Raw genomic sequence first — 56,281 nt, 5'->3', positions numbered from 1 at the left:
ACCTCCCCCGTCATCGCCAACGCGCCGGCGGATACCTTCAAGAAGTAACGGCCTTCGGGCTTAACCGCCGACGGCGGCACCTGGGTTCTGGAATTCCGGAACCCGGGTGCCGCCGTCGGGCGCTTAATGCGGTGGTCCTCCTACTGTGACGGTTTGACCACCATGGCCGAGCCGCCGCCGCGCCTGACCGGCTCCGCGGCGGCGAGGGTCCGGCCGTCCTTCAGGAATTCGATGGCGGTGGCCGCCCCGATCTCCGAGGCGGAGGTGAAGGAGTCGCCGGACGGGGTCAGCGTGTGGCCGAATCGCGAGGTCAGGGCTGCCCCGTACTTGTCGATGAAGGCAGGCTCGGCCGTGACGCTGGCCGTGTTCCGTTGCGACGCACGCGGCGCGGCGATGGCGTCCGGGGTGCTCATACCCAAGTCGATCTTGTTCACCAGGGTCTGTAGCACCGTGGTGATGATGGTGGAGCCACCCGGGGAGCCCAGGGCCAGGAACGGCTTGCCGTCCTCCAGCAGGATGGTGGGCGACATCGAGGACCGCGGCCGTTTGCCCGGCTCAATCCGGTTGGGATCGGTGGCGCTGTACACCGTGGAGAAGTCCGTGAGCTCGTTGTTCAGCAGGAAGCCGCGGCCGGGGACCACCATGCCGGACCCGCCGGTCTGTTCGATGGTCAGCGTGTACTCCACCACGTTCCCCCACTTATCGGAGACAGTCATGTTGGTGGTGGAGATGTTTTCGGTGTCCTTCTCCTCGGCGGCAGCAGCCGGGCCGGCCGGGCAGGCGCCGTCGTAGGAGGTCACGTCGCCGGGCAGGACCGGCTTGGTTGCGGCATGGGTTGGGTCCAGCTCGCAGGCGCGTTCCTTGCCGAAGACGGGATCAGTCAGGGCCTTCGTGGGGACTTTCACGAAGGCAGGATCGCCGACGTACTTCCCGCGGTCGGCAAACGCGAGGGCACTGGCTTCGAGGTAGTGGTGCAGGACGGCAGGCTGGTCTGCCTTCAAGGCCGGCAGGTCGAAGACGTCCAGGATGTTCAGGGACTCCCCGACGGTGGTGCCGCCGCTGCTGGAAGGTGCCATGCCATAGACGTCATAGCCGCGGTAGTTCACGTGGGTGGGGTCCTGGTCCACGGCCCGGTAGTTTTCCAGGTCCTCCGCCGTCATGGAGCCAACGGGAACGGGGAGCTTGGTGTCCGGGGACTTGGGCGGATTCTGGACGGTGTTGGCGATCTCTTCGGCGAGCGGACCGTTGTAGAACGCGTCCATTCCGTTGCGTGCCAGCAGCCGGTAGGTGTCCGCGAGGTCGTGGTTCTTGAAGACCGATCCCACCTCCGGCAGCTTGCCGCCCTGGAGGTACAGGTCCTTGGTGGAGGTGAACGCCGCGAACCGCGTCTGGTTGTCCTGGGTCTGGTTGCGGAAGGTCTCATCCACCACGAAACCTCGGTCCGCCACCTTGATGGCCGGTTTCAGTGCCTCCCCCAGGCTGATGCTGCCCCAGCGGTCCAGCGCACGTTCCCATGTGGCCGGGGTGCCGGGCACGCCCACGGAGACGCCGCTGGTGACCAGTTCCGGGGTGAACGGGTAGGGCTTGCCGGTAGCGGGATTGATGAAGGCATCCGGCTTGATTCCGGCCGGCGCAGTCTCGCGGCCGTCAATGGTGCTGACCTTTCCGGACTTGGCGTCGTAGTAGACAAAATAGCCGCCCCCGCCGATGCCGGCGCTGTAGGGTTCGGTGACGCCCAGCGTGGCTGCGGCGGCAACCGCGGCGTCCACGGCGTTCCCGCCCTTCCGGAGGACTTCGATGGCCGCTGCCGACGCTTCCGGGTCCACCGTGCTGACCGCGCCGCCGTACCCGGTGGCCGTGGGACTCTTGTCGGTCTGCCGGGGGTCCGCTGCAGCGGGACTGATGGCCCCGGTGGTCACGCCGATGGCCAGCGCCGCCGTCACAGCAGCGAGCCGGCGTCCGAAATGTGGCATGGTGGCTCCTTAGTGGGGGTTCGTGTGATGGTGGCCACGCTACTCTTCGGGTAGGACACACTCAACGATTCCGAAAGGAAGGGCACCATGCCTGGTGGATCCAAACTCGCCGTAGTGGGGGCCGGGAGCGTAGGCACGTCGCTGGCCTACGCCGCGCTGATCCGTGGCTCGGCAAGCAGTATCGCCCTGTTCGACGTCAATGCGCCCAAGGCCGAAGCGGAGGCCCTGGACCTTGCCCATGGCAGCCAGTTCGCCGCGGCGTCCGCGACGGTGGCCGGCGGCGGGGACATCGCCGTCACGGAGGGTGCCGACGTCGTGGTGATTACCGCGGGTGCCAAGCAGAACCCGGGGCAGAGCCGCCTGGACCTGGCCGGCACCAACGTTCGGATCCTTGAACAGCTGATGCCGCAGCTCCTGGAGCGGGCGCCGGACGCCGTCTACGTCCTGGTCACCAACCCGTGCGACGTCCTGACGGTCGCGGCCCAGCGCATCTCCGGGCTGCCACCGGAGCGGATCTTCTCTTCCGGCACCGTCCTGGACACCTCCCGGCTGCGCTGGCTGCTGGCCCGGAGTGCAGGTGTCTCCGTCACCAGCGTGCATGCCAGCATGGTGGGCGAACACGGCGACACCGAATTTCCGCTGTGGTCCGGGGCCACGATCGGGCCTGTCCCGATCCGCGACTGGACGGACGGCGGCGGGCGGGTCTTCACCTCCGAGAACCTGGCCGCCACGGCCCGGGACGTGGTGCAGGCCGCGTACAAGGTCATCGCCGGCAAGGGGGCCACCAACTATGCCATCGGCCTCTCCGGCGCCCGCATCGTGGAGGCGCTGCTGCGCGATGACAATGCCGTCCTCCCCGTCTCCACGGTGTTGTCCGGGCAGTACGGAATCTCGGGAGTGGCGCTGTCACTTCCCAGCGTGGTGGGCCGCGGCGGGGTGCACCGGGTCCTGGACACACCCATGGACGGCGGCGAACTGGCGGCCCTGCAGGTTTCCGCTGACACCTTGCGGAACACGATGGACAGGCTGGGGATCTGAGCGGGGCCACGGGGACGGGCGGCCGGCGTCATGCAACGCCGGCCGCAACCCCGTCCGCTGCGCGGTTCGCATATGCTCACCTGAGATGTCCACACTGGCTCAACGACGAACCAACAGGAGCAACCCATGACCAACTGGCGGATCAGGGATTTCCACTCAGCGGACCTCGACGGGATCCTACACCTTTGGGAGACCCTGAAGGCGAACAACGTCGAACCTGTGTATGCGCTCTCCGAGGTCCTCGCGTCCTGCGAGAAGGACCACGCGGTGGTGGCGGTTCAGGGCGACCAGGTGGTGGGCGCCGCGGTCGGACGCGCCGCGCACGACCAAGGGTGGATCGTGTTCCTGGCCACCCTCCCCGAATACCGGGGCCGCGGCATCGGCACCTCGCTGCTGGCCGCCGTCGAGAGCCGGATGGCCCCGCACGGGCTGAACAAGCTCTCAGCGCTGATGCCGGAGTCCGAAACGCGGGTGGAGGCCTTCCTGGGCAGGGGCTTTGCGCTGAAGAAGAACCTGCGGTACTTCGAGCGCACCATTCCGGTGCAGCGCCAGGAACTGGGGGCCCTGGGCCAGCTGGGCGGCCGCGTCCTGGCCCGCGACCTGTGGGAAAACGTTGCGGGCATGCGCAAGGAGAAGGAACTGCTGGAGCGGCGCCTGGTGCTGCCGCTCGCCGAGGCGGACTTGGCCGATGAGTTCGGCGTGGTGCCGCCGCGCGCCGTCGTCCTGTTTGGTCCGCCGGGTACCGGCAAGACCACTTTCGCCAAGGCCATCGCGTCCCGGTTGGAGTGGCCGTTCGTGGAGGTGTTCCCGTCCCGCCTGGCCGGGGACCCGCAAGGCCTGGCCGGTGCCCTGCGGGAGACTTTCCTGGAGATCGCGGAGCTGGAGCACGCCGTGGTGTTCATCGACGAGGTGGAGGAGATCGCCTCCCAGCGCGCAGGGGACCCGCCGTCGCCGCTGCAGGGCGTCACCAATGAACTGCTGAAGATCATCCCCGCGTTCCGCGAGCAGCCCGGCCGGCTCCTGGTCTGCGCCACCAATTTCATCCGGGCGCTGGACTCCGCCTTCCTGCGCCACGGCAGGTTCGACTACGTGATTCCCATCGGATTGCCGGACCGGCAGGCACGCGGGGCGATGTGGCAGCGGTTCATCCCCGCGGCCGTGGTGGACGCCGTGGACGTGGAACTGCTGGTAGAACGCACCGAAGGGTTTTCGCCGGCGGACATCGAGTACGCTGCCCGCAGCGCTTCCCAGCGGGCTTTGGAAAAGGCAGTGTACGACGACGGCGGGCTGGCATCGGGCGGTGACGCTTCTGTGCGCGAGGCGGTGCGGAAGGGCCCGTCCACCCAGGATTACCTGGATGCGATCGGTGAAACGCGCACCACCGTCAGCGCCGAAGTGCAGGCGGATTTCCTTGAGGACATCGACGCGCTGGGGCGGGTCTAGTCCCCGGGGGCGTCGTCGTACCGGAGGTTTTCGTAGTCGGTGTCATCGGCCTCGTCCAACTGTGCGTCGAATTCCTCCAGCAGCCACGGGTTGACGCGGGCCAGGATCTTGCGGATCTCCTCCACGTCAACGGCCGCGTAAAGCACCGGCCGGGCGTCCCGGTATTTGGTGACGGGCGGCTTGTCGGGCCATTTTTCGGCCAGTGCCTGGACGCGTTCGGGCAGTGAGTTGTGCGCGTTGTCGGCGATCTTGACCAGGGCGGCGTCATGGTCCTCGGCTATCTCATGGATACCGGCCAGGTAGTCATCGGGGTTGCTGTGCAGCCGGTTGGTGACCCGTTCAATGATGTCGACGGCGCGCTCGGAAACCCCCATGTCCAGCAGAGCCTGCCGGGTCATCGGGGTGTCTTCGGCAATGTCATGCAGGTAGCCGGCAATCCGGACGTCGTCGTCGAAGTCCGCAAGGGCGTCGCCGACGGCCAGGACATGCTCGCGGTACGGCCGCTTGAGTTTGTCCTTTTGGCGGTTGTGGGCAACTTCGGCGAGGACCTTGGCAGTCTCCACCGTGAATCGCGGCCCGTGGAGGCTCGCGTCCGCGGTTCCTGTTTCTGGCATGGTTCCAGCCTACGCGCCCGCCCCGGGCACGCCCGGCCACGTCCATGGCTCCATGGGGAGCGAGCTGGGGTCAAAGGACTCCAGGGCATGGTCCAACGAACCGGGCGGAAGGCCCACGGACTCAAGGATGGCGTCGCGGACCCGGGTTGGGTCCGCTCCGGCCGTTGCCAGGTCCGCCAGGGTCACGGCGCCGTCGCGCTTCGCCAGCCGGGCGCCGTCGACGTTTACCACGAGGGGCACATGCGCATATTCCGGTACGGGAATATTCAGCAGGGACGCGAGATACGCCTGGCGTGGCGTGGACGGCAGGAGGTCCCCACCCCGGACCACCTGGTCTATGCCCTGCGCGGCATCGTCCACCACCACCGCGAGGTTGTACGCGGTGACACCGTCATTGCGGCGCAGCACCAGGTCGTCCACCATCCCGGTGAACTTGCCGTGCAGGGTGTCATGGACCGTGAATTCGGTGACGTCCGCCCGCAGCCGGAGGGCCGCGGGCCGGGTGGAGCGCTTGAACTCCAGCTCCGCCCGGCCCAGGTTCCGGCAGGTCCCCGGGTAGGCGCCTTGGGGAGCGTGCGGCGCGGAGGCTGCTTCCTGGATTTCCCGGCGCGTGCAGAAGCACTCGTAGGTGAGCCCCGCCTGTTCCAGGCCGGCAATGGCCCGGGCGTAGAGGGGCCCGCGTGTCGTCTGCCGCACCACGTCGCCGTCCCAGGTCACGCCGACGGCCTGGAGGTCCCGCAGCTGTCCCGCCTCTGATCCGGCGCGGGCGCGGTCCAGGTCCTCCACCCGCAGGAGGAACGCCCGTCCCGTGGATCGGGCAAAGAGCCAGGCGAGGATGGCGGTCCGCAGGTTTCCGACGTGCAGGTCACCGGAGGGACTGGGGGCGAAACGTCCGGCGGAGGTCATAAATCCACCTTAAACGGAACAGCACAAGAGCCCCTCAGCTACCGATGACTTCGGGGAATGCCGACGTCGGTAGCTCAGGGGCTCTTGCCGTGTGATGCGGAATGACATTGGTGTGAACAAGAGTCAATCTGCGGCAGCGTCCTTGCGGGAAGCTTGGTCTAGGGACCGGGTGGTGTGCCGGGGATCCTGTAGCCTGCGGGACTGCGGCGGTAGCCTGCATCCCTTATTGCCATGATTTCAGCAGATGCCCTACAGTAGGCGCAACCGAGGTCACTCGGACTGGTCAGAATGACTAATTGATGATGCACAGCAAAGCAGGAAGTGGTCAGATTGCAGGAACTCGATTCGACCGACCGGCGCATCCTGGCCGCGCTTGATAACGATCCACGGGTGCCCATCATGGTGCTTGCCCAGAAACTGGGCCTTGCCCGCGGCACCGTCCAGTCGCGCCTGGAGCGGATGGCTGCTTCGGGCGCCCTCCGCCCCAACAGCAGCCGGGTCCTGCCCTCCGCGCTCGGCCGTGGCGTGGCCGCAGCTGTCAGCGCAGAACTGGACCAAAGCCACCTTAACGAGGCGATCGCTGCGCTGCGCAAGATCCCCGAAGTCCTGGAATGCCATGCCCCCGCGGGGGACACTGACCTGCTGATCCGCGTGGTGGCCAAAAGCCCCGACGATCTCTACCGGGTCTCCGAGGAGATCCGCCTCTGCCCGGGCATTGTCCGCACCTCAACGAGCATGTTCCTGCGCGAGGTCATCCCGTACCGGACCACCGGGCTCCTGCAGGAAGGGCAGGGGTAGCCTGGCGCCCACAGGGAAGCTCTCCCCATCGCCGCCGGTCGGCGGCTGCGGCTAGGCTGGCACGGGATCCAACAGGGGGAAAATATGGCGGGAAATTTTTACGGCGGTGATGTGGCACAGCTCCGGCAGCTTGCCAAGGACCTGTCCAGGAGTGCGAGCCGGCTTGAGTCCCTGGGCCAGCAGCTCTCCAGCAGCATCGCTTCAGGGCTGTGGAAGGGGCACGACGGCGACAGGTTCCGCAGCGAGTGGACCTCCTCCCACGCCAGGTTGCTGAGGTCTGCCACCGCAGGGCTGGAATCGGCGTCCAAAGCATTGCTGGCCAACGCGGACGAGCAGGAGAAAGCCAGTGCCGGCGGTTCCGGCGGGACGGGAACAGGAGGCTCGGGCGCGTCCGGTGGCGGTACTGCGCAGGAACTGACGGATCTGCTGACCGGCATGTCCCCCTCGGAGCGGCTGCAGTACCTGCAGGGCGCGGAGTTCCGCCAGTGGGCCCTGGCCAACCCGGAGGCAGCCAAGGCAGCAATGGACGCCGCCGCAGATTCCGGGCTGATCGAGAAGAAGTCCCCGGAATATGCGGACTTCCTCAGCTCGTACTGGAACAACCAGGCGATGCTGCAGATGGGGATCGATCCCTCCACCTGGGACACCTCCAAGGGGACCGAATACAACTGGAATACCATCCGCAGCGTCTACGACTACTACGGACAGGCCTACCTCGCGAACCCCGACCTCCAGTGGGCTGGAATGGCCAACATGATCGGGCCATCGTTCGCCGGCGGTTTCCGGGACATGGCCATGCTGCGGGACTTGGCCCGCCAGATCGCGGACAACCCGGCCTCCGATGTTCCCCTGCCGGTCCTGGACCAACTGGAGCAACTGGCGGGCATGACCGATAGTGAGATCCGCTTCTATGAGACCAGCATGCTGGACATGAACAAGGAAATCTTCCTGGACCAGGGCCGCCAGCACCAGGCCTACCTCAACGGCGGCATCGAAGAAATCAACCGGCTCCGCGACTCAGGCGCCATCGATCCCGAGACGGCGCGTGCATGGGCCCAGGTGGACTCCGGCATTCCGGATGAAGTTCGGAAGGGCAATACGGCCCTGCTTTACCGCGAGCAGAACGACATCATCGCGGACGACTACGACGCCATGCGCAGCCACCCCGGCGGTGAAGCCGTGACATACATGGTGACCCTCGCCGGCGAACCCTCCATCCCGGGCGCCAGGAGCTATCCGGAGGTATTTCCTTACAGCTTCAGCGTGGAAAGTCCCGGCCCGCAGAACATCCCGTTCACCAACTGGGACAACCCGGCCCAGTTCCGTACCGATTTCACCACCGGCTTCCCGGACGGCAACATCGCCAACGCGGACCAGCGCTGGAACCTCATCAAGCAGGACACGCTGCCTGCCTATCAGCATCTGTTGGCAACAGATCCGGCCCGCGCGGCCGGGATCATCGGATCCGACTTCGATGCCCGGGTGGACCAGTACCGGCCCACCAACAACATCCCTGCCATCATGGGCCGCTTCCTTGATGGTTTCGGAGCCGAGGTGCACCAGTGATGACGCCCTTTCTTTCTGCCGGCCGCGCACTGCGGCCGCGTGCCGGCGTCGTCCTGGTCCTCCTGGCCGCTGCTGCACTGGCGGGCTGCGCGCCCGCCGCCCCGACCTCCACTCCGCCGTCCGCCTCATCACCTTCCGCAGGGAGCACCGTGCACACTTCCGAATTTTCCACCCTTGACGCCGCCGGCGTGGATGCCATCCGCGAGACGAGGACGGCCCGCCTGGACATGCGCTCGGGCAGGCTGCAAAAAGCGTCGGTGAGGCTGACCGACGACAGCTTTGGCCCGGAGATCAACACCCGCGACCTCGGCAAGATTTCCCTGACCATTGCCGGTCCCACCGGAGACGTGCAGGCCGAAACAGACCGCATCCGCTTCAGCACCACGGAACAGGAGCCCGATTTCCGCGAGGTGACCTATTTCCTGACTGCAGGGTCGCTGGAGGAGTACACCGGCCTGATCCGGGACGGGGTTGAGAAGTATGGGGTGGACTCTGCCGCCGCGGAGAGGTGGATCAGCAGCATGGAAAGCAATCCGGGCACCAAGAGCAATTTCTCCATCACGTCCGGCACCAGCACGGGACTTGAAGTGAACTACGACCTCCGCTACGACGGCTCAAAGGACGTCCAGGTCATCATCGTCCACGTCAACCCGCTGACCTAGCCTTCCTACACGGGCGGACCGGCGTTGGACTTGAGGTTCTTCATCACGAGGGTGGACGTCAACCGCTCCACCCCGGGAAGCGATGTCAGTTCGGTGTCGTAAAAACGCTGGTAGGCGGGCAGGTCTGCGGCGATGATCTTCAGCAGGTAGTCGGGCGAGCCGAACAACCGCTGCGCCTCCACGATGTTGGGATTGTCCGCCACCCGGTTCTCGAAGATTTCCATGGTGGGACGGTCCACCTGGCGCAGGGTGACGAACACGATCGCCTCGAAACCCAGGCCGACCGCCGCCGGATCAATGTCCGCCTTGTAGCCGCGGATCACGCCGGACTGCTCCAGGTCACGCAGCCGGCGGTGGCAGGGCGCCACCGTCAGCCCCACCTTTGCGGCGAGCGCCGTGGCAGTCATCCGGCCATCCTCCTGGAGGTAGCGCAAAATATTCCTGTCAATGCCGTCTATCACGCAATAAACATACTGCCTGTACCGCGAGGCGGGCGAAAACCGGACAGCACTTATGGCGTGATTCTCCCTATGGTTGCTCCTGAGAGACCGTCGACAGGAGAACCCCGTGAATCCCCAGCTGTTCCTGGCCTTCATCGTGGTGGCCGCCGCTTTGGCCTGCACGCCGGGAGTGGATTGGGCCTACACCATTGCCGCCGGCCTCCGGCAGCGCAGTTTCGTGCCGGCGGTGGCGGGGCTTTGCGGCGGCTACGTCCTCCACACGGTCCTGCTGGTGGCGGGCCTAGCGGCGCTGTTGGCCGGCATGCCCGGCCTCCTGGGCTGGATCACCCTGGCCGGTGCGGCCTACCTTCTCTGGCTCGGCATTGGGACCCTCCGGTCCTGGCGGGGTGCAAGCTTTGGTGCCGCGGCGGCAGGCGGCTCCCGAACGCAGCTCCGTACCTTCCTGCAGGGCATGGGAACCAGCGGGATCAACCCCAAGGGGCTGCTGTTCTATGTGGCGCTGATTCCGCAGTTCGTCAGCGCGGACGCCTCCCTGCCGGTGCCGGTGCAGTCGGGGCTGCTGGGTATGACGTTCGTGGCCCTGGCGGGACTGGTCTACACGGCGGTGGCACTGCTCTCGAGGACGCTCTTGCAGAGCCGGCCCGGGGCTGCGCGCGTGGTGACCCTTGCCAGCGGCATCATCATGGTTGCTTTGGGGACCGTCCTGCTCGGCGAGCAGGTGGTGCCGTTCCTTGCCGGCCGCGCCTAGTCACCGCTGAGTTCCTTCCAGTCCTGCTCCCACATCCGCCGCATTTCCTCGTCCTTGCGTATGGGCACCGGCGCCCCGATTTCCCGTTGCGGCTCCGGGTCCGCGCGCCGGCGTCCCCAGTCGCGCGGGTTCAGGGACCGCCGGCTTGACTCCAAGACCAGCAGCGCACGGTCTGTCAGGGCGTCGTTGCGGAGTGCCAGGTGGGTCTTGCGGCGGCGCAGGACCTCGGCGATGGCCTGCTGCGCCGCGTCCAGCCGACCTTCCCGGCGCAGCGCCCGGGCTCGGACCAGGAGCAGGGCAGCAGAGAGGTCGTCGGCGTTCAGCAAGCCCTCCGTCCAGTCGATGACAGTGCGGCTCCGGCCAAGGTCCAGGGCCAGCGAGCAGCGGGCCAAGGCCATGGGGAGTGACGGCGGCAACCCCGAGAGGGCGTCCAGGGCAGCTTCCGTGCGGCCTGTCTCGCGCAACGAATGGGCCAGGGCCAGGAACACCGACTCCTCGCTGAACAGCACCGGGATTTCCACCCGTTCAGCCAGTTCGATCCGGGTGATGATCCTGGTGAGGTAGGTGGAGGAGTACCGGTTGGCCTCCTCATCGTTCCGGGTGGTGAGCCCGCGCTGCAGGAGTTCGGAGGCACGGAGGTAGCCGCCGTGTTTGTACTCGAGGAGGCCTGCCATGAGGTAGCACAGCCCGGCCCAGCCGGGGTAGGTCCGCGCCAGGTAGATCAGCCGCTCGGGTTCGCGGCTGGAGAAGACCGCCTCGTGGACGGCCCTGGCGGGCTTTGACGGCAACCGCTTAAGCCGAGGAACCTCGCCGTCGATGGACAGCAGGGCCGGGTTCCGTCCGCCCAGCACGCCGGTAAGCAGGCCGCCCACGCCGCCGGCAAGGTCGTGGACCGGCGTCCGCAGCTGGGCGTGCCCGAACGGCGTGAGGTCACGGCTGTCCCAATAGATCGGTGCGGTGTCCCCGGCGCTCATCGTTCCATGCTAACCGGGAAGGGGCGGGGCCCCGCCGGGCGGTCAGCGGCCGGCGGCCGCAATCCATACTCCGACCACCCAGGTGCTGGCGGCCAGGCAGGCCAGCCCGAACTCGGCGAGCATCCCCAGGCCGGTGGCCTTCAGGGCAGCCCAACTGGACCTGGCCGCCGTCGGAAAATCCCTGGTGCGGAGGAACTCGCTGACCAGCAGGCCGGCGGCAAAACCAACGAAGAGTCCCAGCACCGGGATGATGAACATCCCCACAACGGCCGCCACGAGCGCCACCACGACGCTCCGGCTGGGGATGGCGTGCTGCTTGAGCTTCCTGCCGGTGAGCACGGCGCCGGCGGTCATGCCCGCGGCAACAAAGATCATGGCCACCGCGAAAACCACCCACCCCACGGTGCCGGCGCCGCCCCAGATGGCCCAGGCCAGCAGGCTGATGCCTACCAGGACGCTGCCGGGAAGGACGGGGATGATGGTGCCGGCCACGCCCACCAGGATTCCCAGGCCGCACAGGATGGTCACCACGGTTTCGGAGGTCATGGTCCCCAGTCTAGGGGCGCTCCTCAAGCGCCCGACGGCGGTGCCTCCTTCCGCGAAGGAGGCACCGCCGTCGTTGCCTGTCCCCAGGCGGGGGCTTACTCCGCTTCCACCGCCGCGGCGACGGCTGCGGTGACCGCGGGGGCGACGCGGGGGTCCAGCGGGCTGGGCACGATGTAGTCGGCCGACAGGTCCTCGGCGGCCAGCTCCGCGATGGCGCGGGCGGCAGCCAGCTTCATGGCCGGCGTGATGCGGCGTGCGCCGGCGTCCAGCGCGCCGCGGAAGATACCCGGGAAGGCCAGGACGTTGTTGATCTGGTTCGGGAAGTCGCTGCGGCCGGTAGCCACCACCGCGGCGTACTTCACGGCTACCTCGGGCAGGACTTCGGGGTCCGGGTTGGACAGGGCAAACACAATGGCGTCCTGGTTCATCAGGGCCAGGTGTTCCTCGGCCAGCTTGGAGGAGGAGACGCCGATGAACACGTCCGCGCCGGCCAGCGCTTCGGCGGGGCCGCCGGTGATGCCGCGGGGGTTGCTGCGGGCTGCAATGTCCGCCTTCTTGCTGGCGGTGTCGGCCGCAAGGTCGGCGCGGCTGCTGTTGATGACCCCGCGGGAGTCCAGCAGGACGATGTCGGTGATGCCGGCGGCCAGCAGGATCTCGGCGACGGCGATCCCGGCGGCACCGGCACCGGACACCACCACCTTGAGGCCTTCCAGGCCCCGGCCGGTCACCTTGGCGGCGTTGGTGAGGGCTGCCAGGGCCACGACGGCGGTCCCGTGCTGGTCATCGTGCATGACGGGGCAGTCCAGCGCCTCGATCAGCTTTTCCTCGAGTTCAAAGCAGCGCGGCGCCGAGATGTCTTCGAGGTTGACGGCGCCGAAGCTGGGGCGCAGCCGGACCAGGGTCTCCACGATCTCGTCCACGTCGGTGGTGTTCAGGACCAGCGGGATGGAGTCGAGGTCGCCGAAGGTCTTGAAGAGCGCCGATTTGCCTTCCATGACGGGCAGCGAGGCGCTGGCGCCGATGTTGCCCAGGCCCAGGACGGCCGTGCCGTCGCTGACCACGACCACCAGGCGCTCGGCCCAGGTGAGGGTGCGGGCCAGTTCAGGCCTGGCGTGGATGGCGCGGCTGACTTCGGCAACACCAGGGGTGTAGGCGATGGACAGGTCCCGCTTGTTGGAGAGCGGAACGGTGCTGGTCACGGACAGCTTGCCGCCTTGGTGGGCGCCGAAGATTTCGTCTTCGGTCAGGGCCGTCGCTGCTGAGTTGTCGGTGGCGGTAACTGCGTCAATGGACACGTCGTTGTCTCCTGGTGCTCGCCGTGGGCGCACGGCACATGGAGCTGGAACCCGGCCGGGCCCAGCGGGGAAAGTAGTGCGACCGGAAACCCAAGGGTGGCGGGTCCAGGGGAACGCCGGGGGTGTTTCCGCCCTGCCGCTCCGGTGCGACCATGGTAGGCACCCCCGAATGGCCGGCCTGAACCTCAAAGAGCCACTTATGCAGTGCCAAAAGGTTTAAGCGCGCAATTTAGTGACCTAGATCACGGCATTATGGCGGATTTAATTGCCTATTGGTCTAGACCAGTTACGCGGATTTGGTCACTGTTAATCCGGATTCAGCGTCCGGAGACAAGCGCCCGCAGGCCTTTTTGAGGTCTTCCTCGGCTTCGAAGAGGGAAAGCCGGCGGTTCCGCACGGACTGGACCAGACCAGTGACTGTCAGCAGGAGGACCCGCGCGCCCACCGCATCGCCGCACGCGCCGGCAACGAGCTTCTCGCTGAGCGCGTCGATCTCGCGCAGGAGCTCCGTGGTATCCCGCTCCGGCAGGTACACACTCCGGCTCAGGCACTGTTCCACGGCAGGCTGCATGACGCGCATGTGGAAAATCTCCATCACCAGGCCGGAGAGTGCACGGCCGCGGAAACGCGGCGATGATCCACGGGCACCGGCCTGCAGCTCGTCCAGCTGGTGCCGGAAGAGCGCGAGCATCAGGTGGGTGGGAGACGGGAAATACCGGTAGAGCGTCCCCAGCGGGACGTCGGCTTTTTCTGCGACTTCGGAGAGCTCCACAGCGTCCAGTCCCTTGCGGGCAAACCCTGCGGCGGTGTCGAGGATCCGCGCGTAACGGAGGCGCTGGCGGGGAGCGGAAGGCCGGGCGGCCATGGGCGGATGGTCTGAAAAAGTCTCGGGCATCAGCATTCCGGGGTTGTGTTTTAGGGGACTGCGGCCAGGAGTGCCCCCACTTCCGTACCACCCTGCAGCCCGGTTCAACTATACGGCAACCGCACCGAGCAGGTTGGTCAGCGGGCTTACCTTCGGCCGTCTTCGGGTCAGTCCACGCCCTTGATCTTGACGACGAAAACAGCGCCCAAAAGCCCGATGACGGCGGCGGTGAGGAACAAGGTCCGGTAGCCGCCCGCGTACGTCACGGCCACCAGCGCCAGGGCCGGGGCGACCACCTGGGGCAGGGAGTTGGCCACGTTAATGACGCCCATGTCCTTGCCGCGGCTGACGGCGAACGGGAGGACCTGGGTCAGCAGAGCGAAGTCCACCGCGAGGTAGGCACCGAAGCCGATGCCCAGGACCGCTGCCCCCGCGAGGGCGCCCGGCCACACCGGGAAGAACGCCATGATGGCCCCGGCCATGGCGATCGTGGCGGACGAACCGATGACGAACGGCTTCCGCCGGCCCACCCTGTCGCTCCAGGGACCGGCCAGCACGGCGGTGATCATCACCATCACCGCATAGATGCCGGTCAGGACCAGTACCCCCGCGGCCGGGTCAGGGTAGCCGATCACGTCCCGCAGGAAGAACAGCAGGTACACGATGGTCAGCTGGTTGCCCACGTTCACCAGGAACCGCGTCAGCCACGCCCAGGCGAAGTCCGGATACCGCGCCGGGCTGATCCAGAAGCCCTTGGCAAAGACGCGGGGGCGGAAAGCCTCCAGTTCCGACGCCGGCAGGACGGGATCGTTCCGGTGGAAGAGGTACGGCAGGACGGACAGCAGGAGGGCCGTGGCGCACAGCCAGTAGCCCACCATGAAGTTGCCGGCAACCACCGCCCCGAAGACGGCGCCGGTGAGGATGCCCAGGGTCTGGCCCATGGCCGCGAGCCCGCCCACGCCGCCGCGCTGGGCCACGGGCACCCGGTCCGGGACGGCGGCGGTGATGGCAGCATAGGCGGCGTTCGCACCCAGTTGCACCAGGCACCAGAAAAGCACCATGAGCGCCACGGCGGCGGAAAACGACATCGCCAGCAGGGCCGCCGTCGCCAGCACCGCCCCTGCCAAAATCCACGGGGCACGGCGGCCAAAGCGCGAGGTGGTCCGGTCCGAGAGGGCGCCGAAAAGCGGGTTGGCCACCAAGGACACGGCGGCACCGCAGGCCGTCACCAAGGAAAGGATGGCTTCCTTGCTGGGCGCGTCGATACTGATGGCCTGTTGGCCGATGAACACGTTGATCGGGCCGAAGAAGGCGGCGTTGATGCCGACGTTCACCAATACCAGGCCGGTGACCCACCGAGCGGTGACCTTCTGCACCGGCTCGGCGAGCGCCGCCGTCGCACTTTCCGGTGCGGAGCCGGGCGGCGGCAGAGGCTTCTTGGACAGACTCATTGGCTTGGCTCCCCCTGGTGCGGCCGGTTGGCGGTGGGAATCAGACTATCGTGGGCCGTACCTGGCCGCGGGGCCCCGCCCCGGCGCCCCGTCACTGAAGACCAAGGAGCAACAGATGAGCGCACCCACTCCCGCGGGAAACCCACCCGTGAACACTGCAGACCTCTATGACGAACGCGGCTCCGAACTGGCATCGATCTCCCTGCAGTTCCAGTCCCTGGGCGGACGGACGCATTTCAACGGCCCGGCCCGGACCATCCGGTGCTTCCAGGACAACGCCCTGGTGAAGTCGACGCTCGCATCCCCGGGGAACGGCGCCGTCCTGGTGGTGGACGGCGGCGGATCGCTGGGGACGGCCCTCATGGGGGACATGTTCGCCGAAAGCGCCGTGGCGAACGGCTGGGCAGGCGTCGTGATCAATGGCGCCATCCGGGACCGGGAGGCCCTTGCCCGGCTGGACCTTGGGGTCAAGGCACTCGGCAGCAACCCGAAGAAGAGCCTGAAGACCGGCGCCGGGGAGGTCGACGTGGACGTGGTGATTGACGGCGTGACCATCCGTGCCGGGGCCGCCATCTGGTGCGACCCGGACGGCATCCTCGTGGAGGCCTAGGCAGGGAGCGCCGCCCGGCAACGGCAACCGCGGAAAGTTGGCAGGGCGGGGAATAAAAAGTGCGAGTAAGATAGTTACTGAAAGCAACTATCGCTGCTTATATCCTTTTCTTCCCCTGGAGCCCCCATGTCCAAAGCCTCTGCCGCGCCCCGCGCCGGAGAAACACTGACGCAACGCCAGATCGTCACGGTAATGGTTGGCCTGATGCTGGGCATGTTCCTCGCATCCCTGGACCAGACCATCGTTTCGACGTCCATCTACACCATCGCCAACGATCTCGACGGGCTCTCGCTGCAGGCGTGGGCCACCACCGCGTACCTGATCACGTCCACCGTCAGCACCCCGCTGTACGGCAAGCTGAGCGACATCTTCGGCCGCCGGCCGCTGTACCTGACGGCCATCGCCATCTTCCTGGTGGGTTCGCTGTACGCGGGCTCGGTGCACTCGATGACCGAACTGGCCATTGCCCGCGGCATCCAGGGCCTCGGCGCGGGCGGGCTGCTGGCCCTGGCGCTGACCATCATCGGCGACATCGTCTCCCTCAAGGACCGTGCCAAGTTCCAGGGCTACTTCATGTCCGTCTTCGGCATTTCCTCGGTTCTCGGCCCTGTGGTGGGCGGCGCGTTCGCCGGATCAGCCAACATCCTGGGCTTTGACGGCTGGCGCTGGGTCTTCTTCATCAACATCCCCATCGGCCTTGCCGCCCTGACGGTGGTGTTCCTGTTCCTGCACCTGCCGGCAAAGCACCTGAAGCAGAAGATCGACTACTGGGGCGCCGCGGCCATCACGGTGGCGATCGTTCCGCTCCTGCTGGTGGCCGAGCAGGGCCGCTCCTGGGGCTGGGCCTCGGTCAACTCCTTCCTCTGCTACGGCCTGGGCGTCGTGGGCATTGCCTGGTTCCTGCTCGCCGAGAAGCGCGCCGGCGACTACGCCCTGATCCCGCTGCGGCTCTTCCACAACGTCACGTTCGGGCTGTCCTCGCTGCTGAACTTCATCATCGGCATCGGCATGTTCGGCGCCATCGCCATGCTTCCCATGTACCTGCAGCTGGTGAAGGGCCTCACCCCCACACAGGCGGGCCTGATGATGATCACCTTCACGGTGGGCATCCTGTTCGGTTCCATCACCGCCGGCCGCACCATTTCCGCGTCCGGAACGTTCCGCATCTTCCCCATCATGGGCACCGGCATCCTGACCGCTGCCGCCCTGGTGATGGGCTTCTCCCTGGGCGTGGACACCGGGTTGTGGGTTCCCGGCCTCATCGCCGTGTTCTTCGGCGTGGGCCTGGGCTTTTGCATGCAGCCCCTCACCCTTGCCATGCAGACCTCCGTTCCGCCGCGCGACATGGGCGTAGGCACCTCCTCCGCGGCGTTCTTCCGCTCCATGGGCGGCGCCGTGGGTACCGCCGTGTTTATCTCCATGCTCTTCAGCCTGGCCGCCAGCCGGATCGCGGACGGCATGAAGAGCGCCACCACGGATCCTGCCTACCTCGCCGTCTTGAAGGACCCCGCCGTCGCGTCCGATCCCGCCAACGCCAAGCTGTATGACTTCTTCAAGAACGGCGCCTCCAACGATTCGCTGAACGACACCAGCTGGCTGCACACGGCCAACTCCACCCTGACCAGGCCCATCACCGAAGGCTTCGCCACCTCGATCGACACCGTGATGCTGACCGCTGCTGCCCTGACGGGCCTGGCGTTCCTCATCAGCTTTGCGTTGCCGCGGAAGAAGCTGACGGACCAGAAGGCCTCGCCGCAGGACAAGGACGACATGCAGATTCCGGCCCACTAGGCCCGGAAGCGCACGGAGAAACGACGACGGCGGCACGACCCGCCGTCGTCGTTTTTCGTTGCGGGGCAAGTTGTGGGGCAAGGGGCGCCAAGTGGAACCTGCGGCGGTGGCGTGCCACACTGTTTAGCGCGTGTGCGCCGGCCCTTTGGGCCGGTACAGCAGCCGACGACGTCCGCACCGCATCCATAAACCCCCAACACCAGGGAGAACCATGCCCACTGCACAGGAGCAGACAACCACCCGGATTCCACGGCGGGTGATCTGGCTGGCGCTCGCGGGGGCGGTGGGCGGATTCCTCTTCGGCTTCGATTCGTCCGTGGTCAACGGTGCCGTGGACGCCATGAAGGAAGAATTCGCGCTGTCCGAGGCCGTGACCGGCTTCGCCGTCGCCATCGCCTTGCTTGGCTGCGCCGCCGGGGCCTTCCTGGCCGGCAAGGTGGCGGACCGCTACGGCCGCATTCCCGCCATGAAGCTGGGCGCCTTGCTCTTCCTGGTCAGCGCCGTGGGCACGGGCTTCTGCTTCGGCGTCTGGGACCTGATCTTCTGGCGCCTGGTGGGCGGCCTGGGCATCGGCCTGGCGTCCGTGATCGCCCCCGCCTACATTTCCGAGATTTCACCGCGCAAGGTCCGGGGACGCCTGGCCTCCCTGCAGCAGCTGGCCATCACCACCGGTATCTTCGCAGCCCTGCTCTCCGATGCGCTCCTGGCCACGACGGCCGGCGGCGCGGACCAGTCGTTCTGGCTCGGTATCGAAGCCTGGCGGTGGATGTTCCTTGCCGCCGCCGTTCCCGCCGTCGTGTACGGCTGGGTGGCCTTCACGCTGCCTGAATCCCCGCGCTTCCTGGTGTTCCAGGGCAAGGAGGACCAGGCACGGAAGGTCTTCGATTCGATTGCGCCCGCCGAGGACACCGACCGGCACATCCGCGACATCCGGGAAGCCATCGAGGAAGACAAGCTGGCCGGCCAAAAGGGTTCCCTGCGCGGCAAGGCGTTTGGCCTGCAGGCAGTGGTGTGGGTGGGCATCATCCTGTCCGTGCTGCAGCAGTTCGTGGGCATCAACGTGATCTTCTACTACTCCACCACCCTGTGGAAGGCCGTCGGGTTCCAGGAAAAGGACTCGCTGGCCATTTCGGTGGCAACGGCGGTCACCAACATCCTGGTTACCCTGGTGGCCATCGCCCTCGTGGACCGTATTGGGCGGCGCCCCATCCTCCTCACCGGCTCCGTGGGAATGGCGGTGTCCCTGGGCGCCATGGCCCTTGCGTTCTCCTCGGCAACGGGCAGCGGCGAGGACATCACCCTGCCGGGCGCCTGGGGACCGGTGGCGCTCGTGGCAGCCAACGTGTTCGTGATCAGCTTCGGCGCGTCCTGGGGACCGCTGGTGTGGGTGCTCCTGGGCGAGATCTTCCCATCCAAGATCCGCGCCCGGGCCCTGGGCCTGGCCGCTGCCGCGCAGTGGGTGGCCAACTTCGCCATCACCCTCAGCTTCCCGGTGATGGCCGCAGGCTCGCTGCCCCTGACGTACGCCATGTACGCGCTGTTCGCGGCGGCTTCCTTCTTCTTCGTGATGTTCAAGGTGCCGGAGACCAACGGAATGTCCCTGGAGCAGGCAGAGACGCTGTTCGTGCCCAAGGGTTCCAAGAAGGCCTCGTAACCCCGCCCCGGCTTTCGCTGGAAACAACAAACCCTCCATCATCTGGCGTGATGGAGGGTTTGTTTGTTGCCGGCCGCTTACACCACGTGTGGTTCGTGTGAGGAGAGGTAGGCCCGGCCGCCGAGGGCGATCAGGATGGCCACCACCATGGCCGCCGCGCCGGCAAAGAACGGAACCTGCGGGCCAAAGTGCTCACCGAGCTGTGCGGCCGCGAACGGGGCCAGCGCGCCGCCCATCCAGCGGACGAAGTTGTAGCCGGAGGACGCCACCGGGCGGGGCGAATCGGAAACACCCATGGCCAGTTCCGTGTAGATGGTGTTGTTGACGCCCAGCAGGGCACCGGCGACGATCACCAGGACGACGACGGCCGGCACCGAGTGCCCCGCCGCCAGGCCCAGCCCGGCCAGGTCCAGCATGAGCAGGAACAACGTGCCGGTCAGCACCTTGACGGCACCGAAGCGGGCCTGCAGCGGCGGTGCCACGAAGACGGAGAACACAGCCACGGCCACGCCCCAGCCGAAGAAGACGCCGCCGATTCCGTAGGCGTTCATGCCCAGGATGAACGGGGTGAAAGCCAGGATGGTGAAGAAGCCGTAGTTGTAGAACAGGCCGCTCGCCGCCGTCGTCCGCAGTCCCTTGTGGCCCAGTGCCAGCAGGGGGTCCCGCAGGCGGACCTTGCGCTCGGGCAGCGGCGTCTTGGGCAGCAGGGCGATCAGGGCGATGAAGGCGGCCGCCATGAGGACGGCGGTGCCGAAGAACGGTGCGCGCCACTGCCAGCCGCCCAGGAGGGCGCCCAGGAGCGGGCCGAGCGAGATGCCCAGGCCCAGGGCGGCTTCGTAGAGGATGATCGCGGTCCCGGCACCGCCGCTGGCGACGCCGACAATGACGGCAAGGGCCGTGGCCACGAACAGGGCGTTGCCCAATCCCCAGCCGGCCCGGAAGCCCACCAGCTCACTGACGCTGGCAGACAGGCCGGAGAGCGAGGAGAAGATGACGATGACGGCCAGGCCGATCAGGAGGGTCTTTTTGCCGCCGATCCGTGACGAGACAAACCCGGTGATCAGCATGGCGAGTGCAGTGACCAGGAAGTAGCTGGTGAAGAGCAGCGAGACCTGGCTGGGGCTCGCCTGCAGGTTGGTGGCAATGGCGGGGAGGATGGGGTCCACCAGGCCGATGCCCATGAAGGCGAACACTGCAGCGAGCGCGGTGGCCCACACCGCCTTCGGCTGCTTGAGGAATGAGGCCTTTTCAGCCTGCAGGGTGTTTTCTGGTGCCGGCAGGGTTTCTGCGAGCTGGCCGTCCATGGAGGGTACTCCTAAATTCGTCACTGGTTCAGTTCTGGAGGGAAGCGTTGATTTTGTCGATGACCGGCAGCGCGTCAGCCAGGGCTTTGCGGTCCTGGTCGCTGAGGGTGCTCAGGATGCCTGCCATCACCTGGTTGCGGCGCCGGTTTGCCGAGTCGACGGCGTCCCGGCCCTCGGGGGTCAGGATCACCCTGACAGCGCGGGAGTCGTTCGGGTCCGGTTCACGGCGGGCCAGCCCGGCGCGTTCGAGCTTGATGATCTGCTCGGTGGCGCTGGGGACGCGGACCCCGAGATTGCGGGCGATCTCGCCGACGCGCTGGCCCTCCTCAAGCAGCATCTTGAGGGTGCTGAGCTGGGCGGCGCTGAGTTCACCGTCGGCGTCGAGGCGCCGGACGAGGTAGACGCTGTGGCGGAGGGCCTCGCGGAATCCGCTGGCAAGTTCCTGGAGTGCGTTATCGTCGTTCATCGTTAGGTAGCCTAACATTTAGGGCACCTAACAGTCAAGGCTCAGAGCGTCAACTTCATCCCGACATGGCTGGCCTCGAAGCCCAGCTGCTCGTAGAACCGGTGCGCCGCGGTGCGGCTGTGGTGCGTGGTCAGCTGCATCAGGGTGCAACCCCGGCGCCGGGACTCCGCGACGGCCCAGCCCACCATCAGCTTCCCCAGGCCCTGCCCGCGAAGGGACGCGGCAACGCGGACGCCCTCGAGCTGCGAACGCCAGGCACCCTGCCGGGAGATGCCGGGAAGGAAGCTGAGCTGGAAGGTGGCCACCACGGGGCCGGCCTGGTCCCCCACCGGCACGGTCTCGCCGACGATCAAGAGGTGGGCGGGGTCGGCGTCGATCGCGTCAAAGGCCCGCTGGTACGGCCCCATGTCCTGTGCGGTCTCGCGGCCGGCGCCCAGGGCGTCATCGGCGAGCAGCTGCACCATGGCCGGGAGGTCGGCAGGGGTGGCATGGCGGAGGCGGAACGTACCGCCGTCGACGTCGGCGGTCAGCAAGGGAGTCACGGCAGGTTGGGTATCGGTCACCTGCCCAGCTTGGCACAGGATCTGAGCGGGGGTTTGGGGAAAGCGGGCAAAAGGTGAGCGGGCGTTGCGGGAAAACACGCAAGAGATGAGCGGGGGTTTCCGGGGTATTGCACGACGGACGAACGCCGGCACCCACTCCTGCGATGAAGTGGATGCCGGCGTCGCTGGGATGGCGCGCGTCAGGCGGGGGCGCCTGCCAGTTCGGCCTGCCGTTCCTCCACGAGGGTGGCGACGGCGCTGAACAGCGGGTGGTCCGCTTCAAGTCCGGTGATCCTGGCCGTGGCATCAGCCGGGCTGGCGGAGCCGAGGATGCCCGCGAGTTCGGTGGCCTCGGCGTCTGCGGGATCGTTGAAGCGGAGTGCGGCAGCGATCGCGCCCAGCAGGGCCTCCGGCACCACGCCGCGTTCTGCCAGCTCCGCCGCCGGGCCGATGAACCTCTCGTGGCGGCTCAGCTTCCGCAGCGGGGCGCGGCCCACCCGGTTGACGGTGTCCGGCAGGTAGGGGTTGGAGAACCGGACCAGGATCTTCTGGACATACGCCTCCTGCTCGTCGTTGCTGAACCCGTGCTTGGCCACCAGGAGCTGCTTGGTCTCCTCCAGCACCGCCCGGACATCTTCCGCCACATCCTGGTCCGCCATGGCGTCGGAGATCTTTTCCAGCCCCGCCTCAAACCCCAGGTAGGCGGCGGAGGCGTGCCCGGTGTTCACGGTGAAGAGCTTCCGTTCGATGTACGGCGAGAGGTCGTCCACGAAGGTGGCCCCGGGGATCACGGGCGCGGAGTCACCCAACGGGGTGCGGTCGATGACCCATTCGTAGAAGGTTTCCACGGTGACGTCCAGGCCTTGGCCGGGCTCCTGGTTGGGCACGATCCTGTCCACGGCCGTGTTCGCGAAGACCACCTTCCCATCCAGGGCCCCGGCTGCTGCGCCCGGCTGGGCGGCCACTTCCTTGGCCAGGATGTCCGTGGCGTTGATGGCGTTCTCGCAGGCCATCACCTGCAGGGGAGCCCGGCCGGGCTCCCTGGCGACGATGCCCTTGGCGATCACGGGCGCCACGAACTTCAGGATGTGCGGACCCACCGCTGTGGTGACGATATCCGCGGTCGCGATTTCCGCGACCAGCTCAGCCTCCTGGGTGTTGGAATTCAGCGCCCGGAAGTTGTCCACGGTCCGCACGGCGGGGTTCTCACCCACCTCGTGGACCGCATAGCTGTCCGCGGCCGCCAGCCGGGTGATCAGTTCATCGGCCACGTCCGCGAACACCACCTCGTAGCCGGCATCGTGCAGGAGCAGGCCCACGAAGCCGCGGCCGATGTTGCCGGCGCCAAAATGTACTGCCTTCACTATGAGTTGACCTTTCCGAAAAGCTCCAGGACTTCATCCTCGGACGTGGCAGCCTCGAGCCGGGCCACCTGCTCCTTGTTCGTGAAGACCTTGGCGATGGAGGACAGGATGTGCAGGTGTTCGTTGTTGATGCCTGCGACACCCACCACAAACTTCACTTCCTTGCCGTTCCAGTCGATGCCTTCGGGGTAGCGGATCACGGACACCGCGGACTTGCGGATGTGGTCCTTGGCGGCGTTGGTGCCGTGCGGGATGGCCAGGAAGCTGCCCATGTAGGTGGACACCGATTCCTCACGCTCGTGCATGGCGGCGATGTAGCCCTCATCCACGGCACCCCGGGCCAGCAGGAGCCTGCCGGCTTCGTCAATGGCAGCGTCGCGGGTGGTGGCCGAACCCGTCAGGACCACGCTCTCCCGTGCCAGGATCTCGGAGGTCCCGGCCGTGGAAGCGGCGGTTCCTGCCGCGGCAGCGGGGGCAGCGTCCACCGGGGCTTCGGCGGCGTGCGCACCGTGGGTGGCGCCGGCGTCGGCCGAGCCTTCGCGCTCGGTGTTGCTCTCGCGGACCAGTTCAACAATCTCGTCATACCGCGGGCTGCTCATGAAGTTGTCCACGGAGTAGTGCACGGCGCTGGACGTCGCGGGCTTGGCACGCTCGGTGAGGTCCTGGTGGGTGACCACGACGTCGTAGCTGTCGGTGAGGTTGGCGATCGAGGCGTTGGTGACCTTGACGTCGGGGAACCCGGCGGCCTTGATCTTGTTCCGCAGCACCGAGGCTCCCATGGCGCTGGAGCCCATGCCGGCGTCGCAGGCGAACACCACGTTGCGCACCGGGCCGGCCAGGACGCCTACCCCGCCGCGGCCGGCGGCCGCACCCGCGGCAGTTCCGACGCCGGCGCCGGTGAGGGTTGAGGCGACCGAGCTCTTCTTGCCTTTCATCTCTTCCATGCGGGCGGTGGCGTCGCCGAGGTCCGCCTCATCGCTGTGCTTGGTGGTCCGCAGGATGACCGAGGACACCAGGAAGGAAACTGCCGCCGCGAGGACCACGGACAGGATCACACCGAAGTAGCTGTCGCGGGAGGTCTGGGCCAGCACGGCGAAGATGGAGCCCGGGGCGGCCGGTGCCACCAGGCCGGAGTTGGTGACGGCGAGGGTGGCGATGCCGGTCATGCCGCCGGCGATGGCGCCGAGGATCAGCAGCGGGCGCATCAGGACGTACGGGAAGTAGATCTCGTGGATGCCGCCGAAGAACTGGATGATGGCTGCGCCGGGGGCCGACGCCTTGGCGGCACCACGGCCGAAGAACGTGTACGCGAGCAGGATACCCAAGCCGGGGCCGGGGTTGGCTTCGAGCAGGAACAGGATGGACTTGCCCTGGTCCAGCGACTGCTGGACGCCCAGGGGGGTGAGCACGCCGTGGTTGATGGCGTTGTTCAGGAACAGGACCTTGGCCGGCTCGATGAAAATGCTGGTCAGCGGCAGGAGGCCGTTGTGGACCAGGAACTGCACGAAGTTGCCCGCAGCAGTACTGAACGCAGTGACCAGGGGCGATATGCCGTAGAAGCCCAGCAGGGCCAGCAAGGCACCCCAAATGCCGGCGGAGAAGTTGTTGACCAGCATCTCGAAGCCGGGGCGGATCTTGCCTTCCCACAGCATGTCGATCTTCTTCATGGTCCAGCCGCCCAGCGGGCCCATGATCATGGCGCCGATGAACATGGGGATGCCGGCACCGACGATCACACCCATGGTGCCAATGGCACCCACCACGCCGCCGCGGACGTCGTAGACCATCTTGCCGCCGGTGTAGCCGATCAGCAGGGGCAGCAGGTAGGTGATCATGGGGCCCACGAGGCCGATGTTGGGCTTCCCGTCGGTCTCGCCGAATCCACCCAGCTGCGGCACCGGCAGCCAGCCCTTCTCAATGAAGAGGGCGGTGATGATGCCCCAGGCGATGAACGCACCGATGTTGGGCATGATCATGCCGGACAGGAATGTCCCGAACTTTTGGACGTGCACGCGCGCGCTGGTGCGGGGTTTTGCAACTGTCTCTGTTGCCATGTGATTTCCTAACCGTCATTCCTGCTGCTCCGCAGGATGGTCCTTGTGATTACGACGACGTAGTGCTGGGTAATGCGCTGATTGGGGCTTAGCCGGCGGTGCTGGTGGAGATCCGGTGCAGCCATTCGAGGAAGAGCTTGAGTTCCGAGCTGGAAAGCTGGTCAGAGTGCGAGGCCTGAAGTGCGGCGTTCAGGGCGATCGCTGCCACCACCACCGAGGATTTTCCGGTGCTGCCCGCGGCCGGGCCGCTGGCGGGCTCGGCGGACACCGCGAAGATCATGGCGTCCCGGGTCATGGTGGACAATTCGAGGTTCCTCTCGGCGGCAGACTCCGCAATCAGCATCAACGTCACGCCCACGTTGGCCGCCAGGATGGACCTGGCCGCTTCCCTGGGCTGGACGTTCAGCTGGCCCGCCGCCGCTGCCTTGTTCAGCATCTCCTCCATCAGCGACTCGGCGTCCGCCACGATGGCGGGCCGGCTCTCCGGGCGGATGTTGCCAAACATCACCAGGTACAGCTCGGGCTGGTTCAGGCCGAACTGGACGTGGTTGTCCCACATTCTCCGGATGTCCTCAAGCGGCTGCCCGGAAGGGGCGAAATCCCTTTCGCCCGCGACATATTCCTCAAACCCTGCGGCGACGACGGCGTCGAACAGTCCTTCCTTGTCACCGAAGTGGTGGTACAGCGTGGGCGCCGAAACGCCCGCCAGCTGGGTGATCTGGCGGGTGGACACCGGCGCTCCCGCGGAATTTGCCAGCAACTCCGCGGCTGCGCGGAGCAGCCGCATTTTGGGGGGAAGCTGGCCATCCAAACTCATAACCGCTACCCTAGCACCTATAGCGTTGCTATATGAACTGAATCACATACAATTTTTTCAGGCACGTTTCCTGCCCTGGACGTAGCAGTCCACCGGCAGCCCCGGCACGGCGCCGGAGACCTTGGCGGGCCTGTCTACCGGCAGAGAATGAGGACCTTCAGTGCAGAACTTCCCAGGAGTAGGCGTCAGTCCGGGCCGCGTCATCGGCACCATCCGCCAGATGCCCAAACCAATCAGCGAGCCGCCCGCCGGCGAGCAGCTGGCGGCCGGCACCACTGCCGAGGAAGCGACTGCAGCACTGAAGGCCGCGGCCCAGGCCGTGCACGACGAACTGAAGGACCGGGCCACCCATGCCGTGGGTGACGGCAAGGCCGTCCTGGAAGCCAGTGCGTTGATGGCCAAGGACACCATGCTCATCAAGGGCGCGGCCAAGCTTGTGGCGCGCGGGACCTCCGCTGAACGCGCCATCTGGGAATCCGGCTCCTCGGTTTCCGAGATGCTGCACAACCTGGGCGGCTACATGGCCGAACGCGCCACCGACGTCTTGGACGTCCGTGCCCGGATCGTCGCGGAGCTCCGCGGGGTTCCCGCCCCCGGCATCCCCGCCTCCAACACCCCATTCGTCCTGGTGGCCGAGGACCTGGCGCCGGCCGACACCGCCACGCTGGACCCCAACAAGGTCCTGGCGCTGGTCACCGCTGGAGGTGGCCCGCAGTCCCACACGGCCATCATCGCCCGGTCCCTGGGCCTGCCGGCAGTCGTTGCCGCCGTCGGCGTTGACGAACTCGCGGACGGCACCGAGGTGTACGTCGACGGCGCTGCCGGCAACATCACCTCGGAACCGGACGAGACCCTCCGGGCGACAGCCGAGGCCTGGGCTGCCACGGCGTCGCTGCTGGCAGAATTCAACGGCAAGGGCACGACGGCGGACGGCCACGAGGTGCCGCTGCTCGCCAACGTGGGCGGCGGCAAGGACGCCGAGGCTGCTGCGAAGCTCGGAGCCCAGGGTGTGGGCTTGTTCCGCACCGAGTTCTGTTTCCTGGAACGCGACACAGAACCCAGCGTCGAAGAGCAGGCCGCTGCCTATAAGAGCGTCTTCGACGCGTTCCCCGGCAAGAAAGTGGTCCTGCGCACGCTGGACGCCGGCGCCGACAAGCCCCTGCCCTTCCTGACCGACTCCACGGAACCCAACCCGGCCCTGGGGGTCCGCGGTTACCGCACCGACTTCACCACTCCCGGCGTCCTGGACCGGCAGCTGGAAGCCATCGCACTGGCCCAGCAGCAGTCCGAGGCCGACGTCTGGGTCATGGCCCCCATGATCTCCACCGCCGAGGAAGCCGCGCGCTTCGCCTCCATGTGCGCGGACGCCGGCATCAAGACCCCTGGCGTCATGGTGGAGGTCCCCTCCGCCGCCCTCACCGCCGAAGCGATCCTCCGCGAAGTGGGCTTCGCCAGCCTGGGCACCAACGACCTCACCCAGTACGCCATGGCCGCCGACCGCCAGCTCGGCCCCCTGGCCAACCTGAACACCCCGTGGCAGCCCGCGGTCCTGCGCCTCGTCGGGCTCACGGTTGAAGGGTCCAGGGCCGAAGGCCACAACAAGCCCGTGGGTGTCTGCGGTGAGGCTGCCGCGGACCCCGCCCTCGCCGTCGTCCTCACCGGGCTTGGCGTGACCACCCTGTCCATGACGGCCCGCTCGCTCGCCGCGGTGGCCGCCGTGCTCAAGACGGTTACCCTCTCCGAGGCCCAGGAACTGGCAAAACTTGCCCTCTCCGCGCCGAGCGCCACGGAAGCCCGGGCATGGGTACGGGAGAAACTGCCGGTCCTGGAGGAACTGGGGCTCTGATCCGGAGACCGGCCTCGCCTGCCGGCACCCGGGCGCGGGATAGGCTACGTCCATGGCATTGATAGCCCCCCGCGTTACGGCCGGCCTGCCCGCAGGCGAGGCCGGCAGCCTTGCGCGCGCCCTGGAGGACAGCAACGACATCACCGTCTTCGTTGACGGCACCGTCCACCGCCTGCCCGCGCAGGCACGGGACGCCGTCGTGGATCTCCTGGCACGGCTGGGCCGCGGCGAAACGGTGACTGTGAGCAGCGTGGAGGAAATGCTGACCACCTCCCAGGCCGCGGAACTGGCGGGGATCTCGCACACGTACCTGCGCAACATGACCGACCGCGGCGAGATCCCGGTGGAGTACCGCGGCTCGCACCGCAGGATCCGGCAGGCCGACATCCTTGCGTGGCTGGAGCACCAGAAGCTTGAGGACCGGAAGCGCAAGCAGGACAAGGCCGCCGGCGGCCGCGCCGGCGAGGCGGAGTAGTGCGGTTTCCCCAAGGCCTGCGCCGGAAAGACGCCGGCCTGTGCTCTGCGGAGGTGGCCGCCAATGGTTTGACGGGGAGGTTGTTCTGGGCTGACGGTACGCCCGCACCCGGGCGGGACGCTGCAGGCAACCCGGCCGGACCGGCCTATGTCCTCATTCACGGCATCGGCGTCTCCCACCGCTACCTTCGCCGTTTGCACGGCGAACTGGCCGGCGCCCCCACCTACTCCCTTGACCTGCCGGGTTTCGCCGGCACCCCCCGGCCCGGCAGGCAGCTCTCCGCGGAGGACTACGGCGCGTTCATCGCCCAGGCACTGAAGGCAAGCGGCATCGACTCCTACATCCTCGTCGGACACTCGATGGGCGTGCAGTTCACCATCGAGGCCGCGCTCTACGCACCGGAGCGGGCACGCCGGCTGGTCCTGATGGGACCCGTGGTGGATTCCCGGCACCGGAGCGTCCCGCGGCAGGGAGTGGCCCTCTTCCTGGACGCGCTGCTCCGGGAAAGTGCCTCATCCAACTGGATTGTGGTCACCGACTACTTCCGCTGCGGGCCGCGCTGGTATCTCACTGAAGTGCCGGTGATGATGGGTTACCCCACGGAGCGGCGGCTGGCCGGCATCAATGTGCCCGTCCTGGTCCTGCGCGGCAGCCATGACCAGGTGGCCGGGCCGGAGTGGTGCATCCGGCTCGCCCAGGCCGTGCCGCAGGGAAGTTTCGTGGAAATACCGCAGGCAGGCCACGTGGTCCAGCATGTGCGCCCGCGGCAGGTTGCGGAGGCCATCCGGTCCTTCGTCGGGGCACCCTCCCGCTAAGCGGGATTCCCTGGCGTCAGATCCTGGGCCTTGCCGCCCAGCGCCGCATCTTGAGCGCGGCATGCAGTTCCAGCCGCGGCAAGCCCTTCAGCGGGTCCACCCCCAGCAGTTGACGGATCCGCCCCAGCCGGTTGTAGATGCTGCTGCGGTGCAAGTGGAGCCGGGTTGCCACGTCCTGGACGGAGCCGTCATTGTCATACAGCAGCTCCAGGACGGGGATGAGCTCGCCGTTGCGGTCGTGGTCCTCAAGCATCCGGAAGTACACGGACCCGGAGTCCGCCCACGCACCCACTCCCCCGCCGGCCGACGCGAGCAGCTGGTAGACGCCGGTGGCGCGGCAGTCCACGAGTTCGCCCAGCTGCGGGTCGACGGCGGCCGCCTGGGCTGCCAGCCGGGACTGCCGGTAGGCCTCTGCGAGCTGGCGCGTCCTGGCGAACCCCTCGCTGATGCCCAGGATGATCCGGTGGACCGGCCGGCCGGAGCGCTTGGCCAGCTCCAGCTGGTAGTGCACCAGCACCTGGGCGTGGTTGGCCCTGCCCGTCGATTCGCGGAACAGCACCACCGAATGGGTTTCGGTGCCGGCACTGAAGAGGGCCGCATCCACACCCACCGTTGCCTGCAGCGCCGTAGAACGGTGGATCAGGGCCGATGCGATGGGATCCGGCCCGCTGGCCCAGCCGTCCGCGTCGAGGATGGTGACCATCTGCCAGGGGCCGCGGCCCTGGACTTCCTTCCAGCCCGCCACCGCCGCCACCGCGTTGGGTTCACCGGCGCAGGCTGCCAGGAACTCGCGCTCCCGGCCCCGCCGGAATTCTGATTCCGCCGTGTTCGAGTCGAGCAGGAGCCCCGAAAGCAGCTCGAGCTCATGGTTGACGCCGGGCAACTGGGTGAGGATCGCCGTCGGGCTTTCCTCTGCCGAGTCCTGCTGCACCCACAGATAGCCGACGCGGAAGCCCCGGACCATCAGCGGGACGCAGACCCGGCCAAGCATGCCCAGGTCCGGATTGCCCGGAATGACCACCGGCCGGACGGCGGTGGCGATCCCGTGGGAGAGCTGCCAGGCGCTGACATCCGCCGGGACCTTCTTGCTCAGCAGGAAATTCACCCGGACTCGGTCTGCGTGGGACTGGTTGGAGCTGTAGGCAAGCAGCAGGCCGTCCAGGTCCTCCAGGGATAGGCCGCGGCCAAGCTTCTGTGCCACCTGTTCGACGAGTTGCTCCACACCCTGCTGCTGCATGGGCTCACACTACTGCCTGCGCAGCCGGACCCACGAACCAACACGAGGCGACACCTGACGCTTCAGGAGTCGACAGTTGTCGAGCCTGGCGCGGCAAAAACCCCGGAATCACGCGCCTGCCCCGGCGGGCCTCACACCCGCCCATGTCGCCTGGCTCACAGGCGGATTTATCGTTGAAACACGAAAATCCTTCCACTTTCCCGGCCCGCCGGGACCACACCTTGGAGCAGACGATGATCATCGGCGTCCCCAAAGAGATCAAGAACAACGAATTCCGCGTAGCGATCACCGCTGCCGGCGTCCACGAGTTCCGCACCCACGGCCACACCGTCCTGGTGGAGCGCGGGGCCGGCCTGGGCTCGGGCATCACCGACGAGGAATACGCGATCGCGGGCGCCGAGATCGTCAACGAGGCGGACGACGTCTGGTCCCGCGCCGACATGGTCATGAAGGTCAAGGAACCGGTGAAGGCCGAGTACCACCGCTTCCGCAAGGGCCTGATCCTCTTCACCTACCTGCACCTCGCGGCAGAGCCGGAACTGACGCAGGAACTCATCAACTCCGGCGTCACCGCGATCGCCTACGAGACCGTGCAGGAAGGCCGCACGCTGCCGCTGCTGGCCCCGATGTCCGAGGTGGCCGGACGCCTGTCCGTCCAGGTGGGCGCCACCTCGCTGATGGCACCCGCCGGCGGCAAGGGCGTGCTGCTGGGCGGCGTCCCGGGCGTCCGCCCCGCCAAGGTGGTTGTCCTGGGCGCCGGCGTGGCCGGAACCAACGCCGCCGCCATGGCCCTGGGCCTGGGCGCCGACGTGACCATCCTGGACATCAACATCAACCGGCTCCGCGAACTCGACGCCCAGTACCAGGGCCGGCTGAAGACGGTCGCCTCCAACAAGTACGAGATCGAAAAGTCAGTGGTGGACGCCGACCTCGTGATTGGTTCGGTGCTGATCCCCGGCGCCAAGGCTCCCAAGCTGGTCACCAACGACCTCGTGGCCCGGATGAAGCCCGGTTCTGTCCTGGTGGACATCGCCGTGGACCAGGGCGGCTGCTTCGAGGACACGCACCCCACCACGCACCAGGAACCCACCTACAAGGTGCACAACACCATCTTCTACTGCGTGGCCAACATGCCCGGCGCCGTGCCCAACACCTCCACGTACGCACTGACCAACGTCACCCTGCGCTACGCCGTGTCCCTGGCCAACCTGGGCGTCAAGGCCGCGTTCGACCGCGACCCCGCACTGGCCGCCGGCCTCAACATCGCCGCCGGCCACGTGGCACACCACTCGGTGTCCGAGGCGCACAACCTGCCGCTCGTAGCCGACTGGCACGAGCTCGTTTCGGCCTAGGCCCTGTTGCCGTCGGAACGGCAGTCATCCAACGCGTGCTGCTCCTTCGTCGCTTTGACGCACGCTTTCTGGATGGCTGCCGTTCCGACGTTAAGGCACTTATGAGGCCAGTTCCCGCGCTTTTTCTATGATTTTCAGGACCTCCACGGCATCCTCCGGATTTACCGGGAGGGGCTGGGACGAGGCTGCGCCGCCGTCGAGGATCTTGTCCGCCAGGATCCGGTAGAACTCCGGGTAGTTCCCCCGTTCTGTGGGGAGTCGGTCCAGGTGGCCGTCACGGCCCAGCAGCCCCGCCCACTCGGGCGCTTCCTGCCCGTACGCGGCGTCCAGGGGGCTGCCGCCGGCGGCAAGGTAGGGCTCCTGGGGGTCCACGCCGTTTTTCGTGTACCCGCCCACCGAACCAAGCACCCGGAAGCGCGGCTCCTGCTGCGCGCACAGCATGTTCATGACCAAGTGGCTGGTGACGCCCGATTCGTGCCGCAGGACCAGGAAGACGTCATCGTCCGCGCGCTCATCGGACCGGCGCGCCGACAGCTCGGCGTGAGCCACCGTGGCGGGACCGAACAACTGCAGCGCCTGGTCCACCAGGTGGCTGCCAAGGTCGAACAGTGCCCCTCCCCCGTCCGCGGCCGTAGCCCGTGCTTTCCACGGCTTGGCGATAGTGGGCTGCCAGCGCTCGAACCGGGACTCGAAGCGTGTCACCTCACCCAGGGACCGGGCAGCCAGCAGTTTCCGCAGGGTCAGGAAATCACCGTCCCACCGCCGGTTGTGGAACACCGTCAATACCCTGCCCCGCTGCCGGGCCACCTCAACCAGGTCCTGCCCCTGCGCGCGGGTCACCGTGAACGGTTTGTCCACCACCACGTCCAGCCCGGTCTCCAGGGCCGCCTTGGCCAGCGGATAGTGCGTGTCCGGCGGCGTCGCCAATACCACCAGGTCAAGGTCAGCTGCCCGCGCAAGGACAGCGGCGCCGTCGCGCACCACGTCCGCCCCCGGCAGCCGGGATGCGGCAGCCGCCTGCCGCCCGGCGTCGGACGTGGCAATGAGGTCCAGCGAATAGTTGCCGTCGGCTGCCAGCAACGGGGCGTGGAACACGCTCCCTGCCAGCCCGTAGCCGACGACGGCGGTGCGGATGGTGCGGGGGTCGCCTTCAGCTCCAGTCATGGAAGCTACGCTACCGCGGAGCGCGCAGCGTTAAACGGGCCGGCACCCCTGGTGAACCAGGGGTGCCGGCTTTTTGGTTGGACCGCGGTGGGTTACTTCTTTTCCCAGCCGATGGTGGTCCAGTCCGGGACCTGCGAGGTGCTCTGGAAGAGCGACGGGCCGTAGTTGGCCAGGCCGGTGCGGACGAAGGAGATCTGCGGGCCGTTGAAGACCACGCCCATGGAGTAGTACTTCGCCATGTGCTCCTTCTCCACGTCCATGGCAGCCTTGTTGCGCGCTGCGTTGTCCTCGATGGAGGCGAGGTCGGCGATCTTCTTGTCCAGGTCGGCGTCGCCCAGCTTGTTCTCGTTGACCTTGGAGTCGTAGTACTGCTTGACGGCGTCGGTGGCATCCGGGCCCACGGTGTAGCCGGAGATGCTCAGGTCGAACTCGCGGCTGCCCAGGACCTTGCCGAAGTCGGCGGAGGCGCGCTGGTCGATGCCCACATCCATGCCGCCGGCCTGGAGCTGCTTCTGCAGGGTCTGGGCCACGGCCAGTGTGGTGGGATCGTCACCGAAGTTGCTGATCTTGAAGGAGGCGGGCTTGCCGTCCTTCTCCATGACGCCACTGGCGTTGGCGGTGTAGCCGGCGTCGGTGAGGACCTTCTTGGCGGCGTCGGGGCCGGTTTCCTTGACCGGGTAGTTGTCCTGGTAGTACTCGGAGAACGGCAGCAGCATCATGGAACCGGAGCTGGGCTCTTCCCAGTTCAGGCCGTTGAAGCGGACCTTGCGGAGTGCTTCGCGGTCCACGGCGGCGAAGATGGCCTTGCGGACGTTGACGTCGGTGATGCGCTGGGCGTTGAGGTTCAGGCCACCGGCAAAGAGGCGCTGGCCGCGGCGGATGTCTGAATCCTTGGTGCCGTCCAGCTGCTTGTACAGCGAGATGGTGTTGGCGGACATGGCATCGATCTCACCGTTCTTGAACGCCGCGATCTGTGCGCTGGTCTCCAGCTGGCGGAAGGTCACGTTGGCCAGGACCGGCTTCTGGCCCCACCACTTGTCGTTCGGAACCAGGGTCACGGTCTTGGCCGCGGTGTCGTACTGGTCCAGCTTGAACGGCCCCGCCATCCACTCCGGGTGCATGTTGCCGTTGAAGCCTTCGTTGAAGATCTCCGGGGTGTTCACGGCGGGGTGGATCAGGCCGAAGAACAGCGAATCGACCGGGAATACCGGGCGGGACGTCTTGACGATGACTTCCTTGTCGCTGCTGCCGGCCTCAACGGAATCCACGAATTCGTAGGCTCCGGAGCTGACAATGTCGTAGCCGGCGTCCGCGCTCTTGAGGATATTCCAGGTGTTCTTGAAGGCCTTGACGTCAATCGGGGTGCCGTCGTTGTACGTGGCCTTGGGGTTGACCTCGATGGTGATGGTCTGCTTGCCGTCCTTCACCTCGCTCTTCACCGACTCGCAGAAATCGGGGTTTGCGGTGACCTTGCCCTTGAAGTCCACCTTCCAGCAGCCACCAATGCCGCCGCTGTTCATGGCGACCGGGTTCATGGGAATCTGCAGGGCAGAGTTGTCAGCGCTGTTTCCGTTGTTGGAGAAGCCGTTGAAGTCCGGGCCGATATTGCCCAGCGGCAGGGTGACCTTGCCGCCCTGCTGGAGGTCGGCTGCCGGCTTCTCGTTGATGCTGATCAGCTTGGACAGGTCGCTGCCTGCCTCCTGCCCCTTGGCTGTTTCGGGGCCGCTGGCACCGCCACCTCCGCAGGCCGTCAGCGTCAGGGCGGCAGCAATGGCTGCTGCCCCGCCGATCCTGTTCAGTTTCCTCATGGTTTTCCCTTCGATTGGTGCGAGTGGTGGTGCGGGTGGGTCGAAAAAATCCTAGGGTGCAAGGTGGTCCGCCGGTTCATGGACCACCAGCATGTCCTCATCAATTTCCCCGTCCGGATAGAAGCAGGCGAACTGCTGGTCCGGCACGGGCACGGGAGCCTGTTGCAGGACCTGCACGGCCGCCGAGGGTGCCGCGGCTTCCAGGAGCGGTTCGAGGGTGAGGCATTTTTCCTGCTTCGCGGGCGGCAGCGCGGCGAAGACCGGGCAGCGGGTGGCGAAGTTGCAGCCTTTGGGGGCTTGCAGCGGGGAGGGCAGGTCGCCTTGGAGGATGATGCGTTCGCGGGTCCGTTCCAGGTGCGGATCGGGTACCGGGATGGCGGACAGGAGGGCACGGGTGTAGGGGTGGCGGGGGTTGTCGAACACCCGGTCCACAGCCCCGATCTCTACGATCTTCCCGAGGTACATCACGGCCACGCGGTTGGAAATGTGGCGCACTACCGACAGGTCGTGGGCCACCAGCAGGTAGCTCAGGCCCAGTTCGGCGCGGAGCTGGTCCAGGAGGTTGATGACGCCGGCCTGGACCGATACGTCCAATGCGGAGACGGGTTCATCCAGGACCACCAGCTTGGGATTCACGGCCAGGGCCCGGGCGATCCCGATCCGCTGCCGCTGGCCACCGGAGAACTGGTTGGGGAACCGGTTGACGTGGTCCGGCTGCAGGCCCACGAGCTTCATCAGCTCCATGATCCGCTTCTTGATGGCCGCCCGGTCCATGCCCGCGTTCTGCAGTGGTTCGGCCAGGACCTCGTAGACCGTGAAGCGCGGGTCCAGGGCACCTGTGGGGTCCTGGAAGACCATCTGCAGTTCGCGGCGCATCCTGCCCTTGGTCTTGGCATCGGCCGCCTGCTTGTTGCTCAGGCCGCCGATCACCACCTCGCCATCCTGGTCCGGGTGGAATTCCATGATTTCCAGGAGGGTGGTGGTCTTTCCCGAGCCGGACTCGCCCACGATGGAGAAGCATTCGCCCTCGCGGATGTCGAAGCTCAGGCCGTCCACCGCCTTGACGGTGCCAATCCTGCGCTTGATCAGGGCGCCCCTGGTCAGCGGGAAGTGCTTGCGGACGTCCGTGAGTTGCAGGACGGTGGCCCGTTCAGCACGCGGGATGGCGTCAAAACGGGAGACCGGTACCGGCGGGGCGGCGAAGACATCGCGCACGTCCACCGTCCCGCCCAGGGAGTCGGACTTGATGCAGGCGGCGCGGTGCAGTCCGTCGTCGGCCACGGGCGCCAGGGCGGGTTCGCCGTCAAGGCAGGCGTCCGACGCCAGCGGGCAGCGGGGCGCGAACGAGCAGCCGGTGGGGGCCTGCAGGAGGTTCGGCGGCATCCCCTCGATGGGCACGAGCGAGGATTTCTCGGCCACGTCCACGCGCGGGACGGCGCCGAGCAGGCCCATGGTGTAGGGCATCCGCGGGTTGTAGTAGATGTGGTCCACGGCCCCGGTTTCCACCGGCTTGCCCGCGTACATGACCATGATGTCGTCGGCCATTCCGGCCACCACGCCCAGGTCGTGGGTGATCATGACGACGGCGGCGCCGGTCTCCTCCTGCGCCTTGTGCAGCACCTCGAGGACCTGGGCCTGGATGGTGACGTCCAGCGCCGTCGTCGGCTCGTCCGCGATCAGGACGCGTGGGTTGTTGGCGATCGCGATCGCGATCATGACGCGCTGGCGCATGCCGCCGGAGAATTCGTGCGGAAAGGCCTTCAGCCGGTCCTTGGGGCTGGGGATTCCCACCATGGCCAGGAGTTCGACGGCGCGGGCTTCCTTGGCCTTCTTGCTCATCGTGGGGTTGTGGATGGTGAGTGCTTCGATGATCTGGGTGCCCACGGTGAACACCGGGGTGAGGGATGACAATGGGTCCTGGAAGACCATCGCGAGCTCGTTGCCGCGGTATTCGCACATGGCCTTGTCGCTCAGCCCGAGCAACTCCCGGCCCTTGAGCCGAACAGATCCGGTGACCTCGGCCGTCGGCGCGAGCAAGCCCATGATGGCCAGGGACGTGACCGATTTGCCGGAGCCCGATTCCCCCACGATTCCCAGGGTGCGGCCGGGCAGCAGGTCGAAATCGATACCGCGGACGGCATGCACAACACCGTTTTCGGTATTGAACCGCACGTTCAGGTCCCGGACTGACAGGACGGCGTCCCCGGGGGCGTGCAGCCCTGCCACGTGCAGGCGCTCCACGGTCGACTGCGACGGGTCCGTGGCTCCGGTGGTGGTTTCGCTGCTCATGGCGTCTTCTTCTCCGCACGGATAGTCCGGGCTTTGGCTTTTTTGGCTTTGCCGCTGGAAGTGGAGCTGGGGTCGAAGGCGTCGCGCAGGCCGTCGTTCATCATGGCCAGGGAGCCGGTCAGCAGGAACATCACGGTCAACGGAACCCAGAACATCCACGGGAAGGTTGAGACCTGGGAGGTGGCCTGGCCGATCAGCACGCCCAGGCTCACGTCGGGGACTTTGATGCCGATGCCGATGAAGGAGAAGGCGACCTCGGCCAGGATGGCTGCGGTGACGCCGCGGGTGATGTCCAGGATCAGCAGCGAGCCGATGTTGGGCACCAGGTGCCGCCAAACGATCCGGCGCGGCGGGACGCCCATGTACTGGGCCGCCTTGACGAAGTCGCGCTGCATGAGGGACATGGACATGGACCGGATCAGCCTGGCGGTTCCCATCCAGCTGAACACGAGCAGGACGATGATCAGCAGCAGCCAGGACGGCAGGTCGCGTTTCAGTCCCGCCCCGCCCCCGCTGGTGGCAACGGCCACCACCAGGAGCGCCGGCATCATGATCAGTGCTTCCAGGATGAACAGCATGACTTTGTCCACCTTGCCCCCGAAGTAGGCCATGCTGCAGCCGTAGACGGCGGCAATCAGCACCGACACCAGGCCCACCACCAGGCCGATCAGGATGGAGATCCTGGTTCCTTCGACTGTCATGGCGTAGAGATCGATCCCCGCCTGCGAGGTGCCAAGGTAGTGCTCGCCGGAGGGCGGCATCCCGATGTTGAAGGGGTCGATGGTTTCCTTGTCCCACTGGGTGAAGAAGCCCCCGATGAACGAGAAGACGGTCAGGGCTACGAAGATGGCCAAGCCCGTCACGGCAGTCTTATTGCGCAGGAACCGGCGGATGATGATGGTGGACTTGCCAATGACGACGTCCGCGCTTTCCAGGTGCGCGTCCTGCGCCACGGCTGCCGGGTCAACGGCGTTCAGGTTGGTCATGGCTACTGCACCCGCACTCTCGGGTCGACAAGCGTGGTGGCGAAGTCCGCCAGGATGGCGCCCAAGGCGAAGATCACTGATCCGTAAGCGAGCGTGGCAGTGGCGGCATTGACGTCCTGCAGCGAGATGGCGTCAATGCTCCACGACCCCACGCCGGGCCACGCGAAGATCTTCTCGGCGAAGAAACCGCCGGCGAAGATGGCCGGAATGGTGAAGGCGATGCTCTGGGCCACCGGAATGAAGGAAACCCGGAGCGCGTGCCGCGCGATCGCCTGGTTCCGGCTCAGGCCCTTGGCCCGGGCGGTGCGGACGAAATCGGCGTTGACGTTGTCCAGCAGGTACTGCCGCTGGGCGATCTGGTAGGCGCCCCAGCCCACGAGGGTGATGGCCACCGTGGGCACCACGTAGTGCGCCATCAGGTCGGCGAACTGGGGCCAGCCGGGTGCAACACCCGGGGTTGAGATGCCCGTGACGAAGAAGATCCGGTCACCGACGGATTCGTTGATGTTGATGGCACCCAGCTGCACCAGGAAGTAGGCGATGGGTGCGGGCACGATGTAGGCGAGGTAGCTGTAGGACGTGATGACCCGGTCCTGGAACTTGTACTGCCGCGCCGCCGAGTACACGCCCAGGGCGACGCCAATGACCAGGGTCAGGATGATCGAGGCCAGGAAAAGGCGGGTGGAGATCCAGACGCGGTCCCCGAACTCGGCGTTGATGTACGCGCCGTTGGGGCTCCGGCCCCAGTCCCACCGGGTGATGATGCCGGTGATCCAGTCAACGTAGCGCTCCCACGGGCTGAGGTCCGGGTCCAGGCCCTTGAGCCGCATGGAGTTGGCGACCTGTTCGGGGGTGGGCCGGGGGATGCGTTCCTGCTCGAGGAGTGCCGGCTTGAGTGAACTGACAGCCAGGAAGTAGCCGGCGGACGTGGTGAGGAAGATCATCACCACGTAGGTAATGCCGCGCTTGGCGAGGTATTTGAGCATGGGGCGCTATTTCTTCCGCGGCGCCGCCGTGCGGTGAATCGAAAAACACTCCGGTGTCCGCTGGTATGCCATGCCACCCACATCAACCATCACTGCTGGATCCTTCCGTCTTCCCCGGGCGAGCACGGGTTGTGCCGGCCTCCCCGGGACCTGCGGCCAGCGGATAGCTGGCCTCCCGCCGCCTCTAGGGCACGTCCTGGTGGACTATGTTGCGGGTCACATTCCAGAGGAAACTATCACAAGCAATCAGCCGGAAAGCGCAGTAATCCCCCGAAATACCGCGGGCCGTATCAGATCGTTATGAATAGTTCTGTGAAGTTGGCTTGACTGGACGAAAGGGCTTTCCTCCGCGTAATCTACGCCGACCCCGCCACCCGTGTGACAAGTTCGGACCACGATGCGGCCAGGCGCTCGCTCGTGACGCCGTGCTCCCGGATGAGGTGCAGGAGCCGCTCAGGGTCGAGGGTCGCCGTCAGGGAACCGGCCAGCAGCCCCGGCTCCCGGGACTCGACGCCACCGGCGCGCAGCAGCATTTCCACATGCTGGTTCCAGAGGGCCACCGCCGGAACTTCGAACCTGCCCCGGGAGGCGTTTCCAGCAGCCAGGACCAAGTCCCCGTACTCGACCACATAGGCGATCCTTTCGGTACCGAAAGCAATCAGCCGGTCCATGGGCGCGGCGCCCGGCCCCAGGGGCGGCGGCCCAAACAGGAATCGGGCCTGGAACGCGGCCTCGGAGTCGTTCAACAGCGTCAGCATGAGTCCCGCGCGGCTCCCAAAACGCCGGAAGACCGTCCCCTTGCCCACTCCGGCGTGTTCCGCCAGGCGGTCCATGGTGAGCGCCGCGGCGCCCCCCTGTTCGATCAGGTCGCGGGCAGCGAGCAGGAGGCGCTCCCGGTTGCGGGCAGCATCGCTGCGTTCCGCGGCCGTCACCGGCGTCATACCCGGCCGCACTGGGATGGAACTCACAAAGACAGTGTAGCCATGGGGAATATAAACGGACCGCGGTCCGTTTAGTCTGGTGAAGGCTCCCCTGAGCCTGCCCTCTGACCGATCGCGGCCCCCGCCGCGCCCCTAGCCAGGAGTTCCCATGAGCAAGAGCACCGTACTGACCCTCGTCGGCAGTCTTCGCGCCGAGTCAACCAACCAGAAGCTGGCGGAAGCGATCCAACTCAACGCACCGGAGCAGGTGGACGTTGTGATCCACGAGAGCCTGGGCAACATCCCCTTCTACAACGAGGACATCGACGTCGAAGGCGAGGTGCCGGCCGCGGCCGCCGCCCTGCGCGCCGCAGCCGAGGAGGCCGACAGTGTCCTGCTGGTCACGCCGGAATACAACGGCACCGTTCCCGCAACGCTGAAGAACGCCATCGACTGGCTGTCCCGCCCCTTCGGCGCCGGCGCGCTGGCAGGCAAGCCGACCGCCGTCGTCGGGACCGCTTTTGGCCAGTACGGCGGCGTCTGGGCCCAGGACGAAGCACGCAAGGCCGCCGGCATCGCCGGCGCCCGCGTCCTGGAGGACGTCAAGCTTGCCGTGCCGGGCTCCATGGTCCGCTTCGCCGAAGTCCACCCCAAGGACGACGCAGAGATCGTGGAACAGATCAAGGGCATCTTCGACTCCCTCGCCGCCTCCACCCCGGCGGCATAAGACGGCCCGGCATCCTTTTCAGTGCCCGGTACGCATCACGCGTGCCGGGCACCGGCGTCTCCTGGGGTTCCACATCCCGCGCGCGTAAATAAGGAATCAACAGCTGTTGCCTTTCAAGCAACAGCTGGTTGTATTCTGGCTCTGTGACCCACGAAACACTTGACGCGTCCGCCGGCACGCTGCCCGCGGAGGCCATCGATGCGATCGAGCGTGCCGCCACCTCGGCACACCGCCACGAGGAGCTCTTCTCCGAACGGGCTGCCAACATCCGCCAGTCAGCCGTCCGGGATGTCTTCGACATTTCGCTGCGCCCCGGCCTGGTCTCGCTGGCCGGCGGCAGCCCCTACCTGCAGTCGCTCCCGCTGGAACGTCTGGCGGAAACGGCGGCCGCGATCATCGCCAACGACGGGTTGACCGCGCTTCAATACGGGGCGGGCCAGGGCACGGAGGAGCTCCGGGAACAAATCTGCGAGGTCATGGCCGCGGAGGGCATCCTGGACGCGAACCCCCGGAACGTAGTGATTACCGCAGGCTCGCAGTCGGCACAGGACGTGGCCACCAAGCTCTTCTGCAATCCCGGCGACGTCGTCCTGGTGGAGGACCCCACCTACGTCGGGGCGCTCAATACGTTCGAGGCCTACCAGGTCCAGGTTGAAACGGTGGAGATGGACCAGTACGGCTTGGTCCCGGAGCTGCTGGAAGCCCGGATCGCGGCCCTCCAGCTCGCCGGCAAAAGCATCAAGTTCCTGTACACAATTCCCAACTTCAACAACCCCTCCGGCATCACGCTGGCCAAGGAGCGCCGGCGGCAGGTGGTGGATATATGCCGCAGGGCGAATATCCTTGTGCTCGAGGACAACCCCTACGGCCTCCTCCGCTTCGAGGGCGAACCGCTGGCACCCCTGCGCGCCGCCAATCCCGACGACGTCATCTATCTGGGCTCGTTCTCCAAGATCTTCGCCCCGGGCCTGCGGATCGGCTGGGCACTGGTCCCTGAACACCTGCAGCGGCGCTACTACCTGGCCGCCGAGTCCGTCACCCTCTGCCCGCCGGCCCTGAACCAGATGCTGGTCTCCGCGTACCTGCGCGAGTACGACTGGAAGGGCCAGATCGAAACCTACCGGGTCCTCTACGCCGAACGGTGCCGGGCCATGCTGGCCGCCCTCGAGGAATACATGCCGGCCGGAACCACCTGGACCAGCCCGCAGGGCGGGTTCTTCGTCTGGGTGACGCTGCCCCAGGGCGTGGACACCTACCCGCTGCTGCACAAGGCGATCGACGCCGGCGTGGTGTTCATCCCCGGAGCCGCCTTCACGCCGTCGGACGAGCCGTCCAACAAGCTGCGGCTCGCCTTCAGCGCTGTCCCCCCGGACGCCATCGCGGAAGGCGTCCGCCGATTGGCGCCGGTGCTTCAGGAAGCGATTGCGGCGCTGTAGCGTAAGGCTCACGAGTGCCGAAAACCGAGCAAGGGAGCATGCATATGGGTGGAATCATCGTTGTAGGGGTCGACGGCAGCGCAACGGCAAAGAAAGCGGCCGAGTCGGCAAAGGACCTGGCCGCGGCGCTGGGCAGCTCGCTGCACGTGGTGTCCGCGTTCGACAGCGACAAGACTGAGGTGTTCGGCAGCGGCAGCGACCGCTGGATCGTGTCCGACGCCGATGCCGCCGAACAGGTTGCCCGCACGGTGGCGGAATCCCTGGGCCGGGATGTCACGGTGACGTACTCGGCCGCACGCGGACGGCCGGCGGACGCCCTCATCAAGGAGGCCCTGCGCGTGGACGCACGCATGATCGTGGTGGGGAACCGGCGGATGCACGGAATCGGCCGGGTACTGGGCAGCGTGGCCAACAGCGTGGCGCACAACGCGCCCTGCGATGTCTACATCGCCAACACCTACGACGCCGACTGAAGCGTAACGGCGGACACTCCCCGTGGTGGCGGACATCGCTGCGGGGGGTGTCCGTTCTCACCGCCGAAACGGCGGCCCGGCACGGTCTGCAACGATAAAATTGGAGAGGCCCCCAAAGGCGTGGACACGTCCATTCACCTCCAGCAAAGGCCTCCCTTGATTACTCTGCAGCGCCGTCAGCTCGTCGGCCACGACATCCTCCTGGCCCGCCACGGGAACCACATCTCCTCAATGCGGGTGGACCGCAGCAACGGCAGGGTGGTGGCACTGCTCGACGACGGCAGCCTGGACAGCGCTCCCAACCTGATCGCCCCCGGACTGCAGCTGCCGCAGACCGTGCGCAGCGTCCTGCGCGAAGACTGGAAACTCCTCAGCGCCTGGGCAGGTGCAGCAGCCCTGTTGGGAGGCCTGATGACGGCCGCAACCGTCTTCCTCGGCACCAGCGCCGACCCGGCCGTCCTTGAAGCCTTCACGGCCTACGCCGCCTACTAGGCCCGCGCGCCGTACTTCCCCGTACCCCGGGACGGGCATTCAGCCCACCAGCCAGCCCCGCAGCAGCCACCAGATCCCGGCCATCACCACCCCGCCAAAGAGTGCACCGGCCACCACCTGGGGCAGCGTATGCGCCCGAAGCACAACGCGCGACCAGCAGACCGCCGGAACCAGCACCAGCAACGGCGCCCAGGCGGCGCCGAGCATCAGCACCGATACGACGGCGGCGCAAGATATGGCAGCGGCATGGCCGCTCATTTTCCAGAACAGGCTGACCGCGGCCAACACCGCCACGCCGCCCACCACCGCCAGGACCATGGCAACCACGCTGTGCGGCGCACCTGCCGCTGCCAGGACCAGCAGTCCGACGGCGATGCATGCCAATGCCATCAGGAGCACGGGCGCGCGCTGCTTGCGGTCGCTTACATGGTGGTCCGTGACCTTGCCCAGCCGGACCAGGACCAGCAGCACCGCCAGCGGCAGCACGCAGACAAACAACGCCGCGAGTGCACCGTAGCCGATGGTTCCCGGAAATCCCGGCTCGGCCAGCGGGCTGATCAACAGCTGGATGCTGACCACCACCGGCGGCTGGAACACCTCCGTGATCCAGGTGGCCGCGCGGTTCTTCGCCCGCAGCGGCACGGTGTTGACGGGCACGGCCTAGTCCAGGAGGAGCGCGGGCTCTTCCAGGATGGCCGCGACGTCGGCCATGAAGCGGGCGGACAAATCACCGTCCACCACACGGTGGTCAAAGGATCCGCCCAGCGTGGTGATCCAGCGCGGAATCACCTCGCCATCCAGGACCCACGGCTTCTGCTTGATGGTGCCGAACGCGACGATGGCCACCTCACCCGGGTTGATGATGGGCGTTCCCGTGTCGATGCCCAGTGCCCCGATGTTGGTGACCGTGAGCGTGCCGCCCTGCATTTCCGCGGGCTGGGTTTTCCCTGCCCGGGCGGTGGTGGCCAGGTTGTTCAGCGCCAGGGCCAGTTCCTTCAGCGACAGGTCCTGGGCGTTCTTGATGTTCGGGACCATCAATCCGCGCGGGGTGGCGGCGGCAATGCCCAGGTTCATGAAGTGCTTGACCTGGATCTCGGCGCTGCCGTCGCCGTTGTCCACCCACGATGCGTTCACGCTGGGGTTGCGGGCGGCGGCCCAGATAACGGCCTTGGCGAGGATGAGGAGCGGGGATACCCTGATGCCCTCAAAATCGCGGGAGGCCTTGAGCCGCTTGACGAATTCCATGGTGCGGCTGGCGTCGACGTCCACGAAGATGCTGACGTGCGGGGCCGCGAAAGCAGACTCCACCATCGCCTTGGCCGTGGCCTTGCGGACACCCTTGACCGGGATACGCTCGATGCGCTGGTCCTGTGGCTTGCCGGCCTTGCCCCAGAAGCCGTCAGCCTTGTCCAGTTCCGCATCGCGCTGCGCCTGGTAGCTGACCAGGTCCTCGCGCGTGACCTCGCCGCGGGAACCGGTGGCCACCACATCCGCGAGGTCGATGCCGAGGTCGCGGGCGATCTTGCGGACCGGCGGCTTGGCCAGGACCCGGTTGACCAGGCCCGTGATGGTGCCGCCAAGGGTGGGGCGGTTGTCCACGGCGGCAGTTTCGCTGCCGGTCACCTCGGCTGGCGTCCGCGGCTGCACCGGCTCAACTTCGGGAGCGTTTACCGTCACCGAGGCGGCGGGTGCGTTCTTGCGGGGGCGCCGCTTGACGGCGTCGGCCTTGGGTCCGGAGCCCACCAAGGGAGCATTGGCCGGGGAGCTCCCGCTGCCGGCCGCCGTCGGCTCTTCTGCCGCGTCCACCGGGAGCTTGCCGTACAGCGGCTGCGCCGGGGGCTCCGGCGCGCGGACATCGGCAGGAGTGGGGTCGCCGGCGACTTCGTCGCTGACGCTGATGATGGCCGTGCCGACGTCAACGGTCACGCCCTCCGCCACCAGCAGCTCGCTGACGGTCCCGGCAAAGGGGGACGGCAGTTCCACGATCGACTTCGCGGTTTCGATCTCGCAGATCACGTCGTTAATGGCGACGGCGTCGCCCGGCTTGACCTTCCAGGAAACGATTTCAGCCTCGGTAAGGCCCTCGCCGACGTCCGGCAGGTTGAACTTGTTAAGGGTCATGGTGTCCTCAGTAGGAGAGGGCGCGGTCCAGCGCCTCCAGGATGCGGTCGATGTCCGGAAGGTAGTCTTCCTCCACCTTGGCAACGGGGTACGGCATGTGGAAACCGCCGACGCGGATTACCGGCGCCTCCAGGGAGTGGAACGCCCGCTCGCTGATCCTGGCGGCGATCTCGCCGCCCACTCCGCCGAACGTGGGAGCCTCGTGCGCGACGATCAGCCGGCCGGTCTTCAGGACGGACGCGGTGACGGTGTCGAAGTCGATCGGGGAAATGGACCGGAGGTCGATGACCTCAAGGCTCCTGCCGTCCTCCTCCGCGGCATTCGCGGCCGCCAGGGCAACGGGCACCAGGGGGCCATATGCGACCACGGTGGCGTCCGTTCCCTCGCGGAGGACGTGGGCCTTGAAGGGGTCCGCGGAGGGGCCGGGGGCCTGGACGTCAACGTCGCCCTTGAGCCAATAGCGCCGCTTGGGTTCGAAGATGATCACCGGATCCTTGCACTCCACGGCCTGCTGGATCATCCAGTAGGCGTCATGCGGGTTGGACGGGGTGATGATGCGCAGGCCGGCCGTGTGCGCGAACAGCGCCTCGGGAGACTCGGAGTGGTGCTCGATGGAGCCGATGCCGCCGCCGTAGGGGATCCGGATGACGACGGGCACGCTCAGGTTGCCGCTGCTGCGCGAATGGATCTTGGCCAGCTGGGTGGTGATCTGGTTGAAGCCGGGGAAAACGAAGCCGTCGAACTGGATCTCGCATACCGGGCTGTACCCGCGCAGGGCAAGGCCTATCGCGGTGCCGATGATCCCGGACTCGGCCAGCGGCGTGTCCACCACCCGGTCGGGGCCGAATTCGCCGATCAGCCCGTCCGTTACCCGGTAGACCCCGCCGAGGGGGCCGATGTCCTCGCCCATCAGGAGCGATTTGGGGTTGGCCGCCAGCGTGGCGCGGAGGCCTTCGTTGATGGCCTTCGCGATGGTCATGGTGGTCATCAGTGGCCTGCCTTTGCTGCCTGCCCGGCGGACTCGTCCTCGCCGGCAAATCCTGCGCTGTATTCCTCGAACCACGCCAGTTCCTCGGCCACCAGCGGGTGGGCCTCGGCATAGACGTTGGCGAAAGCCTGCCGGATGTCCGGGTCCTGAAGGTCGTGGGCGGTGCGCCGGACGTAGGAGGCGAGCTCGTCGCCGTCGGCCCTGACCTTGGCGAAGAAGTCGTCAGCCGCCAGGCCCTCGGCGCGCAGGTACTTCTCCAGCCGCGCCAGCGGATCCTTCGCCCGCCACGCGTCCTCTTCGGCAGACTGGCGGTACTTGGTGGGATCGTCGGCGGTGGTATGCGCTCCCACCCGGTATGTGAAGGCCTCGATCAGGACCGGCCCCTTGCCCTGGCGGGCGTGCTCCAGCGCCCACTCGGTGACCGCGTGCACGGCGATCACGTCGTTGCCGTCCACCCGGATGCCCGGGAAGCCATACCCTTTGGCCCGGTTGGAGAGCGGGACCCGGGTCTGGACGTTGGTGGGCACGGAAATGGCCCAGTGGTTGTTCTGGCAGAAGAACACCACCGGGGCGTTGTAGGAGGAGGCGAACACCATTGATTCGTGGACGTCGCCTTCGGAGCTGGCGCCGTCGCCGAAGTAGGCGATCACGGCGGCGTCCGGCTCCTTGCCTGCGCCTTCGGTTGCGGCGGCGAGCTTCTGGTCGCGCTGGATTCCCATCGCATAGCCAACGGCATGGAGGGTCTGTGCGGCTAGGACCAGCGTGTACAGGTGGAAGTTGGTGTCCTTGGGGTTCCAGCCGCCGTTGGAGACTCCGCGGAACTGGCGCAGGAGTTCGGCGAGGTCCACGTTGCGGGTCAGGGCGACGCCGTGCTCACGGTACGTGGGGAAGATGTAGTCCTGCGGCTGGCTGGCACGGCCCGAGCCGATCTGCGCAGCTTCCTGGCCCGTGAGCGGCACCCACAATGCCAGCTGGCCCTGGCGCTGCAGGGCTGTGGCTTCAACGTCGAACCGGCGGATTGCGGCCATGTCGGCGTACAGGCCGCGCAGCGCGTCCGGGGTGAGCTTGTCCGCATACCTGCTGAACGCCGGATCGGCGCCGAGCTTCCCATCGGGGCCGAGCAGCTGGACCATGGGGGCCGCGGGCTCGCCCAAGACGGCCTCAGCATCGGCTTCCCGCTGGTCGTCTACCGCTGTTCCGTCGAACTCGGTGGAAGGCAGATGAGTGCCCATACCGTCTCCTTGCTTGCCGCATCCGGATGCAATGCAAATGTCGCTGGGATATATGCCGCACATGGAATACATTCCGCTTGCGGCATATACATTGGCTTACTGATCCTAACTTTATCTTCGGTAGGTAGCGGAAGGGCTACTTGTTAAGTGCTAGGAACTGGCCGGTGCCTTTGTATAGTCGGCACACAACTGGAGGAAACGCGTGTTGGCTTCAGCCTCCCCGATACTTACCCTTACACCTTCGCCGGGAAACGCCCGCACGGAGAGGGCACGCGAGCCTGCCAGCTCCGCAAACGCAGCACTTTCGGCGCCGAGGGCCAGCCATACGAAGTTGCCCTGCGCATCGGGAATATCCCAGCCCAGATCCCGCAGGCCAGCGGTGACACGCTCCCTCTCGTCGACGAGCTTTTGTACCCTTTCCACAACCTGGCCATAGTTCTCGAGTGAAACAATGGCCGCACGCTCCGCAATTTGGGACACCGCAAAGGGCGTTGCTGCGATGCGAAGGTACTGGGTCAGCTGGGGACGGGACACGCTGTAGCCGACCCGGAGTCCTGCCAGGCCATGGGCCTTGGAGAACGTCCGGAGCACGACGACATTGGGGTATTTGCGGTAGAGGTCGATCCCGTCGACGGCGCCTGCCGCCCTGACGAACTCCTGGTAGGCCTCGTCGATCACCACCACCACATCGGCGGGAACGGACCGGATGAAGGCCTCAGTCTCGGCCGCCGTGAGGGCGGGCCCGGTGGGATTGTTGGGCGTGCAGAGGATGATGACCCTGGTGCGGGCTGTGACTGCAGCGGCCATGGCGTCCAGGTCATGCCGGCCGTCCGGCAGCACGGGGATGCGCACACTTTCCGCACCTGCAAGGCCGACGCTGATGGGGTAGGCCTCGAAAGACCGCCACGCATAGATCACCTCGTCGGCCTTGCCGTCCTCATTCTGACCGGCAAAGGCCGCAAGGATCTGGCCCAGGGCCCCCAGGCTTCCCGCGCCGGTCACGATGTCCTCGGCCGGTACGCCAAGGAATTTGGCAAGTGCTGCCCTCAGCTTGCTGCTCAGGGGATCCGGATACCGGTTGAAGTCATCCTGCCGGGCAATGGCCTCCAGCACCGCAGGAATCGGCGGCAGCGGGTTCTCGTTTGATGACAACTTATAGCTGGCCAGTCCGCTGACGGCGGCGGGCGGTTTTCCTGCGGCATAACGGGGCAGCCGGTCCAGCACCGGGCGCGGCGCTATTCCGCCTTCCCTGGTCTCAGATGAGGTCATGGTTCCAGCCTACTTCGCGGCTGCCGGGGGCACCCGGGAGGCAAACCCGGAAATCCACGCCCGCGCTGCAAGCCGGCGCCCCTGACCATGTGGAAGCATGGTGACATGGGTTCCTTCATCCTTCGCGTCATCGTCAACGCAGCAGCCCTCTGGGTGGCCAGTTGGATACTGCCGGGAATGGACATCTCAAGCACCGCGACGTCCGATGCGGTGGCACGGTCCGGGATATCGCAGGATACCGGCACCATCGGGATTGTCCTGGCCTATCTCTTCATCGGCCTCATCTTCGGGGTGGTCAACGCCTTCGTGCGGCCATTGGTAAGGCTCCTGGCCCTGCCCATCACCATCCTGACGCTTGGCCTGTTCGCCATCGTCATCAACGCCGCCATGCTCTACCTGACCGCATGGATCAGCAGTTACACCCCCGTACACCTCACCATTGATTCCTTCTTCTGGACCGCGGTGCTGGCCGCCATCATCATCTCCCTGGTCTCCATGGTGGCGGGCATCCTGCCGGGCCGCCGGCGCTGATTCCGGCCGTCCGGGACCTTCCCGCCCAAGTAGGAATACGCCCCGAACCAAGTACTCGGCAGGTGCGCGTCCTCTGAACCGCTCTGAAATTGCAGTACCGGCCACCCATGACCCGCGGGACCCGGCCTCCTAGGCTGCTGCCAGTTGGGCCGCCGTGCGGCCCGTTGCTGTCAGTTACTGGAACGGGGGCCATCAGTGAGGGCCATAAGAATCATGGTTGCCGCCTGCCTGCTGTTCGCCTGGCAGGCGGGCCCGGCACAAGGGGCAGTCACAGCAGGGGCCGCCCCTGCCGACGGAGCCGCGCTCGGCAACGACATCTCCTGGCCGCAATGCGGCGGCGACCTTCCCGGACCGCCGGCCTTTGCGATCGTGGGGGTCAACGGCGGGCGTCCGGACACGGTCAATCCCTGCCTGTCCGCCCAATTGGCCTGGGCGGAGCGCACCTCCGATGCCACCGCAGGAACTCCGGCGGCGGTGTACGTGAACACCGCCGCCACCGGGCCGGTGGAACCCTTGTGGTGGCCGGCGGGCAACACGTACCAGGGCAAGGACGTCGGGAACCCCTACGGAGTGTGCGACGGCTCGGCATCGCCGGCCTGCGCCTATGTCCACGGGTACGCCATGGCCCTCAATGACGTGGCGATCCTGAAGGAAGCGGGCGGCGGGGAGCGGCGTACGTGGTGGCTGGACGTTGAAACCGGAAACAGCTGGCTCTGGGACAAGGCCGCCAACGCCGCCGAACTGGAAGGCATGGCGGCGTACCTGCAAAGCGCGGGGGCAGAGGTGGGGATCTACTCCACGGCATATCAATTCGGCGAAATCGTCGGCGCCATCAATCCGGGAAGCAACCTCTCCGGGCTCAACAGCTGGCTGGCGGGTGCGGAATCCACCTCCACGGCGCGGGAGCTGTGCGGGGAAGTACCCCTCACGCCAGGCGGCATGGTTGCCCTCACGCAGTTCACTGACGGGGACCTCGACTACAACTACCGGTGCCCCGGCGCGGCCCCCGCCCCCGCGGCTCCGCTGCCGGTCCCGCCGCCGGACCCGGCCCCGCTTGATGCCTACGCCGCGATGCACGCCGCCCAGATCGCGTGATTCAGCGGCCGCCGAGGTGTCGCTCCCTGGCGCGGGCATCAGGGGGAACCAGGGATGATGGCGCTTTTGCCCGGGTCAAGGAAAACCGCGTGGCAGTGGCAACCCCGCCTGCTCCCAAGACGCCGCCCAAAGCTGCGGTGGACCTGACAAGTGAGGGATCGCTGCTTGCCGAGACCAGCCGCGCACCTTCCTGGTAGCCGGCCAAGCCGTGGCCCAGCCCGAGGGCGCCCTCGCCCTGCACCTCACGGAGCGGGGTGTCGAGGGAGACGGTAACGCGATTGCGGGTTTCGGGGTTCGCCGCACCGTCCGCGCCCGGAACCCAATCGGCCTGGTGCTCCAGGTGCAGGGCCGAAATCTTTTCGTCAACGCTGATCCCCGCCACCGGCGACCCTGCCGTCAGCACATACCTCACGTCGTATTCCTGCCCAACCCGCGGGTCGGAGGCAAAGTTCATGGCGTGGATGCCACCCTGGCTGTATCCCACCGCCACCACGGGTGCTCCTGGTTCGGCCCCGGCGGCAGCCAGTGCCTGCAGCACGGCAGCGTTGATCTGCTCGGAGTCGTAGAGCATTCCCTCGGCGATGCCGGCCTCATCGAAAGGGTTTGAACCGCCGGCGTACTTTCCGGCGGACTGGGTACCCGGAATCACGACGACGAACGCCTTTTGACCGCCGTTATCGACCTGGATGACCTCGATAAAACCGGCCCCGCGGGCATCGATGAGGCGGATCTGTTCCAGGAGACCGGCCGGTGAGGTATCAAGGTCAACACGCACTGATTCCTCCTGCCGAACAGAGATGGCCCGTGGAACCGCGTTCCCGGCAAAGAGCTTCAGGACCAGGTCCCTGGCATGGGGCGCATTGTCGATGCCCTTTTGCATTTCCGGCGCCCCAAGTCCCAGGCCCACGATGATCGATTCCATCGCGGAACGGTCCACCGCGCGGGCTTGGGTCATGAGTTCGAGGGAAGGTCCGGCGTCGCTGGACCAGTTGATACCAATCCGCCGGCCCGCTGCGGCCCAGTGCTCGGCGTCAGCGTAGTCACGCACGCAGGCCCGAACATGGGCGGCAAGTTCCTGCATCCCGCTGCGCACAGTGCGAAGCCGGAAGTGGCCTTCCCGCACAGCCCCCACGTGCGGCGCACCTGACCACAGGGGCTGATGGTCGAGCATGCAGAGGTCGTCCAGGACACGCCCCATCTCCACCTCCGCGTCCAGGAGATCTCCGGCAAGGTCATCAATCCTGCGTGCGCCGCTTGTCAGTTCCTCGAGCTGAACGCTGATGCCGCCGACCCCGCCGCGCACCGTCAGGTCCCCGTCCCTCGAGGAGCGGGACAGCCTGATGCCCTCGGAGCCGGGCGGAAAGTCTGTAGTCATCCCGGCCACCCCGAACCGGTGGGGAGCAGGGGAACCTGCTCGCCCGCACGGCGGCCCACCGCTTGCCTGGCATCCTCCAGCCACCTGACTGCCGAACGCAACGCGGCAGCCTGCACTGAAAGTGCATCCCGGTAGGCGCGGCCCGCCGGCGACTCCCAGGTGAGCAGCTGGGTGTCGCGGATACCTGCCAAGACCTGTTCCACCCGGCCCTCACAGCCCGCGATCCGGCCTGTCAGTTGCTGGAGCTCGCCGCCGGTGCGCTGCGCACTGCCCCAAATCCCCTCCGTCACATCGTTCCCCATGCCCCCTCCTACCCTGCCTTCCGGGCTCATCACTCCCCGACCCACCACCTGCCATCCCAATGCTAGGAACACCGGCCGCCGCGCATAAGGGCCGCCGTCGGCTATGTGGACAAGTAACGTGAGCTGCCCGCTTAAGGCGCCGCCCGACTTCGTGAAAGAATCAACGCATGCCTGAAACTGCCGCCACAGCTGACACCCGTACGCCCTCAGGACGCCTGGCCCTCGCCGCGTCGCCGGAAAAAATCGCGCTCGGACCCCTCGACGGCCGCTACCAGCCCGCCGTCGCGCCCCTGGTCGATTACTTGTCGGAGGCAGCACTGAACCGGGACCGCGTGGCCGTTGAAGTGGAGTGGCTCATCCACCTGACCAGCAACAACGTCCTTCCCGGCGCCGGCCCGCTGAGCACGGAACAGCAGGAGCAGCTCCGCGCCGTCGTCACGGAGTTCGACGCCGCCTCGGTGGCCGAACTCGCAGAGATCGAGGCCGTTACGGTCCACGACGTGAAGGCTGTGGAGTACTACATCGGGCGCCGCCTGCCCGCCATCGGCATCGAAAACCTGACCGCCATGGTCCACTTCGGCTGCACGTCCGAGGACATCAACAACCTGTCCTACGCCCTCGGCGTGAAGGGTGCCGTGGAGGACGTGTGGCTCCCCGCTGCCCGCAAGCTCGTGGCGCAAATCAGCGCCATGGCGGAAGAGAACCGCGCGGTTCCCATGCTGTCCCGCACGCACGGCCAGCCCGCCACCCCCACCACCCTGGGCAAGGAACTGGCTGTCATCGCGCACCGCCTGACCCGCCAGCTGGACCGGATTGCCAGGACCGAATACCTGGGCAAGATCAATGGCGCCACCGGCACCTACGCCGCCCATGTGGCCTCCGTCCCGGGTGCTGACTGGCAGCAGGTGTCCAAGTCCTTCGTTGAGGGGTTGGGCCTCACCTGGAACCCGCTGACCACCCAGATCGAAAGCCACGACTGGCAGGCCGAGCTGTACGCCGACGTCGCCCGCTTCAACCGGATCCTGCACAATGTCTGCACCGACATCTGGAGCTACATCTCCATCGGCTACTTCGCGCAGATCCCCGTCGCCGGCGCCACGGGCTCCTCCACCATGCCGCACAAGGTCAACCCCATCCGGTTCGAAAACGCTGAAGCCAACCTGGAGATCTCCTCCGGCCTGCTGGACGTCCTGGGTTCCACCCTGGTCACCTCCCGCTGGCAGCGCGACCTCACCGACTCCTCCAGCCAGCGCAACATCGGCGTCGCTTTCGGCCACTCCCTGCTTGCCATCTCGAACGTTGCCAAGGGCCTGGAGCGCCTGGACGTGGCCGAGGACGTGCTGGCAGGCGACCTGGACACCAACTGGGAAGTCCTGGGAGAGGCCATCCAGATGGTCATGCGCGCAGAGGCGATCGCCGGCGTCGAAGGCATGGAGAACCCGTACGAACGGCTGAAGGACCTCACGCGCGGCCACCGCGTGGACGCCGCCCGCATGCGGGAGTTCGTGCAGGGCCTGGGCTTGTCCCCCGAGGCCGAGGCCCGGCTCCTGGACCTCACGCCCGGCAAGTACACCGGCATTGCGGACCAGCTGGTGGACCACCTGAAGTAAAGCCCACAGCAGGGCAGGAACGCACGACGACGGCGCCGGGCCCGGGAGGGTCCGGCGCCGTCCGTGTATCCCGGCCCGCGTGCCGGCCTGCCGCTGCGGCGCAGGTGAGAGCCGGTGTCCGATCGGGTGGGAAACTGGAATCATGAGGCTGCTCCTGATCCGACACGGCGAGACCCCCGGCAACGTCCTGGGCCAACTGGACACCGACCACCCCGGTCCTGGATTGACCGAACTGGGTGAACGCCAGGCCGAGGCCATGGCACGGGCCCTGGCCAACGAGCGGATCGGGGCGCTCTACGCCTCCACGCTGATCCGGACGCAGATCACCGCGGCCCCGCTGGCCCGGCGGCATTCCCTGGACATTGAAGTCCTGGACGGCCTGCATGAAATCGAGGCAGGCTCCCTGGAGAAGCTCACGGACCACGAATCGCACAAGCGCTACATGGGGACCGTTATCTCCTGGGCCGCAGGGAACCTGGACCAGCGCATGCCGGCGGGACCCGACGGCCATGCCTTCTTCGACCGCTTCGACGCTGCCATCGCGAACGTGGTGGAGCGGGCGGTGCGGGACCGGCACGGCACGGCGGCCGTCGTCAGCCACGGCGCCGCGATCCGCACGTGGACGGGGCTGCGGGCCCGGGGTGCAGGACACGAGTTTGCGGCCCGGCACATCCTGGCAAACACCGGAATCGTGGCGGTCGAGGGGAGCCTGGATGGCGGGTGGAACCTGATCCACTGGGATGGCAGCCCCGTAGGCGGCCTTGCCTTGGCCGACCCGACGGCAGAAGATCCGACCGGCCGGGACGTCACGGCTCCCTAGAGCTGCTGCCGGTGCCGGCGGCCGGGGAAGATCCGCCGCGTCCTGCACGGACTGCCCTGGCCGCCCCGCGGAACCGCGGGGACAAGCTGGGCTGCCATTGCGGCTGCGTCCGCCGCCGCCGGCCTCTGCGTGGCGTCCATCGCAGTCAGTGCGCGCAACAGGACGCCCCAGTCGCCCAGGTGGTCCGGGACCTTCGGGGACCTCAGGGTCCGGGCCACGAGGGACTCGATTGCCGTCCCTGGGAACGCCTTGGTCCCGGTGAGGAGTTCCAGGAGGACCAGGCCCAGGGCATAAACATCCCACGACGGGTCCGCTACGTGGCCGGAAGCCTGCTCCGGACTCATGTAATGCACAGTCCCGGAGGAGATGCCCGGTTCGGGGGCGGAACCCGCGGGCGCGGCAATCCCGAAATCGATAATCCGCACCGGGCTCCTCCGCAGGCCGCTCAACATCAGGTTGGCCGGTTTGATGTCGCGGTGCACCAGGCCCCTGGAATGAAGGTGCGCCAGCGCACCGAAGAGACCGCGCGCCCACACGGCAATATCTGCCTGGGGCATGCTCCGCATCCGGATGGCCTCCGCGAGGCTTGTCCCGAGCGCCAGTTCTTCGATCAGGAAGGCATGCCCGGCGGAAGGACTACCGGCAGGCATGACGCCTCCGGCAATAAACCTCACGATGGAGGGGTGGTCCAGCCCGGCCAGGACCGCCGCCTCATTGTGGATCCGCTGCTGGTGCTTCCGGTGTCCTGCCGTGGCAATCTTGACGGCGGCATCGGGGCCGCCTTCCAGGTCAACGGCCCGGAACACCTCGGCAGCGGATCCGCGACCCAGCCTTTCGCCAAGCCGGTACCGTCCGGCCAACACGACGCCTGCGGCCGGATTGGCGGGCTGCTGCACTGCCGCGGGCAGCACCGTCCCGACGGCGGTCATGCCGGCAGGACAGCTGAGGAGGATCCCTGGCGGGAGGCGCCCGCTGATCGTTTGCGGTCACCGCCCGCAGGCCACGCATCGAGCTGGAACCCGCAGCCGCAGCGCCACACGGGCGGAAGTTCAATGCTGTTGCTGTCAGCCGGCGCGAACGTGTAGCTGGCGCCCTCGGAGCCCACAGCGGGAGTGACCAGCTGCATTGCAGTACCGCAGTGGATCGCGGACTTTCCCTGCGGCGCGGAATTGCCGTCCAGGGAGGGTCGCACCAGGCGGGGACTCGTCAGCATTGCCGCATCATCGCAGGGATCAGGCGGTGAAATTTCGGTGAAAGTAACCAACTCACTCACGACTCCGTTGGGAAGCAGCTTCGGGGAACAATCGTAAGCTTACATATAACTAGTTGATCTAGCTAGTCCGCCTAGCTAATCTTCTTTGCTTCCCCGTCATGCGCAGCAAGGGCGTCCGTCATCCGCTGCAGGAAATCAACCACGATGCGCGCATCCTCGGCAGAGAGGCTTTCCGCCACGGACATCATTCGGCGATGCATGGCCCCCAGCGTTTCGCGGACTTCCTTATCCGATTCCCCGGTGGCGATGACCACCACAGAGCGCCGGTCGGTGGGGTGCGGTTCACGCCGGACATGGCCGCTGGCAACCAGCCGGTCGATCAGCGACGTCGTGGAAGCGCTCGTAATATTGAGGAACTGGCTCAGGTCCTTGGGCACCGCCTGCTTGCCGGACGCCTGCACCCGCAATAGGTACCGCAGGGCGAGAATGTCCGTTTCGCCCATGCCCATGGAATCCCTGGTGGTACGGCGGATTTCCGTCTCCGCCGACCGGTAGTCGCGGAGCGACTTCAAAACCGCTGCGCTATAGTCCAGCTGCCCGTCAGGCCCGTACCAGTAGCCGGAGCCCTCATTGCCCGTAGAAACCATGGAATCATTTTAGACCAACTGATAACTAGCCTGCCAAGCAACTTACGGAAACGCAGCGGAATGGCGTTATCCAGGTGCTTACCGTTAGGAAACACCCGCGTAATCCCGGACACCTGATATGTAGGTCTCG

Annotated in this window: 53 protein-coding genes; 21 read left to right on the top strand and 32 right to left on the bottom strand. The window is 66.8% G+C overall.

The window, feature by feature from the left end:
• Positions 1–140: 140 nt before the first annotated feature.
• The gene (ggt, locus tag DC347_RS20010; RefSeq protein WP_109864217.1) at positions 141–1,973 is read right to left on the bottom strand and encodes a gamma-glutamyltransferase; all 1,833 of its coding nucleotides are present in this window, start codon (positions 1,971–1,973) and stop codon (positions 141–143) included.
• Positions 1,974–2,060: 87 nt separating this feature from the next.
• Between ggt and DC347_RS20005 the strand changes: the two genes are divergently transcribed.
• Positions 2,061–3,011, top strand: coding sequence for an L-lactate dehydrogenase (locus DC347_RS20005; RefSeq protein WP_109864216.1), 951 nt, complete (start codon positions 2,061–2,063; stop codon positions 3,009–3,011).
• A 126-nt stretch (positions 3,012–3,137) separates the two neighbouring features.
• Entirely contained in the window at positions 3,138–4,454 is a 1,317-nt protein-coding gene (locus tag DC347_RS20000; RefSeq protein WP_109864215.1) for an ATP-binding protein, read from the top strand.
• On the opposite strand, the gene DC347_RS19995 is transcribed toward DC347_RS20000, so the two are convergent.
• A complete protein-coding gene (locus tag DC347_RS19995) occupies positions 4,451–5,068 on the bottom strand; it encodes an HD domain-containing protein (protein WP_109864214.1) in 618 nt (205 codons plus the stop codon). The genes DC347_RS20000 and DC347_RS19995 overlap by 4 nt on opposite strands.
• Positions 5,069–5,077: 9 nt before the next feature.
• The gene (gene gluQRS, locus DC347_RS19990; RefSeq protein WP_109864213.1) at positions 5,078–5,974 is read right to left on the bottom strand and encodes a tRNA glutamyl-Q(34) synthetase GluQRS; all 897 of its coding nucleotides are present in this window, start codon (positions 5,972–5,974) and stop codon (positions 5,078–5,080) included.
• A gap of 321 nt (positions 5,975–6,295) precedes the next feature.
• On the opposite strand from gluQRS, the gene DC347_RS19985 reads away from it, so the two are divergent.
• From DC347_RS19985 to DC347_RS19975, 3 genes are all read left to right on the top strand, one after another.
• A complete protein-coding gene (locus DC347_RS19985) occupies positions 6,296–6,772 on the top strand; it encodes an Lrp/AsnC family transcriptional regulator (protein ID WP_026265119.1) in 477 nt (158 codons plus the stop codon).
• A gap of 84 nt (positions 6,773–6,856) precedes the next feature.
• Positions 6,857–8,338, top strand: a complete 1,482-nt coding sequence (locus tag DC347_RS19980; protein ID WP_109864212.1) for a WXG100 family type VII secretion target — start codon at positions 6,857–6,859, stop codon at positions 8,336–8,338.
• Positions 8,338–9,000 carry a hypothetical protein gene (locus tag DC347_RS19975; protein WP_018763657.1) on the top strand — a complete coding sequence of 221 codons (663 nt, stop codon included), beginning with the start codon at positions 8,338–8,340 and terminating at the stop codon, positions 8,998–9,000. Before DC347_RS19980 ends, DC347_RS19975 begins: the two co-directional genes overlap by 1 nt.
• A gap of 5 nt (positions 9,001–9,005) precedes the next feature.
• On the opposite strand, the gene DC347_RS19970 is transcribed toward DC347_RS19975, so the two are convergent.
• Positions 9,006–9,461: an Lrp/AsnC family transcriptional regulator gene (locus DC347_RS19970; RefSeq protein WP_081624212.1), complete on the bottom strand. Its 456-nt coding sequence runs from the start codon at positions 9,459–9,461 to the stop codon at positions 9,006–9,008.
• 106 nt (positions 9,462–9,567) lie between these two features.
• Between DC347_RS19970 and DC347_RS19965 the strand changes: the two genes are divergently transcribed.
• Positions 9,568–10,209, top strand: a complete 642-nt coding sequence (locus tag DC347_RS19965) for a LysE family translocator (protein ID WP_109864211.1) — start codon at positions 9,568–9,570, stop codon at positions 10,207–10,209.
• Here DC347_RS19965 and DC347_RS19960 read toward each other — a convergent pair.
• The 5 genes from DC347_RS19960 to DC347_RS19940 form a co-directional block, all read right to left on the bottom strand.
• Positions 10,206–11,183: a hypothetical protein gene (locus tag DC347_RS19960; protein ID WP_109864210.1), complete on the bottom strand. Its 978-nt coding sequence runs from the start codon at positions 11,181–11,183 to the stop codon at positions 10,206–10,208. The genes DC347_RS19965 and DC347_RS19960 overlap by 4 nt on opposite strands.
• Before the next feature lie 42 nt (positions 11,184–11,225).
• Entirely contained in the window at positions 11,226–11,729 is a 504-nt protein-coding gene (locus tag DC347_RS19955; protein ID WP_018763661.1) for a DUF456 domain-containing protein, read from the bottom strand.
• Between the two features lie 95 nt (positions 11,730–11,824).
• On the bottom strand, positions 11,825–13,024 hold the full coding sequence (locus DC347_RS19950) for an NADP-dependent malic enzyme (protein ID WP_109864209.1): 1,200 nt from the start codon (positions 13,022–13,024) through the stop codon (positions 11,825–11,827).
• A 286-nt stretch (positions 13,025–13,310) separates the two neighbouring features.
• A complete protein-coding gene (locus DC347_RS19945) occupies positions 13,311–13,919 on the bottom strand; it encodes a TetR/AcrR family transcriptional regulator (protein WP_109864208.1) in 609 nt (202 codons plus the stop codon).
• A 137-nt stretch (positions 13,920–14,056) separates the two neighbouring features.
• On the bottom strand, positions 14,057–15,340 hold the full coding sequence (locus DC347_RS19940; protein ID WP_109864207.1) for an MFS transporter: 1,284 nt from the start codon (positions 15,338–15,340) through the stop codon (positions 14,057–14,059).
• A 115-nt stretch (positions 15,341–15,455) separates the two neighbouring features.
• On the opposite strand from DC347_RS19940, the gene rraA reads away from it, so the two are divergent.
• The 3 genes from rraA to DC347_RS19925 all read left to right on the top strand — a co-directional run bounded on the left by rraA (position 15,456) and on the right by DC347_RS19925 (position 19,395).
• The gene (gene rraA / locus DC347_RS19935; protein ID WP_109864206.1) at positions 15,456–15,950 is read left to right on the top strand and encodes a ribonuclease E activity regulator RraA; all 495 of its coding nucleotides are present in this window, start codon (positions 15,456–15,458) and stop codon (positions 15,948–15,950) included.
• 126 nt (positions 15,951–16,076) lie between these two features.
• The gene (locus DC347_RS19930; RefSeq protein WP_018763666.1) at positions 16,077–17,741 is read left to right on the top strand and encodes an MDR family MFS transporter; all 1,665 of its coding nucleotides are present in this window, start codon (positions 16,077–16,079) and stop codon (positions 17,739–17,741) included.
• Positions 17,742–17,952: 211 nt separating this feature from the next.
• The gene (locus DC347_RS19925) at positions 17,953–19,395 is read left to right on the top strand and encodes a sugar porter family MFS transporter (protein WP_026265121.1); all 1,443 of its coding nucleotides are present in this window, start codon (positions 17,953–17,955) and stop codon (positions 19,393–19,395) included.
• 77 nt (positions 19,396–19,472) lie between these two features.
• Here DC347_RS19925 and DC347_RS19920 read toward each other — a convergent pair whose 3' ends face one another.
• The 6 genes from DC347_RS19920 to DC347_RS19895 form a co-directional block, all read right to left on the bottom strand.
• The gene (locus DC347_RS19920) at positions 19,473–20,699 is read right to left on the bottom strand and encodes an MFS transporter (protein ID WP_109864205.1); all 1,227 of its coding nucleotides are present in this window, start codon (positions 20,697–20,699) and stop codon (positions 19,473–19,475) included.
• A 28-nt stretch (positions 20,700–20,727) separates the two neighbouring features.
• Positions 20,728–21,165 (bottom strand): MarR family winged helix-turn-helix transcriptional regulator, encoded by a 438-nt coding sequence (locus DC347_RS19915; RefSeq protein WP_109864204.1) that lies wholly within the window; start codon positions 21,163–21,165, stop codon positions 20,728–20,730.
• 41 nt (positions 21,166–21,206) lie between these two features.
• A complete protein-coding gene (locus tag DC347_RS19910) occupies positions 21,207–21,698 on the bottom strand; it encodes a GNAT family N-acetyltransferase (RefSeq protein ID WP_109864203.1) in 492 nt (163 codons plus the stop codon).
• 209 nt (positions 21,699–21,907) lie between these two features.
• On the bottom strand, positions 21,908–23,071 hold the full coding sequence (locus DC347_RS19905; RefSeq protein ID WP_018763671.1) for a mannitol-1-phosphate 5-dehydrogenase: 1,164 nt from the start codon (positions 23,069–23,071) through the stop codon (positions 21,908–21,910).
• Positions 23,071–25,125, bottom strand: coding sequence for a PTS mannitol transporter subunit IICBA (locus DC347_RS19900; RefSeq protein WP_018763672.1), 2,055 nt, complete (start codon positions 25,123–25,125; stop codon positions 23,071–23,073). The genes DC347_RS19905 and DC347_RS19900 overlap by 1 nt, the downstream gene beginning before the upstream one ends.
• 88 nt (positions 25,126–25,213) lie before the next feature.
• On the bottom strand, positions 25,214–25,942 hold the full coding sequence (locus DC347_RS19895; protein WP_109864202.1) for a TetR/AcrR family transcriptional regulator: 729 nt from the start codon (positions 25,940–25,942) through the stop codon (positions 25,214–25,216).
• Positions 25,943–26,102: 160 nt separating this feature from the next.
• Here DC347_RS19895 and ptsP point away from each other — a divergent pair, with 160 nt between their 5' ends.
• The 3 genes from ptsP to DC347_RS19880 are packed head-to-tail and all read left to right on the top strand — an operon-like array spanning position 26,103 to position 29,078.
• The gene (gene ptsP / locus DC347_RS19890) at positions 26,103–27,788 is read left to right on the top strand and encodes a phosphoenolpyruvate--protein phosphotransferase (RefSeq protein WP_109864201.1); all 1,686 of its coding nucleotides are present in this window, start codon (positions 26,103–26,105) and stop codon (positions 27,786–27,788) included.
• A gap of 52 nt (positions 27,789–27,840) precedes the next feature.
• Entirely contained in the window at positions 27,841–28,263 is a 423-nt protein-coding gene (locus DC347_RS19885; RefSeq protein ID WP_109864200.1) for a helix-turn-helix domain-containing protein, read from the top strand.
• Positions 28,263–29,078: an alpha/beta fold hydrolase gene (locus DC347_RS19880; protein ID WP_240617879.1), complete on the top strand. Its 816-nt coding sequence runs from the start codon at positions 28,263–28,265 to the stop codon at positions 29,076–29,078. The genes DC347_RS19885 and DC347_RS19880 overlap by 1 nt, the downstream gene beginning before the upstream one ends.
• A gap of 16 nt (positions 29,079–29,094) precedes the next feature.
• Here DC347_RS19880 and DC347_RS19875 read toward each other — a convergent pair whose 3' ends face one another.
• On the bottom strand, positions 29,095–30,315 hold the full coding sequence (locus DC347_RS19875) for a CdaR family transcriptional regulator (protein ID WP_018763677.1): 1,221 nt from the start codon (positions 30,313–30,315) through the stop codon (positions 29,095–29,097).
• Between the two features lie 233 nt (positions 30,316–30,548).
• On the opposite strand from DC347_RS19875, the gene ald reads away from it, so the two are divergent.
• Entirely contained in the window at positions 30,549–31,667 is a 1,119-nt protein-coding gene (ald, locus tag DC347_RS19870) for an alanine dehydrogenase (protein ID WP_018763678.1), read from the top strand.
• A gap of 99 nt (positions 31,668–31,766) precedes the next feature.
• On the opposite strand, the gene DC347_RS19865 is transcribed toward ald, so the two are convergent.
• The 6 genes from DC347_RS19865 to DC347_RS19840 all read right to left on the bottom strand — a co-directional run bounded on the left by DC347_RS19865 (position 31,767) and on the right by DC347_RS19840 (position 39,841).
• Positions 31,767–32,831 (bottom strand): Gfo/Idh/MocA family oxidoreductase, encoded by a 1,065-nt coding sequence (locus DC347_RS19865; protein ID WP_109864199.1) that lies wholly within the window; start codon positions 32,829–32,831, stop codon positions 31,767–31,769.
• Between the two features lie 92 nt (positions 32,832–32,923).
• Positions 32,924–34,639: an ABC transporter family substrate-binding protein gene (locus tag DC347_RS19860; RefSeq protein ID WP_018763680.1), complete on the bottom strand. Its 1,716-nt coding sequence runs from the start codon at positions 34,637–34,639 to the stop codon at positions 32,924–32,926.
• Positions 34,640–34,690: 51 nt separating this feature from the next.
• The gene (locus DC347_RS19855; RefSeq protein ID WP_109864198.1) at positions 34,691–36,928 is read right to left on the bottom strand and encodes a dipeptide ABC transporter ATP-binding protein; all 2,238 of its coding nucleotides are present in this window, start codon (positions 36,926–36,928) and stop codon (positions 34,691–34,693) included.
• Entirely contained in the window at positions 36,925–37,914 is a 990-nt protein-coding gene (locus DC347_RS19850; protein WP_018763682.1) for an ABC transporter permease, read from the bottom strand. The genes DC347_RS19855 and DC347_RS19850 overlap by 4 nt, the downstream gene beginning before the upstream one ends.
• A gap of 2 nt (positions 37,915–37,916) precedes the next feature.
• Entirely contained in the window at positions 37,917–38,900 is a 984-nt protein-coding gene (locus DC347_RS19845) for an ABC transporter permease (protein ID WP_109864197.1), read from the bottom strand.
• Between the two features lie 356 nt (positions 38,901–39,256).
• A complete protein-coding gene (locus DC347_RS19840) occupies positions 39,257–39,841 on the bottom strand; it encodes a TetR/AcrR family transcriptional regulator (RefSeq protein WP_109864196.1) in 585 nt (194 codons plus the stop codon).
• Positions 39,842–39,989: 148 nt separating this feature from the next.
• Here DC347_RS19840 and DC347_RS19835 point away from each other — a divergent pair, with 148 nt between their 5' ends.
• The 4 genes from DC347_RS19835 (at position 39,990) to DC347_RS19820 (ending at position 42,948) form a co-directional block, all read left to right on the top strand.
• Positions 39,990–40,547: an NAD(P)H-dependent oxidoreductase gene (locus DC347_RS19835; protein ID WP_018763685.1), complete on the top strand. Its 558-nt coding sequence runs from the start codon at positions 39,990–39,992 to the stop codon at positions 40,545–40,547.
• A gap of 143 nt (positions 40,548–40,690) precedes the next feature.
• Positions 40,691–41,983, top strand: coding sequence for a PLP-dependent aminotransferase family protein (locus tag DC347_RS19830; protein WP_109864218.1), 1,293 nt, complete (start codon positions 40,691–40,693; stop codon positions 41,981–41,983).
• 44 nt (positions 41,984–42,027) lie between these two features.
• On the top strand, positions 42,028–42,456 hold the full coding sequence (locus tag DC347_RS19825) for a universal stress protein (RefSeq protein WP_018763687.1): 429 nt from the start codon (positions 42,028–42,030) through the stop codon (positions 42,454–42,456).
• A gap of 156 nt (positions 42,457–42,612) precedes the next feature.
• Positions 42,613–42,948 (top strand): hypothetical protein, encoded by a 336-nt coding sequence (locus tag DC347_RS19820; RefSeq protein ID WP_018763688.1) that lies wholly within the window; start codon positions 42,613–42,615, stop codon positions 42,946–42,948.
• Between the two features lie 39 nt (positions 42,949–42,987).
• Here the strand turns inward: DC347_RS19820 and DC347_RS19815 are convergent, their stop codons facing one another.
• The 5 genes from DC347_RS19815 to DC347_RS19795 all read right to left on the bottom strand — a co-directional run bounded on the left by DC347_RS19815 (position 42,988) and on the right by DC347_RS19795 (position 48,558).
• Entirely contained in the window at positions 42,988–43,605 is a 618-nt protein-coding gene (locus DC347_RS19815; RefSeq protein WP_018763689.1) for a phosphatase PAP2 family protein, read from the bottom strand.
• 3 nt (positions 43,606–43,608) lie between these two features.
• A complete protein-coding gene (locus DC347_RS19810) occupies positions 43,609–45,069 on the bottom strand; it encodes a dihydrolipoamide acetyltransferase family protein (RefSeq protein WP_109864195.1) in 1,461 nt (486 codons plus the stop codon).
• A 7-nt stretch (positions 45,070–45,076) separates the two neighbouring features.
• Positions 45,077–46,057 (bottom strand): alpha-ketoacid dehydrogenase subunit beta, encoded by a 981-nt coding sequence (locus DC347_RS19805; protein ID WP_018763691.1) that lies wholly within the window; start codon positions 46,055–46,057, stop codon positions 45,077–45,079.
• On the bottom strand, positions 46,057–47,289 hold the full coding sequence (pdhA, locus tag DC347_RS19800) for a pyruvate dehydrogenase (acetyl-transferring) E1 component subunit alpha (protein WP_109864194.1): 1,233 nt from the start codon (positions 47,287–47,289) through the stop codon (positions 46,057–46,059). Before pdhA ends, DC347_RS19805 begins: the two co-directional genes overlap by 1 nt.
• Positions 47,290–47,439: 150 nt before the next feature.
• Positions 47,440–48,558 carry a histidinol-phosphate transaminase gene (locus DC347_RS19795; RefSeq protein WP_018763693.1) on the bottom strand — a complete coding sequence of 373 codons (1,119 nt, stop codon included), beginning with the start codon at positions 48,556–48,558 and terminating at the stop codon, positions 47,440–47,442.
• A gap of 105 nt (positions 48,559–48,663) precedes the next feature.
• On the opposite strand from DC347_RS19795, the gene DC347_RS19790 reads away from it, so the two are divergent.
• Positions 48,664–49,089: a phage holin family protein gene (locus tag DC347_RS19790; RefSeq protein WP_018763694.1), complete on the top strand. Its 426-nt coding sequence runs from the start codon at positions 48,664–48,666 to the stop codon at positions 49,087–49,089.
• Between the two features lie 195 nt (positions 49,090–49,284).
• Positions 49,285–50,184: a hypothetical protein gene (locus DC347_RS19785; protein WP_240617878.1), complete on the top strand. Its 900-nt coding sequence runs from the start codon at positions 49,285–49,287 to the stop codon at positions 50,182–50,184.
• A 1-nt stretch (position 50,185) separates the two neighbouring features.
• Here the strand turns inward: DC347_RS19785 and DC347_RS19780 are convergent, their stop codons facing one another.
• Complete coding sequence (locus tag DC347_RS19780; RefSeq protein ID WP_240617877.1) at positions 50,186–51,559, bottom strand: hypothetical protein; 1,374 nt, start codon at positions 51,557–51,559, stop codon at positions 50,186–50,188.
• Positions 51,556–51,861 carry a hypothetical protein gene (locus DC347_RS19775; protein ID WP_109864191.1) on the bottom strand — a complete coding sequence of 102 codons (306 nt, stop codon included), beginning with the start codon at positions 51,859–51,861 and terminating at the stop codon, positions 51,556–51,558. The genes DC347_RS19780 and DC347_RS19775 overlap by 4 nt, the downstream gene beginning before the upstream one ends.
• Before the next feature lie 167 nt (positions 51,862–52,028).
• On the opposite strand from DC347_RS19775, the gene purB reads away from it, so the two are divergent.
• Both purB and DC347_RS19765 read left to right on the top strand, forming a co-directional pair.
• Complete coding sequence (gene purB / locus DC347_RS19770) at positions 52,029–53,471, top strand: adenylosuccinate lyase (protein WP_109864190.1); 1,443 nt, start codon at positions 52,029–52,031, stop codon at positions 53,469–53,471.
• A gap of 142 nt (positions 53,472–53,613) precedes the next feature.
• Positions 53,614–54,291, top strand: a complete 678-nt coding sequence (locus tag DC347_RS19765; protein ID WP_018763699.1) for a histidine phosphatase family protein — start codon at positions 53,614–53,616, stop codon at positions 54,289–54,291.
• Here the strand turns inward: DC347_RS19765 and DC347_RS19760 are convergent.
• The 3 genes from DC347_RS19760 to DC347_RS19750 all read right to left on the bottom strand — a co-directional run bounded on the left by DC347_RS19760 (position 54,288) and on the right by DC347_RS19750 (position 56,151).
• Positions 54,288–55,220 (bottom strand): serine/threonine-protein kinase, encoded by a 933-nt coding sequence (locus DC347_RS19760; protein WP_109864189.1) that lies wholly within the window; start codon positions 55,218–55,220, stop codon positions 54,288–54,290. The two genes, DC347_RS19765 and DC347_RS19760, sit on opposite strands and share 4 nt — an antisense overlap.
• On the bottom strand, positions 55,217–55,504 hold the full coding sequence (locus DC347_RS19755; RefSeq protein WP_109864188.1) for a hypothetical protein: 288 nt from the start codon (positions 55,502–55,504) through the stop codon (positions 55,217–55,219). The genes DC347_RS19760 and DC347_RS19755 overlap by 4 nt, the downstream gene beginning before the upstream one ends.
• 131 nt (positions 55,505–55,635) lie before the next feature.
• Positions 55,636–56,151 (bottom strand): MarR family winged helix-turn-helix transcriptional regulator, encoded by a 516-nt coding sequence (locus DC347_RS19750; protein ID WP_018763702.1) that lies wholly within the window; start codon positions 56,149–56,151, stop codon positions 55,636–55,638.
• Between the last annotated feature and the right edge of the window lie 130 nt (positions 56,152–56,281).

Origin of the sequence: Pseudarthrobacter sp. AG30, from assembly GCF_003116525.1 — a bacterium.
In the GTDB taxonomy this organism is placed as follows: Bacteria; Actinomycetota; Actinomycetes; order Actinomycetales; family Micrococcaceae; genus Arthrobacter.
Note: the sequence above shows the minus strand (reverse complement) of the source record. Positions and strands in the feature narration are given on the sequence as shown.

Coding starts and splice junctions, on each gene's coding strand:
- ggt (WP_109864217.1), bottom strand. CDS start 1,973: ATGCCACATTTCGGACGCCGGCTCGCTGCTGTGACGGCGGCGCTGGCC.
- DC347_RS20005 (WP_109864216.1), top strand. CDS start 2,061: ATGCCTGGTGGATCCAAACTCGCCGTAGTGGGGGCCGGGAGCGTAGGC.
- DC347_RS20000 (WP_109864215.1), top strand. CDS start 3,138: ATGACCAACTGGCGGATCAGGGATTTCCACTCAGCGGACCTCGACGGG.
- DC347_RS19995 (WP_109864214.1), bottom strand. CDS start 5,068: ATGCCAGAAACAGGAACCGCGGACGCGAGCCTCCACGGGCCGCGATTC.
- gluQRS (WP_109864213.1), bottom strand. CDS start 5,974: ATGACCTCCGCCGGACGTTTCGCCCCCAGTCCCTCCGGTGACCTGCAC.
- DC347_RS19980 (WP_109864212.1), top strand. CDS start 6,857: ATGGCGGGAAATTTTTACGGCGGTGATGTGGCACAGCTCCGGCAGCTT.
- DC347_RS19975 (WP_018763657.1), top strand. CDS start 8,338: ATGACGCCCTTTCTTTCTGCCGGCCGCGCACTGCGGCCGCGTGCCGGC.
- DC347_RS19960 (WP_109864210.1), bottom strand. CDS start 11,183: ATGAGCGCCGGGGACACCGCACCGATCTATTGGGACAGCCGTGACCTC.
- DC347_RS19955 (WP_018763661.1), bottom strand. CDS start 11,729: ATGACCTCCGAAACCGTGGTGACCATCCTGTGCGGCCTGGGAATCCTG.
- DC347_RS19945 (WP_109864208.1), bottom strand. CDS start 13,919: ATGCCCGAGACTTTTTCAGACCATCCGCCCATGGCCGCCCGGCCTTCC.
- DC347_RS19940 (WP_109864207.1), bottom strand. CDS start 15,340: ATGAGTCTGTCCAAGAAGCCTCTGCCGCCGCCCGGCTCCGCACCGGAA.
- rraA (WP_109864206.1), top strand. CDS start 15,456: ATGAGCGCACCCACTCCCGCGGGAAACCCACCCGTGAACACTGCAGAC.
- DC347_RS19930 (WP_018763666.1), top strand. CDS start 16,077: ATGTCCAAAGCCTCTGCCGCGCCCCGCGCCGGAGAAACACTGACGCAA.
- DC347_RS19925 (WP_026265121.1), top strand. CDS start 17,953: ATGCCCACTGCACAGGAGCAGACAACCACCCGGATTCCACGGCGGGTG.
- DC347_RS19920 (WP_109864205.1), bottom strand. CDS start 20,699: ATGGACGGCCAGCTCGCAGAAACCCTGCCGGCACCAGAAAACACCCTG.
- DC347_RS19915 (WP_109864204.1), bottom strand. CDS start 21,165: ATGAACGACGATAACGCACTCCAGGAACTTGCCAGCGGATTCCGCGAG.
- DC347_RS19900 (WP_018763672.1), bottom strand. CDS start 25,125: ATGGCAACAGAGACAGTTGCAAAACCCCGCACCAGCGCGCGCGTGCAC.
- DC347_RS19895 (WP_109864202.1), bottom strand. CDS start 25,942: ATGAGTTTGGATGGCCAGCTTCCCCCCAAAATGCGGCTGCTCCGCGCA.
- DC347_RS19885 (WP_109864200.1), top strand. CDS start 27,841: ATGGCATTGATAGCCCCCCGCGTTACGGCCGGCCTGCCCGCAGGCGAG.
- DC347_RS19875 (WP_018763677.1), bottom strand. CDS start 30,315: ATGCAGCAGCAGGGTGTGGAGCAACTCGTCGAACAGGTGGCACAGAAG.
- ald (WP_018763678.1), top strand. CDS start 30,549: ATGATCATCGGCGTCCCCAAAGAGATCAAGAACAACGAATTCCGCGTA.
- DC347_RS19865 (WP_109864199.1), bottom strand. CDS start 32,831: ATGACTGGAGCTGAAGGCGACCCCCGCACCATCCGCACCGCCGTCGTC.
- DC347_RS19860 (WP_018763680.1), bottom strand. CDS start 34,639: ATGAGGAAACTGAACAGGATCGGCGGGGCAGCAGCCATTGCTGCCGCC.
- DC347_RS19855 (WP_109864198.1), bottom strand. CDS start 36,928: ATGAGCAGCGAAACCACCACCGGAGCCACGGACCCGTCGCAGTCGACC.
- DC347_RS19850 (WP_018763682.1), bottom strand. CDS start 37,914: ATGACCAACCTGAACGCCGTTGACCCGGCAGCCGTGGCGCAGGACGCG.
- DC347_RS19845 (WP_109864197.1), bottom strand. CDS start 38,900: ATGCTCAAATACCTCGCCAAGCGCGGCATTACCTACGTGGTGATGATC.
- DC347_RS19840 (WP_109864196.1), bottom strand. CDS start 39,841: ATGACGCCGGTGACGGCCGCGGAACGCAGCGATGCTGCCCGCAACCGG.
- DC347_RS19835 (WP_018763685.1), top strand. CDS start 39,990: ATGAGCAAGAGCACCGTACTGACCCTCGTCGGCAGTCTTCGCGCCGAG.
- DC347_RS19825 (WP_018763687.1), top strand. CDS start 42,028: ATGGGTGGAATCATCGTTGTAGGGGTCGACGGCAGCGCAACGGCAAAG.
- DC347_RS19810 (WP_109864195.1), bottom strand. CDS start 45,069: ATGACCCTTAACAAGTTCAACCTGCCGGACGTCGGCGAGGGCCTTACC.
- DC347_RS19805 (WP_018763691.1), bottom strand. CDS start 46,057: ATGACCACCATGACCATCGCGAAGGCCATCAACGAAGGCCTCCGCGCC.
- pdhA (WP_109864194.1), bottom strand. CDS start 47,289: ATGGGCACTCATCTGCCTTCCACCGAGTTCGACGGAACAGCGGTAGAC.
- DC347_RS19795 (WP_018763693.1), bottom strand. CDS start 48,558: ATGACCTCATCTGAGACCAGGGAAGGCGGAATAGCGCCGCGCCCGGTG.
- DC347_RS19790 (WP_018763694.1), top strand. CDS start 48,664: ATGGGTTCCTTCATCCTTCGCGTCATCGTCAACGCAGCAGCCCTCTGG.
- DC347_RS19780 (WP_240617877.1), bottom strand. CDS start 51,559: ATGACTACAGACTTTCCGCCCGGCTCCGAGGGCATCAGGCTGTCCCGC.
- DC347_RS19775 (WP_109864191.1), bottom strand. CDS start 51,861: ATGGGGAACGATGTGACGGAGGGGATTTGGGGCAGTGCGCAGCGCACC.
- purB (WP_109864190.1), top strand. CDS start 52,029: ATGCCTGAAACTGCCGCCACAGCTGACACCCGTACGCCCTCAGGACGC.
- DC347_RS19765 (WP_018763699.1), top strand. CDS start 53,614: ATGAGGCTGCTCCTGATCCGACACGGCGAGACCCCCGGCAACGTCCTG.
- DC347_RS19760 (WP_109864189.1), bottom strand. CDS start 55,220: ATGACCGCCGTCGGGACGGTGCTGCCCGCGGCAGTGCAGCAGCCCGCC.
- DC347_RS19755 (WP_109864188.1), bottom strand. CDS start 55,504: ATGCTGACGAGTCCCCGCCTGGTGCGACCCTCCCTGGACGGCAATTCC.
- DC347_RS19750 (WP_018763702.1), bottom strand. CDS start 56,151: ATGGTTTCTACGGGCAATGAGGGCTCCGGCTACTGGTACGGGCCTGAC.